The following is a 57,671-nucleotide window of genomic DNA, read 5'->3' as shown; positions in this document are numbered from 1 at the left end:
GCCACACGATCCGCTATTTCTGCGACGACACCCAGGTCATGCGTAATTAAAATAATGCCACTCTTTGTCTCAGCCTGTAATTCTTTTAATAAATCTAGTATTTGTGCTTGAATTGTTACATCTAATGCCGTAGTTGGTTCATCTGCTACAATAATTGCTGGTTTACATGCAATGGCAATAGCAATCATGACACGTTGACGCATTCCACCAGATAGTTGATGGGGAAATTGTCTTACCACCCTTTCGGGATTTGGAATACCAACTTGGTTTAATAATTCAATGACACGTTCTTTTCTCTGTTCTTTTGTAAATTTCGTATGATAGACTAAAGATTCTGAAATTTGTTCTCCTATTCGTACTAATGGATTTAATGCAGATAAGGGATCTTGGAAAATCATCCCTATGTCATTACCACGAACATCATTAAACTTACTTTCTGAAATTGCAGCAAGGTTTAAATCCTTATAAAGAATCTCCCCTGTAATTTTTGTATTGATCGGATCATGCAAGCCAACAATTGAAGTGGCTAGTGTACTCTTACCACAACCCGATTCTCCAACAATAGCTAAGATCTCATTTTTATTTAAATTTATGGATATGTTCTCTACAGCATCATAATATGTATCCTTTATTCGAAAACTTGTGTGTAAATTCTTGATGGTTAGTAAATTCTCTATGTTAGCCAAATATATAACTCCTTTCGGGTATTTAGAATGTAGAAAGAATATTAAGAAAATAATAACAGCATTTAGTTTTAAAATATATACATAAAAATAAATAATATGTCAACTGTGTAAAAAACTTCATATAAATGTTATATATTGATTAATATCTTACACATTCATTCCAATTTAAGTCAATACATTTAATTATTTTTTCTCAATATAATATAAAATTATAAATATTCTGTAATTAAAAAAGGGAAATCCACTAGAATTAATTAATCACTACTACTTTAAAGCATAGAAGTATTTCATACATTATCTTTATATAATTTATGAAATTACTGATTAAACTTACACTTTCCTTGCATAATGTCTAATTTTGTATTTTCTTGTAGGATTATGTATGAAATTTCCTGCGTGATACCTATTAAATTACGATTTCATCACATATGTTGTCATATTAACTCTGATTTTCCCTTCTGTTTCATTCCCAAGCTTAAGCTTTGATTTGCTTTTACATAATGTCTTTTCCACTATTAAAATAAAAAAAGAACCTCGGCTAAGTTAGTCGAGGTTCTTCGTATTAATGACAGAGATTATTCTCCCTCTATTGTCTCAGAATCTGTTTCAGCTACTTCTACTATCACTTCTTCTGATACTAGTGGTTCTCTATTTTCATCTAACTCTTCATCTAACTCTTCGTCTAATTCTTCGTCTAATTCTTTTGCCACTTTTGCAACCGTTGCAACTAACTCTTCGTCAGCTAGACGAATTAGGCGAACACCTTGCGTACTACGTCCTGTTACTGAGATATCATTAATGTCCATACGAATTAACATACCATTAATCGTAATTAGCATTAAGTCTTCTGAGCCATCTACCGTTTTAACAGCAGATAATGGACCGTTTTTATCTGTGATTTGGCAAGTTTTAATACCTACACCACCACGAGTTTGAATACGATACTCTTCTTCCGATGTACGTTTACCATAACCTTTTTCCGTTACAACTAGAATTTCTTGCCCAGATTCGATAATTTCCATTCCAACAACGTAATCGTCACCTTTTAAGCGAATACCACGGACACCGGCTGCTGTACGTCCCATCGATCGAATATCCTCTTCGTTGAAGCGTACCAACATACCGTTACGAGTACCGATAATAATTTCCTTCTTGCCATCTGTTAGGCGAACAGAAATTAATTCATCATCCTCACGTAAAGAAATAGCTATTAAACCATTGTTACGAATGTTTGCAAAGTACGATACAGGTGTACGTTTAGTTACGCCTGTATGTGTTGTAAAGATGAAGTAAGCATCATCTTCAAATGAAGATACACGAATCATCGCTGTTACCTGTTCATCTTTATCAACACTAAGTAAGTTTACAATCGGTAATCCTTTCGCAGTACGGCCAAACTCAGGGATTTCATAACCTTTTGTACGGAATGCTTTTCCTTTTGATGTGAAGAACACGATGGTGTCATGTGTAGACGTGTACATTAAATGTTCTACGAAATCATCTTCATTCGTACCCATACCTTGAACGCCACGACCGCCACGTTTTTGACTACGATATGTGTTCGCAGGTAAACGTTTAATATAGCCATTATGCGTTAAAGTGATAACTGAATTTTCACGTGGGATTAAATCTTCATCCTCGATCATTTCCATACCACCGGCAGTAATTTCAGTACGACGTTCATCATTGAAGCGCTCTCTCACTTCGGTTAATTCGTCGTGAATGATTTTACGGATTTTACCCTCATCTGCAAGAATTTCACGTAACTTAGCGATTAAAACCTGAAGTTCTTGATATTCGCCTTCAATTTTCTCACGTTCTAAACCAGTTAGACGTTGTAGACGCATATCTAAAATTGCTTGTGCTTGACGTTCACTTAAGCTGAATTTTTCAATTAAGCCACTCTTCGCTTCTTCACCCGTTTGTGAGCTACGAATTAAGTGAATGATTTCATCAATATGATCAAGTGCAATACGTAAACCTTCTAAAATATGTGCACGGTCTTCTGCTTTTTTCAGCTCAAATTCCGTACGTCTGCGGATAACTATTTTTTGATGTTCTAAGTAATGATAAAGCGCCTCTTTCAGACTTAAAACTTTCGGTTGACCGTCTACTAACGCTAACATGTTAATACCGAAGCTTGATTGCATTGCAGTTTGTTTATATAAATTATTCAGTACAACATTAGAATTTGCATCTTTACGAATTTCGATTACTACACGCATACCATTACGGTCAGATTCATCGTTAATATTTGTAATACCCTCGATTTTCTTGTCTCGTACTAACTCTGCGATTTTCTCGATTAATTTTGCTTTGTTAACTTGATACGGGAGTTCGTGAATGATGATTGTATCTTTACCATTTGATTTTTCTTCGATTTCAACTTTTGCACGGATAATAATAGAGCCGCGGCCAGTTTCATAAGCACGGCGAATTCCGCTTCGCCCTAGAATTGTACCACCTGTAGGGAAGTCTGGTCCCGGGATGATTTCCATTAATTCCTCAGTTGTAATCGCTGGATTATCAGAGATTGCTAAAACACCATCTATAACTTCACCTAATTGATGTGGAGGGATATTCGTCGCCATACCTACCGCGATACCTGAAGCACCGTTGACGAGTAAGTTTGGATAACGCGCTGGTAACACGATTGGTTCTCTTTCATTACCATCATAGTTATCTTTGTAATCAATTGTGTCTTTATTAATATCACGTAGCATTTCCATTGCGATTTTAGACATACGAGATTCCGTATAACGCATCGCAGCTGCTCCGTCACCATCGACAGAACCAAAGTTACCATGACCATCAACTAACATATAACGATAGCTGAAATCTTGCGCCATACGTACCATTGCATCATAAATAGATGAGTCACCATGGGGGTGGTACTTACCCATTACGTCTCCAACAATACGTGCAGATTTTTTATATGGTTTATCAGAAGTACTACCTAACTCTTGCATACCATACAAAATACGACGATGTACTGGTTTTAAACCATCGCGTACATCGGGTAAAGCACGAGAGACGATAACACTCATTGCATAACTTAAAAATGAAGTCTTAATTTCTTTACTTATGTTAATCCCCTTAACGCCGGGATTGTGGTTTTCTGACAAAGTGTTTACCTCCCTTCACTAGCTCGTTAAATATCTAGATTTTTCACGTAAACAGCATTTTCTTGAATAAATTGACGGCGTGGTTCTACTTCTTCACCCATTAATTGGTCAAAAGTTCGATCTGCCTCAATCGCATCATCTAGCTCTACTTGCAACAAGACACGATATTCTGGATCCATTGTTGTTTCCCATAATTGAGTAGCGTTCATTTCACCAAGACCTTTATAGCGTTGCATACCTGGTTTCGGTAATTTTGGAAGACGTTCTAAAATTTCTTGAAGTTCTTCATCACTGTAGCAATATTCAATATGCTTCCCTTGTTTTACTTGATACAAAGGTGGCTGTGCAATATAAATATACCCCGCTTCAATTAGTGGACGCATGAAACGGAAGAAGAATGTTAATAATAAAGTTCGAATATGAGCACCATCGACATCGGCATCTGTCATGATGACAATTTTATGGTAACGTGCTCTTTTCAATTCAAATTCCTCACCGATACCTGTACCAATTGCTGTAATCATCGCTCGAATTTCAGCATTAGATAATATTTTATCTAAACGTGCTTTTTCAACGTTTAAGATTTTACCTTTTAGTGGAAGTATTGCTTGGAAATGACGATCACGACCGGATTTTGCAGAACCACCGGCAGAGTCACCTTCTACAATGTAAATTTCACTCTCATCAGGATGACGAGAAGAACAGTCAGCTAATTTACCTGGCAAGCTAGATACTTCTAAGGCAGATTTACGACGAGTAAATTCGCGTGCCTTTTTCGCTGCAACGCGAGCACGGGCTGCCATTAAGCCTTTATCAACAATTGTTCTAGACACTGCAGGATTTTCTAATAAAAATCGCTCAAAGCGTTCTGAGAACAATGAGTTTGTAATTGTACTCACTTCAGAGTTACCTAATTTTGTTTTCGTTTGTCCTTCGAATTGCGGATCAGGGTGCTTAATTGACACGATTGCAACTAAACCTTCACGTACATCTTCACCTGATAAATTCGCATCAGCATCTTTGATTAGGTTATTTTTGCGAGCATAATCGTTAATAACACGTGTTAATGCTGTTTTATAGCCTGATTCATGCGTACCACCTTCGTACGTATTGATGTTGTTAGCGAATGAGAAAATATTCGAAGCAAAACCAGCGTTGTATTGCATTGCAATTTCAACGGTAATACCATCTTTTTCACCTTTTAAATCGATTGCTTCATGAATGGGTTCTTTCTTTTCGTTAATATGTTCAACATACGATTTAATACCACCCTCATAGTGATATGTATTTGAACGTACTTCTTCACCACGTTCATCCGCAATCGTAATACTAATACCACGATTCAAATAAGCTAGTTCACGAATACGATGCGCTAAAATATCAAATTCATAAACTGTTGTTTCTTTAAAGATTTCTGGGTCTGCCTTAAAGCGTGTTGTTGTTCCTGTTTCAGTAGAATCACCAATAACTTGAAGCGGTTCTGCTGTTTTACCACGACTAAAGCTTAAGAAATGAATATGACCATCACGTTTTACATACACTTCAGTTGAAACCGATAATGCATTTACTACAGAAGCACCAACACCATGTAAACCGCCGGAAACTTTATATCCGCCACCGCCAAATTTACCGCCGGCATGTAGAACGGTCATAATAACCTCAACAGCAGGTTTACCCATTTTCTCTTGGTTGCTTACTGGAATACCACGACCGTTATCGTCTACACGAATCCAGTCGTCTTTTTCAATCGTTACTGTAATCTCAGAACAATATCCAGCTAAGGCTTCATCAATACTGTTATCTACAATTTCCCACACTAAATGGTGAAGACCTTTAGAACTAGTAGTACCGATATACATACCTGGACGTTTACGAACTGCTTCTAAACCTTCTAGTACTTGTATCTGATCTGCATCATATGCAGCAGGCTGTTTATTCTCTTCCATTGCCATTTATTCCACCTACTCTTTCATGACATCAGTATGCGTTTGTAATTGTTTTACTAACCACTAACCTGTAATAATACTAATCTTCTTCCACTTCGACAGAACCCTGTTTCACATGGAACATTGCCGCTTCGCGGATTGTATCATGGTCAATTCCTTCAACACTTGTTGTTGTCACAAAGGTCTGAACTTCACCTTGAATTGTATTCAGTAAATGTGACTGACGGTAATCATCTAACTCTGAAAGAACATCATCTAGCAACAAAATTGGCGCTTCCCCAACTTCCTGTTTAATAAGTTCTATTTCAGCCAATTTGAGTGATAGAGCCGTCGTACGTTGCTGACCTTGTGAACCATATGTTTGTACATCATAGTCATTCACAAGGAACTGCAAATCATCTCTGTGGGGTCCAATAAGTGTTACACCCCTTTCAAGCTCACGAGGCAAGGTATCATGCAACTTCTTCTCCAAAAAAGCTGCCATTTCAGCTATTGTCCAATCCGGATTCATACCGCTTACTGGGCGATAGCGGATCTGGAGTCTCTCTAAATTTCGAGAGATACCGAAGTGAATTGGCTCTGCCCATTCTTGTAGTAAATCCATAAATTGAAATCTTTTATGAATAATTTGCGCGGCTGCTTGAATATATTGTTCGGTATATACATCAAACATTACATCTTGTAATGTTGATTTCCCTTGATTTTGTTTCAATAAGTGATTTCGTTGCTTTAATAGCTTTTGAAAAGTTAATAGATCATGTAAGTATACTGGAGAAATTTGCCCGATTTCCATATCGAGAAAACGTCTTCTGATTTGGGGACTGCCTTTTACTACAGTTAAATCTTCGGGGGCAAACATCACGACATTCATCTGTCCAATATAATTACTTAAACGGCTTTGTTCTAAATGGTTAACCCTTGCTTTTTTTCCTTTTTTTGAAAGAGTTAATTCCAAAGGTAAATGACCATATTTTTTTTGAACGTCACCTTTTATTTTACCATAGTCTTGTTCCCACCGTATCAATTCTTTCTCGTTTGAGGTGCGATGTGATTTTGCCATCGATAAAACGTAGATGGATTCCATGACATTCGTTTTTCCTTGTGCATTTTCCCCTAAAAAAACATTAATTTTTGGAGAAAACGACAGATCTAACGATTCATAATTACGATAATTCGTAAGCTTCAACCGTTCTATATACATCTTATTCCCCGCTCGTTGGGCCAGTTATCTGAAATCTCCCCGTTCCAGGAATGTTCACAGTATCGCCAACATATAATTTACGTCCACGGCGATTATCTACTTCTCCGTTTACATATACATCATTTTCTTGTAAATACCATTTAGCCATTCCGCCTGAGCTAATTGTATCTGTCATCTTTAAAAATTGACCAAGTGTTATAAATTCAGTATCAATAGCAATTTCATTCATAGTTAGTTTCATCCTCTTCTGTTTATCTCTATCCCTTTATTTTACCGAACTTTTGTTCATAAGTAAAAAGGATAGTCATGAAAATGACTATCCTTTACTAAAATCAGTTATTTATGACCAGGTCATAAGTGGTTTTGGGAAATAATTCAGGGGTTTAATTATATTAGAATAATTATTTTTAGTAAGTACGAACTGGCAAGATCAATTGTAATATAGCATCGTCATGTACAGAGCGGATAATGAATGGTCTCATAGCTCCTGTAAATTGAATGACAACATCTTGTCCATCGATTGCCTTTAAAGCGTCCATCATATATTTTGCACTGAATGAAATTTTCAATTCTTCACCCTCAAGCGAACCTACTTGAATTTGCTCCTCAACTTTACCAACTTCAGGAGAATTAGAAGAAATTTCAATATTGCCGTCTTGTAACGTTGTGAAACGTACGACATTGTTACGATCTTCGCGTGCTAATAAAGATGCACGGTCAATTGCTTTCAATAAAGAACGGCCATTTACAGTGACATCCGTTTTATATTCATCAGGAATTAGACGAGATGTGTCTGGATAATTCCCTTCAAGTAAGCGTGAGAAAAATAAAACATCATTTGTTTTGAATAAAACTTGTTGGTTTGTCATAACAATATCTACAGGAGTAGTTGCATCGTTCAAAATTTTACTTAATTCAGTCAAGCTTTTCCCAGGTACAACAACGCTAGATTGTTCACTTGGAAAATGTTCTAAAGTTACTTTACGGCGAGCAAGACGGTGGCTATCAGTAGCAACGCATACAAATTCTCCCCCTGTTATTTGCCAATGAACACCCGTTAGTACCGGTCGACTTTCACTTGTGGATACTGCAAATACTGTTTCGCGAATAATTGATTTTAATAAATCAGCTGGTAATGTGAACTGATTATCTTCGCTTAACTCTGGTAGCAAAGGATATTCAGTTGAATCTAAGCCAATTAAGTGGAAATCAGATTTACCTGAGCGAATACGTGTTTGAAATTGCTCTGATACTTCAAATTCAACATCATTTGTTGGTAATTTACGTACAATTTCGTTGAACATTTTTGCTTGCAGCACAATTGAACCTGGTCTTTCAACGTTAATTACTTGTTCTCCATTTTCTTCAACAGGAATATACGTTTGAATTGTAATATCGGCATCACTACCAGTTAAACGCATTCCTTCTGCACTTACATCAATTTTTATTCCTGTCAAAATAGGAATTGTTGTTTTTGAACTAACTGCCTTCATGACATCATTTAGTCCATCCAATAAACGATCTCGCATGATATCAAATTTCATGAAATTATACCTCACTTATATATATTATTATTTATTAAAAGATTAATAGATATAGTAATAGGGCCTGTGGATTTGTGGATAAGTCCAATTTAACGAATAAAATCAGCCTATCCGCATGTAGATAGACTGTGTATAAGTATGTTGTTAACTTTTCGGGTTATCCACAGGATTTTTACTTACCTAGCATACTTTTTATCTGTTTAATATCTTGTTGCAATTTCTGATCTTCTTTAAACATTGTTGAGATTTTCTCATGTGCATGGATGACCGTAGTATGGTCACGACCGCCAAATTCTTCACCAATTTTAGGTAATGAAAAATCGGTTAATTCGCGTGATAAATACATAGCGATTTGACGTGGAAATGCAATTGATTTCGTACGTTTTTTCGCAGTAAAATCTTCTAATTTCACATGGAAGTGTTCTCCAACAGCCTTTTGAATATCTAAAATCGTTACCATTCTAGGAACAGAGTTCGGGATAATATCCTTTAATGCCTGTGCAGCCAACTCTGCTGTAATATCTTGATTTACAAGCGATGAGTAGGCAACTACGCGAATTAAAGCGCCTTCTAATTCACGAATATTAGAGTCAATTTGGTTTGCAATATATAGCATAACCTCATTTGGAATATCTAATCCATCAGCTTTTGCTTTTTTGCGTAATATTGCGATTCTTGTTTCTAAATCAGGTGGTGCAATATCCGTAATCAAGCCCCATTCAAAGCGTGACCGCAAGCGATCTTCTAAAGTTGGAATTTCCTTAGGTGGACGGTCACTGGAGATAACAATTTGTTTCGATTCCTCATGCAAAGTATTAAATGTGTGGAAAAATTCCTCTTGTGTTGATTCTTTTCCAGCTAAGAATTGAATATCGTCTATTAGTAGGACGTCTACGCTACGATACTTATTGCGGAATTCGACTGCTTTGTTGTCACGAATTGAATTAATGAACTCATTCGTGAATTTTTCGGATGACAAATAAACCACCTTGGCATTTGGGTTATGTTCCAACACATAGTGGCCAATTGCATGCATTAAATGTGTTTTACCTAAACCTACCCCCCCATATATAAATAGCGGGTTATAGGCTTTTGCCGGTGCTTCTGCAACAGCTAGCGAAGCTGCATGTGCGAAGCGGTTACCAGATCCAATAACGAATGTATCAAATGTGTTTTTTAAGTTCAACATACCAGGTGAGAAATCAGGGCGATCATTTTGTTTATCCGGAACACGTGGCGACGGTATATCGAAGTCATCAAAGCCGGGATCTTGCTGAACGACGAAGCGGATATGTAAATCTTTCCCGGTCAATTCTGCCAAAATAGAAGCAATCAGTTGTACATAGTGATTTTCCAACCATTCACGCCCAAATGAATTTGGCGCTGCAATTGTTACGGTATCAGCTTTGTACGACAGTAACTTCGTGGATTTGAGCCAAGTTTCAAAGCTTGGTTTTGAGATTTTCTTTTTGACTTGTGAGAGCACTTTGTCCCATAACTGTTCTAAATGTTCCAAGCTTGTAGCTCCTTTTCTTAAATATCTCTATTTGAATATTTGATTATAAATGCGGTTAAAATAAGGTTATAAATGAACTATACAAGATAGATACTCACAATAAAAACAGCCTGTGGATAAATGTTACTCTACCCCAGTGGATAAAGCTATCCACAGATTATCAACAATTGTGGATAACATTTTGCATACACAGAATTATTTACAGAGTAAAACACAATAATCTTATCAAAAAAAAGTAGACAGTTCAAGATTTTTTCGTAGTTATCCCCAAAATGAATAAATATGCACAACGAACTTATCCACAACCGGTGGATTTGTGAAAAACCTGTCTATAACTAGTGTGGATAATTTTGAAGTCTTAAAAAAGTATCCACACTAGTTTTTAAGAGAGAAGAAGTAGGCTGTGGATAAGTTAAGGGTTAAGAAAAGCTTGCTGATCAAACGACGAAATATTGTTTTTTTAAATAGTCATTGACAGAATGGCTGAAATTTATATATAATATGCAAGACTGTCTGTAGTATTTTTTATAATAGACTTTCCAGGAGGTGTCATATAAATGAAACGCACATACCAACCGAAAAAACGTAAACATAGTAAAGTACATGGCTTCCGCGCACGTATGAGTTCTAAAAATGGTCGTAGAGTACTTGCTGCACGTCGTCGTAAAGGAAGAAAAGTATTATCAGCATAAGTCCACTGACCAACATCAGTGGTCTTTTTTTTCTTTATGGAGAAATTAGTGTTTAGTATTGTTGATTTTTCTCCAAAATGGCTAAACTAATATGTCCAACTTTTTCAGCGATGCTAGGAGAAGCAGATAGTATAGATCTATCTTTTTGGAGATAATCAATGATCAAAGTAAACAAAACCATCTTTATAAGAAGAAAGAAGAATGGATAAGCAGGTGCAAAAGATGAAAAAACGCCGCAGAATTAAAAAGAATGAAGAGTTTCAAAAAGTATTCCGTAAAGGTAAGTCATTTGCGAACCGTCAATTTGTTATCTATTGTTTACCAAAAGAGGGACAAGAAGAATTTCGCATTGGGTTATCCATTAATAAGAAGATAGGTAAGGCAGTCACTAGAAATCAAATCAAACGTTATATCCGTCAAAGTTTCTTCGAATTACAAGATGATTTGAAGAATGATGTGGATTACGTGATCATCGCCAGACATCCGGCGGCCACTTTAGATTTTCATGAAACAAAAAAGAGTTTACAGCATGTTTTAAAAATTGCGAAGATTTTAAAAAGAAGTAGTAGAGAGTAATAGAAAGTGCATGATAAAATAGCTGATAGAAAATGAAAGTTATTTTAGGGGGATGAATATTGAAGAAAAAACTTTGGGTCATTCTCGCGCTTACGTCCATCACATTGCTATTAACTGGGTGTACAGAGTATAACCAACCAATCTATAGTGATTCTGAAGGCTTTTGGAACAAATATATTGTTTGGCCATTTGTTGCCTTCATTACATTATTTAAAGGTTTACTTGGTACGTATGCTTGGGGAATAGTTTGTGTAACAATCATTATTCGCTTAGCCATTTTGCCATTAATGATTAAACAGACAAAAAGTGCGAAGAAAATGCAAGAATTGCAGCCAAAATTGGCGAAGCTAAAAGAGAAATACAGCTCTAAAGATGCAGTTACTCAGAAAAAGTATCAAGAAGAAATGATGAAAATGATGAGCGAGTCTGGCGCAAACCCAGCGGCTGGTTGTTTACCAGTGTTGGTTCAAATGCCAATCCTAATCGGTTTCTATCATGCAATCAGTCGTATGAATATGACACCAGAAATAAATTTGGGTGACTTTTTCATGTTCCCATTAGCTGAACCGAGTATTATACTAGCTGTACTTGCTGGTATCATGCAATTTGTCGTTCTACGAACTGGCCCAGCAATGGATAATCCTCAAATGAGGATCATGATGTACATCATGCCATTTATGATTGTAGGATTAGGTAGCTATTTACCAGCTGCTTTATCGCTTTACTGGGTAATTGGTAACATTATTACATTCATACAAAATCTTGTTATGTATAAACCTTGGAACAAAACAACAGAACCTGCGAAAACAGGAGGGGCCAAAAAGTGAAACAGATTACGCAAATGGGAGCAACTGTAGAAGAAGCGATCTCTATAGCGTTAAAAGAGCTTGACCTTACCCGAGAACAAGTAGATGTTGAAGTACTTCAAGAAGGTAAAAGAGGATTTCTAGGTTTTGGATCACGTAAAGCAAATGTACGTGTGGGTCCTAAAAAACGGAAAGAATCCGATCAAGAACAAGAATCTGTGCAACAGTCACTTTCAGAACCGATTGAAGTGGAACTAGCGGAGGCAGTAGCCGTCATTTCACAAAACGATGAAGAAATGTTACAAGAAACAACAAATGAAAACTTACAAGAACTATCAACATTGATAGTTGAAGAAAATGAAGTAGAAGATGGGAAACGTAACGATAATACAGTGGCAATTGAGCATGCAGTTACTTATTTAACCGATATCGCAAAGCAGTTAGATATTCAAGACTTAATGATTGATGTTGAAGAAAAGGGTAAAACGATTAATATTCGTTTAGAAAGTGAAAAAGCAGCTTTACTAATTGGTAAACGCGGCCAAACGCTAAACTCACTTCAAGAATTGACACAATTAGTTATACATCAATACGCAAAGCGCTTCGTCCTAGTGAAGTTAGATGTCGAAAACTATCGAGAACGTCGTCAAGAATCACTGGAGCAACTTGCAAATCGTATGGCAGATAAAGCCGTTCACACAGGCAAAAAAGTCGAATTAGAACCAATGCCTTCGAATGAGCGAAAAATTATCCACCATATTCTTGCAAACCGAATAGATATTGAAACGTATTCCGTGGGATCAGATACTAAGCGTTATTTAGTCATTGAACCGCTTCGATAAGAAAAAAACTCCGTTAAAATCGAACTCATTTTGAATGAGTTCGATTTTTTTTGATTATTTTTAATAGGGGAAACTTAGCTAATTTGGACAGTTTCAATTTTTTTAAGATAATGCGCTATTAAAATCGTTAATTTATGGAAATTAATACTAGATATAGTTTAGAAGAGTGGAATAGGGAGTCTATGCTCAAAATAGATGCTCCAATGCTTGAAATTCACACTTCTATGCTGATAAAGGTTTATTTTCCCGAAAATTACTTTGGGGAATCAATATTTGACGGGCTATTATATGAGTATTTTTAGCGTTCAATAGGATATCCAGCTTCAGCGGCCAGACTCTCGAGGTCACCTCCACCTTCTCGGTCGAAAACTGAAAGGATGTTTTCGATTCGAAGGTTACGGAGCTTGTCGAGTCTAGACGGGCCGCTTCAGCATTTAGATAGGATATCCAGCTTCAGCGGCCAGACTCTCGAGGTCACCTCCACCTTCTCGGTCGAAAACTGAAAGGATGTTTTCGATTCGAAGGTTACGGAGCTTGTCGAGTCTAGACGGGCCGCTTCAGCATTTAGATAGGATATCCAGCTTCAGCGGCCAGACTCTCGAGGTCACCTCCACCTTCTCGGTCGAAAACTGAAAGGATGTTTTCGATTCGAAGGTTACGGAGCGTGTCGAGTCTAGACGGGCCGCTTCAGCATTTAGAGAGGATATCCAGCTTCAGCGGCCAGACTCTCGAGGTCACTTCCATTTTCTCGGACAAAAGCTGAAAAGATACTTTTGTTTCGAAAAATCCAGTGCTTGTCGGGGCTTAACGGGCCGCTTCAGCATTAAATGAGATATCCAGCTTCAAGCGCTAGCTGCTCGAGGTCGTTTCCGTTCTCTCGGTCAAAGTCTGAAAAGATGACTGTGATTCGAGAACTCCAACGCTAGTCGCAGCTGAACGAGCGCCTTCAGCCTTCATATTAAGTTGTCCACAATTCTACTTTTGGAGCTTTTATGCTATTATTATAAGTTAGAGAGTTAGTTCGTTTTAGGTTATCCACATGTGGATAATTTTTTAATTTTTTAGGAGGTATTATCTATGGAATTCGATACAATCGCGGCCATTTCGACGCCTATGGGCGAGGGAGCAATTGCAATTGTCCGTTTGAGTGGGGATGAGGCTGTTGCCATTGCAGATCGTGTATTTCATTCGCCGGGTGGTAAAAAGTTATCCACACAGTTGTCGCATACGATTCATTATGGACATTTAAAAGAGCCTGAGTCAGGTGAGGTAGTAGAGGAAGTTATGCTATCGCTGATGAGAGGGCCAAAAACGTTTACACGTGAGGATGTAGTGGAGATCAACTGTCACGGTGGATTAGTTTCAGTGAATCGAGTATTGCAGTTAGTGTTGAAGAATGGTGCGCAATTGGCTGAGCCAGGAGAATTTACAAAGAGAGCCTTTTTAAATGGTCGAATCGATTTATCACAAGCTGAAGCTGTTATGGATTTAATTCGTGCTAAAACAGACCGTGCGATGAATGTAGCGCTTGGTCAAATGGACGGAAAGTTATCGCGTTTAATCGGGGAGCTTAGACAAGCTTTGTTAGAAACATTAGCGCAAGTTGAAGTGAATATTGATTATCCAGAATACGACGATGTAGAAGAGATGACAATACCGCTCATGCTCGAAAAATCTACATGGGTAATGAAGGAAATTGAGAAACTTTTACAAACTTCTTCACAAGGGAAAATTTTACGAGAAGGCCTTTCAACTGTTATACTAGGACGTCCGAATGTCGGCAAATCTTCACTATTAAATAGCCTTGTACAAGAAAATAAAGCAATTGTTACAGACGTTGCGGGTACAACGCGTGATATTATAGAAGAGTATGTAAATGTACGTGGCGTTCCGCTACGTTTAGTCGATACTGCAGGTATTCGTGAAACAGAAGATATTGTTGAGCGCATCGGCGTTGAACGCTCTCGTCAAGTCTTGAAAGAAGCAGATTTAATCCTGTTTGTTGTAAACTATGGAAATGAGCTTACAGAGGAAGATGAACGTCTTTTCGAAACGATTCAAAATATGGACTATATAGTCGTTGTTAATAAAACGGACTTGTCACAAAAAATTGACTTAACCCGTGTACAAGAGTTAGCAGGTAAGCGTAAAGTTGTCACAACATCTTTACTAAAAGAAGAAGGTGTCACAGAGCTTGAAGAAGCAATTGCGGCATTATTCTTTGAAGGCTCATTAGAAGCTGGAGATATGACTTATGTTTCCAATGCACGTCATATTGCTTTATTACACCAAGCACACACAACGATCAAGGATGCCATTGAAGCAGCTCATGCAGGTGTACCTATCGATATGATTCAAATTGATGTCACTCGTACATGGGAAATTCTCGGTGAAATTGTCGGGGATACCGTGCAAGAAAGTCTGATTAACCAGCTATTTTCACAATTCTGTTTAGGGAAATAAACTCAAATATAGAAAGGAAGTAACGAGCATGCCAACAAAATTTGAAGCAGGCACGTTCGATGTGATTGTAATTGGAGCAGGCCATGCAGGCGTAGAAGCTGCATATGCCGCATCTAGAATGGGTGCAAAAACACTCATGTTAACAATCAATCTTGATATGATCGCCTTTATGCCATGTAACCCATCAGTAGGCGGTCCAGCTAAAGGGATTGTTGTACGGGAAATTGACGCATTAGGCGGTGCGATGAGTAAAATTATCGACAAAACACATATCCAAATGCGTATGTTGAATACAGGTAAAGGTCCTGCAGTACGTGCACTACGCGCGCAAGCAGATAAAGTACTTTACCAACGTGAAATGAAAAAATTATTAGAAGATGAAGAAAACCTAACTATCCACCAAGCAATGGTTGATGAATTAATCGTTGAAGATGGCGAAATAAAGGGTATCATCACTCAAGTGGGTGCTGTTTATCACGCAAAAACTGTTATTGTTACAACAGGTACGTTCCTACGTGGTGAAATTATTATTGGTGACTTGAAATATTCAAGTGGTCCAAATAACCAACAACCGTCTATTAAATTAGCGGATAACTTAAAAGAACTTGGCTTTGACCTAGTGCGATTTAAAACAGGTACTCCACCACGTGTTAATAGTAAAACAATCGATTACAGTAAAACTGAAATTCAACCAGGTGATAAAGAGTTACGTGCATTTAGTTATGAAACAACTGAATACATCACAGATCAACTACCATGCTGGTTAACATATACAAGTGCCGAAACACATGAAATTATTAATAACAACCTTCACTTATCTCCAATGTATTCAGGGATGATTAAGGGTACTGGTCCGCGTTATTGCCCATCAATTGAAGATAAAGTTGTGCGTTTTAGCGATAAACCACGACATCAAATATTCTTAGAACCAGAAGGCCGAGATACTCGCGAAGTATATGTCCAAGGTTTATCAACGAGCTTACCTGAACATGTCCAACGTAAATTGTTAGAATCAGTTCCAGGGCTAGAAAAAGCAGAAATGATGCGAGCTGGTTATGCCATTGAATATGATGCCATTGTACCAACTCAATTATGGCCAACTCTTGAAACTAAACGAATTGCAAACTTATATACAGCAGGTCAAATTAACGGTACATCAGGTTACGAAGAAGCTGCTGCTCAAGGGATGATGGCAGGTATTAATGCTGCTGCTAAAGTAATTGGCAAAGAAGAAATGATTCTAGGCCGTGCAGATGCCTATATCGGCGTATTAATCGATGACCTTGTAACAAAAGGAACAAACGAACCATACCGTCTATTAACATCTCGTGCTGAATATCGCTTATTATTACGTCATGACAATGCAGATATACGTCTATCAGATCGCGCTTATGAAGCAGGTTTAATTACGCAAGAACGTTATGATAAATTCGATGCAAAACGTCAAAAAGTAAACAATGAAATTAAACGTCTACGTGATACAATTTTAAAACCAAATGCCCAAACACAAGGCTTATTACGTGATCTCGGCAGTAGTGAATTAAAAGATGGTATCCGCGCTTCTGATTTATTAAAACGACCAGAAATGACATATGAATTATTAAAAACTGTAACTTTGTCTCCAATCGAATTATCAACTGAAGAAGAAGAGCAAGTTGAAATTCAAGTTAAATATGAAGGCTATATCGAAAAAGCACTGCAACAAGTAGATAAGCTGAAAAAAATGGAAAATAAAAGAATTCCTGAAAACATTGATTACGATGCAATTTCAGGGATTGCAACCGAAGCAAAACAAAAATTGAAAAAAGTAAGACCACTATCTGTTGCACAAGCATCACGTATCTCAGGTGTAAACCCTGCTGACATTTCAATTTTACTAGTGTATATTGAACATGGAAGAATTGCGAAAATAGCAAGCAACGAATAATACAACAAAACCAACAGTGGCACTACATGGAAGGGGAAAATCATGAACGAAGAACAGTTTGTGCAAGCTTTAAAAGAACAAGGAATTGAGTTATCAGAGGGACAGTTAAAACAATTTCATACCTATTTTGAACTATTAATTGAATGGAATGAGAAGATGAACTTAACCGCGATTACTGACCAGCCATCTGTTTATTTAAAGCATTTCTATGACTCTATTAGTGCTGCTTTTTATATGGATTTTAATAAAGTTCAGTCAATTTGTGATGTAGGAGCAGGTGCAGGTTTTCCAAGCATACCAATTAAAATATGCTTCCCACATTTACATGTGACAATTGTCGATTCCTTAAATAAACGCATTCAATTTTTAACACATTTAAGTGAACAGCTACATTTAGATCATGTGGAATTTGTTCATTCGCGTGCAGAGGATTTTGGCCAAAATCCAAAATACAGAGAACGATTTGATCTTGTAACAGCTCGTGCTGTTGCTAGATTATCGGTACTTTCAGAGCTATGTATACCTCTAGTGAAGAACAATGGACAATTTGTTGCGATGAAAGCAGCTAGTGGCGATGAAGAGATGAAGGACGCTAAAAAAGCATTAACAATACTAGGTGCTAAATTAGTAGACAAGCATTCATTCTTATTACCGATTGAAGATAGTGAACGTTCTATTTTTATTTTTAATAAAACAAAAAATACGCCGAAAAAATATCCGCGTAAACCAGGTGTACCAAACAAAACACCAATTCAATAACTGTTTCGTTTCACGTGAAACATAAAATTTGGTTCTTACGTTTTTTATCGAAAATAACTATAATGATATGTAGACTTATTACTTATTGCACAATGTTAGTCAAAATATAAATAGTTCTCTCCACCTTCTAACGGGCTTTTACCCATGAGATTAGATGGAGAATGCTTGGAAATATCGTTAAAGGTGGTGCCAAGGGATGAAAAGTACTTTTTCACGTTTTTTTGGAAGTGGTGAGAAAGTAGAACACGACTCGAAAAATGAAGTAGAAAGTGCGGAATCGGTTGTCAAAATCCTAATTGATGAGATCCGACCGAATCGCTATCAGCCGCGTACAATTTTTGATGATTCGAAAATTGAGGAGCTAGCACGCACAATCCGTACACACGGTGTAATTCAACCGATCGTCGTTCGAAAAATGGAAGAGGGTCATTACGAAATAATTGCTGGTGAACGTCGTTATCGCGCGATGAAAATGCTTGAGTGGACAGAAGTTCCTGCAATCGTCCGTGAAATGAACGATAAAGAAACTGCTTCAGTGGCGTTAATCGAGAACCTACAACGTGAAGAGCTTACATCAATTGAGGAAGCACAAGCTTACCTGAAATTATTAGATCTTCATGGTTTAACGCAAGAGGCCCTTGCTCAAAGGCTTGGTAAGGGACAATCAACAATTGCTAACAAGATACGTTTGTTAAAGCTCCCTGAAGAAGTTCAAATGGCGATTTTAAAAAGAGAGATTTCAGAACGCCATGCACGTTCACTAGTGCCTGTCAAAGACGAGCAATTGCAATTAATGTTGTTACAAGAAACGATTGATAACGATTACAATGTAAGACAGTTAGAGCAAAGAATCAATGAGATTCTAAATCCAGCAGAAAAGCCAAAGAAAAACAAATCAACTCGAAAAGCAATTAGTAAAGACATCCGCATTGCATTAAATACGATTCGACAATCACTCACAATGGTCACTAAAACCGGTATTAATGTAGAAGCCGAAGAAGAAGAACATGATGAGTTTTATCAAATCACTGTGAAAATACCAAAAAAGAAATCATAATTGCATCTATTCTTTAACTCTTGTCTAGTAATATAGATAAGAGTTTTTTTATACAATTTTTCTTTTTATAATAAGAGCCTATTTTACATTTTTTTGATAGAATGAAGACTAGGTACTCAAATAGATTTAATATTGCCTATTTTTATAAAATAGCTTTTGGAAAGCAGGTGCACATGTGGGTAAAACAATTGCGATCGCTAACCAGAAAGGCGGCGTAGGAAAAACTACAACATCAGTTAATCTGAGCGCTTGCCTCGCCCATTTAGGTAAAAAAGTATTAATGATTGATACAGATCCTCAAGGAAACGCGACGAGTGGAGTTGGGATTAACAAAGGTGAAGTACATAAATGTATTTACGATGTGCTAATTGATGACGAACCGATTAAAGACGTCATTCAAGAAACAAAAGTTAAAAATTTATATATAGTACCTGCAACAATTGCACTAGCAGGTGCAGAAATTGAATTAGTATCAACGATTTCAAGAGAAGTACGATTAAAACATGCAATTGAAGATGCAAAAAATGATTTTGATTATATTGTCATCGACTGTCCACCGTCTCTTGGTCTATTAACAATTAATTCATTAACAGCTTCAGATTCGATTTTAATTCCTGTACAATGTGAATATTATGCGCTTGAAGGATTAAGCCAGCTATTATCGACAGTGCGCTTAGTACAGAAACATTTAAATCACCAACTAACAATTGAAGGTGTGTTATTAACAATGCTAGATGCACGAACAAATCTTGGCCTTCAAGTCATTGAGGAAGTAAAAAAATACTTCCAAGATAAAGTATTCAAAACGGTTATTCCAAGAAATGTACGTTTAAGTGAAGCTCCAAGTCATGGGGAACCGATTATTGTATATGATGCAAAATCGCGCGGAGCAGAAGGATATTTAGAGCTTGCAAGGGAAGTGATTAAAAATGGCTAAAGGTTTGGGTAAAGGAATAAATGCACTATTTCCAGGTGAATCTTTATCGAGTAATGAAAATATAGAGCATTTGGCATTAAAGGATTTACATGTTAATCCATACCAACCACGGAAAGTTTTTGATGAAGCAGCTATAGAGGAATTAGCAATATCTATTAAAGAGCATGGTGTTCTGCAACCAATTATTGCCCGTAAACGAGGGAACTATTATGAAATTGTCGTTGGTGAAAGACGTTTTAGAGCCTCTGGAATTGCCGGGTTAACGGAAATTCCAGCTGTTGTTCGAGAGATGAATGACCAGCAGATGATGGAATTGGCGATTCTTGAAAACTTACAACGTGAGGATTTGACGCCAATTGAAGAAGCTGAAGCTTATTACAATTTAATGGAGAATTTGAGCTTGACGCAGGAACAATTAGCAGCTCGCTTAGGAAAAAGTAGACCACATATTGCAAACCATGTTCGCTTGTTATCTTTACCAGAAGAAGTGCGTAATCTTTTAACAGAAGGCAAAATCACGATGGGGCATGGCCGCGCATTACTAGGTTTAAAAAAGAAAAAGTTAATTCCACAAATAACCGAAAAAGTGATGACACAACATTTAAACGTACGTCAACTTGAGGCACTTGTGCAATCTCTGAATGACAATGTTCCACGTGAAACAAAGAAAAAAGTGAAGAAGGATATTTTTATCGCTGAAAAGGAATCACAATTACGAGATTATTTTGGTACGAATGTGTCAATTAGGAAATCAAAAAATAAAGGGAAAATTGAAATTGAATTTTTCTCTGCTGATGATTTGGAACGTATATTAGAATTGCTTGAAGATTGAGGGGTTGTCACTTGGTTCTATTAGGTACGGCTATAAACGCGTTGCTAATTGTAATTGGCACGTTAATTGGTAGGTTTTTGCAAGGAATACCGGATCGTATAAAAGATACTGTAATGAGTGTGATTGGCTTAGCTGTTGCAGTATTAGGGATTCAAATGGGGATACAAAGCGAGAACTTCATTGTTGTCATTGTCAGCCTTGTATTTGGTGCGATTATCGGTGAATGGATTGACCTAGATAAGCAATTGAATTGCTTTGGCCAGTGGATTGAAAAGAAATTAGGTAATAAAGTAAAGAGTGGTAATGGTAATATTTCTCAAGGCTTTGTCAATGCCACACTAATTTTCGTTATTGGCTCAATGGCTATCATTGGAGCATTGGATAGTGGGCTGCGCAACGATCACTCCGTTTTAATTACGAAGGGAATTATCGATGGATTCACAGCGGTTATTTTAGCTTCTACACTAGGTATAGGCGTTATTTTATCCGCTGTTTCTGTATTTTTATATCAAGGGATTATTGCTGTTTTCGCGGGTCAAATTAGTCGTTTTATACCTGATGAGGCGCTACAAATGTTCATTCAAGAAATGACTGCAACAGGTGGGGTTATGATTCTCGCAATTGGTCTTAATTTAATTGGTTTAACGAAAATTCGCGTGGCCAACTTACTTCCGGGAATGCTCATTGTGGCCATCGCGGTTATGATCATGTACCTTTTTTAAGGAATAACGGCTCCATGCCAAAAATAAGGCACGGGAAATTTGCTGACTCATCTCATACGTAACGTGTAGACGGGTATTTTGCAAAACGGCATGCTCCATAAAACCGCCAATATTGACTATCCCTTTAATAGACATATCGCCAACAGGGGGTAGTTCTTTTTTTACAGCTTTACCAGGTAGCAAAGGTCCCTCATGAACAATAATTTCCCCAATACGTTGCTGTGAACCAAGACAAGCATCAATAGCAACTATAAAAGGCTTGGTTTCATGGGTAGCTAGAGTATCAACGGTATCTGCTAAATTCAATGCATGAAGAGGCTTTTCTAAAGTCCCTATAATTTCATAGGGGAATGAAACATAATGATTTAAAAAGCTGCCAGCTAATGGTCCGAGTGCATCTCCAGTAGAGCGATCGGTTCCAATACAGCAAAATACAAGATTTTCATGGTGAAATGGTATATGCTCTAAAAGGAAAGAGCTCAACCGCCAAATGGCACCTGATTCTTTATAGTGAAGAACATGTGAAAATGGTTGATTTGAAGTAATAATCATTCAGAATCTCTCTTTCTTTTTTTTAGCAGTATACGCATAGTGAAAATTATTTATGCAAGAGGAGCGGCAAAATTGAAATTTGAACAAATGTACGATCACTTCATAAAAACAGTGACAAGTGAAGAAATGTGGATAGATATCGGGATTGCAACGGTGAAAATTATTGCAATTACGATATTATCAATGATTATTGTGCGTGTAGCTAAAATGGCAATACGTAAGGCTTTTGAAATACGTATGAAAGCACCGTCACCATTACAACCTGCTTCAGAACGCCGTCATCGTACGATTTTAAGATTGCTGCAAAGTATTATTTCTTATGTAGTGTACTTTTCAGCAATTCTTGCTGTATTATCAGCGATGAATATTGAGGTTGCGGGGCTATTAGCGGGTGCTGGAATCGTCGGTTTAGCTGTCGGATTTGGTGCACAAAGTTTAGTGAAAGATGTAATCACGGGATTTTTCATCATCTTTGAAGATCAATTTGGTGTCGGTGACTATATTAAAATAACCTCTATAGAAGGTACCGTACTTGAAATTGGGCTACGTACAACAAAGATTAAAGGTGCAGCAGGGGAGATTAATATTGTCCCAAATGGTCTTATTACTGAGGTTATAAATTATTCTATTAATAACTCAATTGCTGTTATCGATGTCAGTGTTGCTTATAATTCAGATATCGCAAAAGCAGAGCGATTAATAGAAGCGTATCTAAAAGTTCTTTCAGAGAAACGCGAAGAAATCACTATGCCACCTACTTTGTTAGGTGTGCAAAATGTTGTAGGAGCTGAGGTTACTTTACGTATCTCTGTGGAAACATTGCCAATGCAACAGTTTGCTATATCCCGTATGATTCGTCGTGATGTTAAAGAAATTTTCGATCAAAATGGTATCGAGATCCCTTATCCGAAAATGATGGTTTATGAAAGAGATAATAATCAAACATTTAGTGAAGAAGGAGAGTAATGATGGAAGCGAAAAAATTCGAGCTTGGTGACGTTGTAGAAATGAAAAAACAGCATCCATGTGGCACAAACGAGTGGAAAGTCATTCGTATGGGTGCCGATATTCGTATTAAGTGCGAGGGCTGCCAACATAGCGTCATGATACCGCGAAGAGAATTTGAAAAAAAATTAAAGAAGATATTGATTCCTGCTAATCCAACAGGAGAAGAACAAAATTAGACTTTTGGTATATGAGTCACTATAATAGACGAGTCATCCAAATGTAAAATCGTCTTTGAAAAATTGAAAGGTTGTGAATAGAATGGCTTTAACAGCTGGCATCGTAGGCTTACCAAACGTTGGTAAGTCAACATTGTTCAACGCAATAACAAAAGCAGGAGCAGAATCTGCAAACTACCCATTCTGTACGATTGATCCGAATGTAGGAATCGTTGAAGTACCGGATAATCGTCTACAAAAACTTACTGAATTAGTAGAACCGAAAAAAACTGTACCAACAGCTTTTGAATTTACTGATATCGCAGGGATTGTAAAAGGTGCTAGTAAAGGTGAAGGGCTTGGTAACAAGTTCTTAGCACATATCCGTGAAGTAGATGCGATTACACAAGTAGTCCGTTGTTTTGCTGATGATAATATTACACATGTATCAGGTAAAGTAGATCCAATCGAAGATATCGAAGTTATTAACCTTGAGTTAATTCTTGCAGACTTAGAAGCCGTTGAAAAACGCCTATCTCGTGTTGAGAAACTAGTAAAACAAAGAGACAAAGAAGCAGTAATTGAAGCACCTATCTTAACTCGTTTAAAAGAAGCTTTCGAAGCTGAGAAGCCGGGTCGCTCTATTGACTTCAATGAAGAAGAGTTAAAAGTTGTTAAAGGTTTACACCTATTAACAGTGAAACCGACTTTATACGTAGCGAACGTTTCTGAAGATGAAGTAGCAAACGCAGAAGATAATGAATACGTACAAAAAGTGCGCGAATATGCAAAAGCTGAAGGCGCAGAAGTAATTGTTATTTGTGCAAAAATTGAAGAAGAAATCGCAGAGCTTGATGATGAAGAAAAAGCAATGTTCCTAGAAGAACTAGGTATCGAAGAATCAGGTTTAGATCAGTTGATTCGTGCTGCCTACAACCTTCTTGGTCTAGCAACTTATTTCACAGCAGGTGTACAAGAAGTGCGTGCGTGGACATTCCGTAAAGGCATGAAAGCACCACAATGTGCTGGTGTTATTCACTCTGACTTCGAACGTGGATTTATCCGAGCAGAAACAGTAGCTTATGATGATCTAATGACAAACGGTTCAATGTCTGCGGCAAAAGAAGCAGGTAAAGTACGTCAAGAGGGTAAAGAATACATCGTACAAGATGGCGATGTTATGTTATTCCGCTTTAACGTATAATTCAAAAATTAAAAGACAGTGCTGGAATTATTAGGCACTGTCTTTTGCTTTTTAATATGTTTTGTTTTTATACAAATACAATCTGGGGAACTCTGGATCATCTTTCACCCAATATGTGTTTGGGTATTTACGAAGTGAGAAATACATAGCAAAATCCCCAACAGCACCCGCAATCAACCAAGCACCTAATACAACAAGCATCGTGCTATTTAAATAGAGACCAAGAACAGCGGGAATAACGCCAGTTGTCCAAAATGGAAGCATTAGCGCTTTCTTCATTGCTTTATTACAAATCGGCTCAGATGTTGTCGCATAGGCAACACCCATCTTCAAATTCACCCCATACTCAAGCGAACGAAATGGCACTTTACCAAAAACCATAAAACCAATTAGATGAAAAATTTCATGGAATACAACAAGAACAATATAATATACGATAAAAAGGCCAATACTTAAAAGTGAAAATTTCACCTCAAACACTTGATGAATCAAGCCATTCAAAATAATGAGGCTAATCATTAAAACGAATGTTGCAATAATGTTTTGCCAAGCAATTTTCTTTAAATCTAATTCGATAATTGTAGGTTCCTCATGTTCTATCACGATCATCACCTCTATTTCTAAAGTATAATGGAAGTGTCTTGGAAATGCATAGAGAAGCAGGTTGCCATTTTCAAATTAATGTGATAAAATTTACTGATGTGAGTAATAATATTACTTGCTCCTTGCCCACTGAAATCAGTAGGGCCAAAGTCCATAAGGAGGTGCTTATAGATGAAAAAGTACGAATTAATGTACATCATTCGCCCAAACATTGAAGAAGATGCGAAGAAAGCTGTTGTAGAACGCTTCAACGAAATCTTAACTTCAAACGGCGCTGAAGTCATCGAATCAAAAGAGTGGGGCAAACGCCGCTTAGCTTACGAAATCAATGATTTCCGTGAAGGTTTCTACCAAATCGTGAAAATCAATGCTGACGCTAAAGCTATCAACGAATACACTCGTCTTGCTAACATTAGTGAAGACATTATTCGCCACATTGCAGTTCGCGAAGAAGAAAAATAATCTAAATTTAAAAAAATCGCAGATAAAGGAGGTTGCATTCTGATGATTAACCGTGTCGTATTAGTTGGAAGACTAACAAAAGATCCGGAACTTCGCTACACACCAAGTGGCGCAGCTGTTGCTCGCTTTACAATTGCTGTAAATAGAACATTTGCTAACCAACAAGGTGAAAAACAAGCGGACTTTATTAACTGTGTTGTTTGGCGTAAACAAGCTGAAAACACTGCTAATTTCTTGAAAAAAGGAAGCCTAGCGGGCGTAGAAGGCCGTATCCAAACAGGTAGTTATGAAGGACAAGATGGTAAACGTGTTTACACAACTGAAGTTGTTGCAGATAGCGTGCAGTTCTTAGAGCCGCGCGGTGCTGCTGGAGAACGTTCACAAGGACAGCAACAGTACGGTGGACAACCATCATATGGTGGGGACCAATCGTATGGCCAAGCTCCACAACAAAACAACTATCAGCAACAACCATCTTATCAACAGAATCAATCACCTAGTCAGCAAAACTATACGCGTGTAGATGAAGATCCTTTTGCTAACAACAGTGGCGGTCCAATCGAAGTTTCCGAAGACGACCTACCGTTCTAAGCAAAACTCTATTACACGCAAATATATACAAATTTACTTGAGGAGGCGACAACACTATGGCACCACGTAGAGGAGGCCGCAAACGCCGTAAAGTTTGCTATTTCACTTCTAACAACATCAAACACATCGACTATAAAGATGTAGATTTGTTAAAAAAATTCATCTCTGAGCGCGGAAAAATTCTTCCACGCCGTGTAACTGGCACAAGCGCTAAATACCAACGTAAACTTACAGCATCAATCAAAGTTTCTCGTATTATGGGCTTACTTCCATTCAGCACAGAAGAGAGATAAGAACGTTTAAAGGGCCGGGTAACCGGTCCTTTTTTAATTGTTCGCAAAATAGAAATGTCCCCAGTAAACTACTATTTTTTTGTATAATTACCTACTAGATTATGAAAATATCCCCTTAGAAACTCTCACTGTTCACAAATTATAAACTAGCGCTTTTTTGTTCATGGACATGAAACATGGTACAATAATAAGATGAAATAAAAGATAGTCTTTTGAAAAAAGGAAGGTTATAAATGCCTAAAAATCGAACGCAACGATTGACGCAAGGCGCGATGATGGTTGCATTGTTTACAGTTTTATCAGCAATTGTCTCATATGTTCCAGTGCTAAGTGTTATCACAATATGGTTCATTCCTTTACCAATTGCTTGGTATAGTGCAATGTATGACCGCAAAGCTTCCTCGCTAGTAGCGATTGTTAGTATAGTACTTACTATCCTCATTAGCGGCATACTTGCTTTACCACTTGCAGTTGTCTTTTGCCTTGCAGGATTTATTATAGGTGATGCAATTCGCACGAAGAAAAGCAAAGTGTTTTTACTTATGTCAACAGGTGTTACGGTATTAATTTCTACCGCGTTTATGTACGTTATTTCAGTTAAATTTTTCAAAATAGATTTTTTGAAAGAGTTAATGACAGGTGTCCGAAAAAGCTATGAAAAGTCGAATGAGTTAGCAGAATCTATAACAGGAAAAGCACCATTCACCGCTGAGCAGTTAGAGAACATGTTTAACTTAATGGATATGGCGATGCCAACTCTTATAACTATGTCAGTATTTATTCTCACATTCTTATTAATCACAGTAAATTTACCACTGTTAAAACGTCTTGGCATAACAGTGCCAAAATTTGCATCATTTAGAGATCTTAAATTACCACGCTCTGTTTTGTGGTACTATATGTTAGTTTTAATTGTGACATTATTTATTAAACCTGAAAGTGGCACATTTATTTATATTGCCTTTTTAAATATCTCGTTTATATTGAATATGTTGCTGCTATTACAAGGTATTTCGTTTATTCAATATTATATGCATCAGCAAGGATGGCCTAAGTGGACTGTGGTAGTAGGTACTATTCTAGCGTTACCTTTGCAGTCTTTTGTTACTTTACTTGGTATTGTGGACTTAGGGTTTAATATTCGAGCGCTTGTAACAGGAATGCCGAGAAAATAAGGAGCTGAAATCTATGGGTACTTTGTTTAGAAAACGACCAATTCGATATCCTCTTTTAATTCTGTCGCTTCTTAGTATAGCAAGCGTTATTGTATGTATGTTGTGGAATCCGCTCATTGGTATCACCTACGGACTAATAGTAGTGTTAGCTTTAATAGCGGCTTGGAAAATTGAAAAAACAACATATGAAGAAACAGAAAAGCATATTGAAATGCTCTCATATCGCATGAAAAAAGTAGGGGAAGAAGCCTTACTTGAGATGCCTATTGGTATTGTACTAATTGATGCTCAGCATATGATTGAGTGGTCTAATCCATATATGTTACGCATTTTAAATGTAGATACATTAATGGGAGAAGAAGTTTTTACACTTTCCGAAGATCTCTATACGTTGATCAAATATGACGAAAAGCATGAAATGAATATTACGCTAAAAGATCGCAAATATCGTGCGTTTTATAAACCAGAAGAAAAGTTACTATATTTCTTTGATATAACAGAGCAAGTAGCAATTGAAAAACTTTATTATGCAGATCGCACAGTTATTGCGATTCTCTTCGTAGACAACTATGATGAAATTACACAAGGTATGGATGACCAAAATCGTAGCCAAACGAACTCACTAGTCACATCGCTCATTAATAATTGGGGTACGCAGTATGGAATTTTCATTAAACGTATATCAACAGATCGTTTTATAGCTATTATGAACGAATCAATTTTACAAGAAATTGAGAAAAAGAAATTCTCCATTTTGGATGATATTCGTGAAACAACTGCCAAACAAAGTTTAGCTTTGACGCTAAGTGTGGGTGTAGGTACAGGTTCACAATCGCTTATAGAACTTGGGGAGTTGGCGCAATCTAGTTTAGACCTCGTATTAGGGCGTGGTGGTGACCAAGTAGCGATTAAACAGCCAAATGGTAAAGTGAAATTTTACGGTGGTAAAACGAATCCCGTTGAAAAACGTACTAGAGTTCGTGCACGCGTTATATCTCATGCGTTGCGTGATTTAATCCAGGATAGTGATCAGGTCTTCATCATGGGTCATAAAATGCCTGATATGGACGCCATTGGAGCAGCTATAGGTGTTCGCAAAATGGCTCAGATGAACAAAATTGAAGGCTATGTAGTAATTGATTTTGATCAAATTGACAATAGCATTATACGTTTGATGAATGTGATCAAGGAAAAATCTGATCTCTATGACCGTTTTATCTCACCGGAAGAAGCTTTATCGAAAATTACCGATAAATCATTGTTAGTCATTGTAGATACACATAAACCTTCAATGACAATTGAAGAAAAATTAATGCATAAGGCTGAAAAGGTTGTCGTTATAGATCATCATCGTCGCGGGGAAGAGTTTGTTAAAAATCCGATGCTTGTTTACATGGAGCCCTATGCTTCATCTACAGCTGAACTTGTTACTGAATTATTAGAGTATCAACCTAAGAATGATAAAATAACAATGTTAGAGGCAACAGCTCTTCTTGCAGGAATTATCGTGGATACAAAAAGTTTCACCTTACGTACTGGAGCTCGTACCTTTGAAGCAGCTTCTTATTTACGTACGAACGGAGCCGATACAATACTTGTACAGCGCATATTGAAGGAAGATATCAATACGTATATTGAGCGTTCTAAAATTGTTCAAACCGCTGAGTTTGTCCATAAAGGAATGGCCATAGCACGTGGCGATACCGATAAAATTTTTAACTCAGTTTTAATCGCGCAAACCGCGGATATTTTATTGACGATGAAAGATATTTCAGCGTCATTTGTAGTTGCCCATCGTAATGACGGTACAATTGGCATTAGCGCGCGCTCACTTGGCGAAATTAATGTCCAGCTTGTCATGGAAAGACTTGGTGGTGGTGGCCATTTAACGAACGCTGCATGCCAATTAGAGATTACAACAATCGATGAGGCTATTAAAATGTTAAAAGAAGCAATAGAGGATGTATTAGAAGGGAGTTCGGGATTATGAAAGTAGTTTTCTTAAAAGATGTTAAAGGTAAAGGTAAAAAAGGTGAAGTCAAAAATGTTGCAGATGGTTATGCACATAACTTCCTACTAAAAAATAATCTTGCTGTAGAAGCAAACCAAGCTGCAATTAGTCAATTAGACGGCCAAAAGAAAAAGGCGGAAAAAGACGCTGCTGCTGAATTAGCTGCTGCAAAAGATTTAAAAGCAAATATTGAAGAGTTAACGGTTATACTAAAAGCAAAATCTGGTGAAGGTGGCCGTTTATTCGGTGCAGTTACTACAAAACAAATTGCCGATGGATTAAACAAACAACATGGAATTAAAGTTGATAAACGTAAAATGGAATTAGCAGACGCTATTCGTGCACTAGGATTTACAAACGTGCCCGTTAAGCTACATCATGAAGTAATAGCTACGCTGAAAGTACATGTTACAGAAGAAGCGTAAGGAGAGACATATATGACCGATCCATTATTGGAACGCGTTCCGCCTCACAACCTAGAAGCTGAACAATCTGTCTTAGGAGCCATCTTTCTTGAACCACAATCACTCATAACGGCTTCAGAAATTCTTCTTGAAGATGAATTCTATAGATCGGCACATGTCAAAATCTTTTCTACGATGTTGCGTCTGAGCGATCAAGGTAAAGCTATCGACGTTGTTACGGTGACAGAGGAGCTTTCCAATCATAATGAGTTAGAAGACATAGGCGGCATCTCTTATATAACAGAGCTTGCCAATGCTGTACCGACAGCAGCCAACGTCGCTTATTATGCACAAATCGTCTCAGAGAAGGCTTTATTACGCCGGTTAATTAGAGTAGCGACGAAAATCGTAGAAGATGGTTATACACGTGAAGATGAAGTGGATGCGCTTTTAGCAGAAGCTGAACGTAAAATGATGGAAGTGGCAAGCCGCAAAAACGCGGGCGACTTTAAGCATGTGAAGGACGTTCTTGTTCAAACATATGAAAATATTGAGCAACTACAACATCGTAAAGGTGATGTCACAGGTATTCCAACCGGATTCCGTGACTTGGATCGTATAACTGCAGGGTTTCAGCGCGGAGATTTAATTATCGTGGCGGCACGACCTTCTGTTGGTAAAACGGCATTTGCTTTGAACGTTGCCCAAAACGTTGGGACAAAAACGTCTGAAAATGTTGCTATTTTCTCACTCGAAATGGGTGCGGAGCAACTTGTAATGCGTATGATTTGTGCGGAAGGCAATATCGATGCACAAGTATTACGTACAGGTGCATTAAACGTCGAGGATTGGCGTAAACTAACGATGGCTATGGGTAGCTTGTCAAAGGCTGGAATTTTCATCGATGATACACCTGGTGTGCGTATAAATGAAATACGTGCAAAATGCCGTCGTCTAAAACAAGAGCATGGACTCGGTATGATTTTGATTGACTATTTGCAGCTCATTCAAGGTAGTGGCAATGGACGCGAAAACCGTCAACAAGAAGTATCCGAAATTTCACGCTCACTGAAAGCGTTAGCCCGTGAATTAGAAGTGCCTGTTATTGCTCTATCTCAGTTATCACGTGGTGTTGAGCAACGTCAAGATAAGCGCCCAATGATGAGTGATTTGCGTGAATCAGGAAGTATTGAGCAAGATGCCGATATCGTATCCTTTCTATATCGTGAAGATTACTATGATAAAGAAACGGAAGATGCTAATACGATTGAAATTATTATTGCTAAGCAACGTAATGGTCCAACAGATACGGTTAAGCTTGCTTTCGTCAAAGAACACAATAAATTCGTTAGTGTCGATTGGTCGCTGCAAGAACCAGCTGGAGGCTATTAAATTATATAAGTATGCAAAAACACGAACATTGGAGTGGCGACCTAGTTATACGTTCGTGTTTTTTGTTGTTTATAATTGACTATTACTCATTTCGTTGTTACAATTATCGTGTTTGATTCAGGACGCTATGAAAGCGTCTGACGGAGGTGCTGGGAATGACATCAGTAGTAGTAGTAGGAACCCAATGGGGAGATGAAGGTAAAGGTAAAATTACCGATTTCCTATCTAAGAAAGCAGAAGTAATCGCTCGTTATGCAGGCGGGGACAATGCAGGTCATACAATTAAATTCGATGGCGAGACTTATAAATTACACTTAATTCCATCAGGTATTTTTTATCAAGAAAAAACTTCAGTAATTGGTAACGGTTTAGTAGTAAATCCAAAATCAATTGTTACTGAACTAAAAGGTTTACAAGAACGTGGTGTTAATACGGATAATCTTCGTATTTCAAACCGTGCACACGTTATTCTTCCATACCATATTAGACAGGATATTGTAGATGAAGAAAGCCGTGGCGACAACAAAATTGGTACTACATGCAAAGGTATCGGGCCTTGCTATCAAGATAAAGTAGCACGTATCGGTATTCGTATGGCTGACTTATTAGATCGTGAAGTGTTTGAACAAAAACTTCGTGAAAATTTAGTTCTTAAAAATCGCCTATTTGAAAAGTTTTACGAAACAGAAGGCTTGAAATTTGAAGACATCTTTGAAGAATATTATGGTTACGGCCAAGAAATTGCAAAATATGTAACTGATACTTCTAAAATCTTGAATGATGTTCTTGATGAAGGTGGCCGCGTGTTATTTGAAGGTGCACAGGGGATTATGCTTGATGTCGATCAAGGTACATATCCATTTGTAACTTCTTCAAACCCAGTAGCTGGTGGTGTTGCAATCGGCGCAGGTGTTGGACCGTCTAAAGTGACGCGTGTTATAGGTGTTTGTAAAGCCTATACATCTCGTGTTGGTGATGGCCCATTCCCAACTGAATTATTTGATGAAGTAGGTCACCAAATCCGTGAAGTAGGTCGTGAATATGGTACAACTACAGGTCGTCCACGCCGTGTTGGTTGGTTCGATAGCGTTGTAGTTCGTCATTCACGTCGTGTAAGTGGTATTACAGATTTATCATTAAACTCAATTGACGTATTATCAGGTCTTGAAACTGTTAAAATCTGTACGGCTTACAAATACAAAGATCAAACAATTACTGAATATCCAGCTAACCTTCATATCATCGAACAATGTGAACCAGTATATGAAGAGCTTCCAGGCTGGTCTGAAGACGTTACAAGCTGTAGAACATTAGGAGAATTACCAGCAAACGCTCGTCGTTATGTTGAGCGCGTAAGCGAATTAACAGGTATTCAAATCGCAACATTCTCAGTAGGTCCAGATCGCGAACAAACAAATGTCCTTATAGATGTTTGGGGAGAATAAGCATATTGCAATAGATAGAGTTAAATAGCAGAGAAATTAATTTTCCCACTATTTTTTATAGTTTCTTATCATTTATTTTCAATCAAAGCAATTACAACTATGTAAAGTAAAAAAGCTAATTCTCATTAGAGAATTAGCTTTTTTACATTTAGTGAATATCTTTCTTTTTAAAGCGTCCGCCGCGAACTTCGGCGATATTGCCGATTGCGAGGAAGGCATGATCATCGAGTTCTTCTACAATCGTTGTGAGTTTGGACTCTTCCAGTCTTGTAATAACAGTGAAAATCACTTTTTTTCTGTCGCCAGTATAAGCGCCTTCTCCTATTAAATATGTAACCCCACGGCCAAGACGATCCATAATAGCACGACCGATCTCTTCATATTCGTCACTAATAATATATACGGCTTTTGATTCATCAAGGCCTTGAATGACGACATCAATCGTTTTGTAGGCTATGAAGTAAGCAAGTACGGAATACATTGCTTGTTCCCATGTGAAAACAAAGCCCGCTACTGTGAAGATGATTAAGTTGAAGAACATAATAATTTCGCCTACAGAGAAAGGTGAGTTTTTATTAAATAAAATTGCTAAAATTTCAGTGCCATCAAGGGAACCACCATAGCGGATAACAATACCAACACCGGTACCGAGGACGATGCCGCCAAATACTGTAGATAATAACAAGTCGCTTGTAAAAGCTTGAATAGGATGTAATAGAATTGTAGCTATAGATAAAGTAGTAATTCCTAATGCGGTTGATAAGGCGAATGTTTTACCAATTTGCTTATAACCGAGGAAAAAGAAAGGTATGTTCAAGAGGAAAATGAATAATCCTAGTGGCAAGCTTGTAAGGTAGGCTACGATAATAGATATACCGACAATCCCACCATCTAAAATGTTGTTTGGTACAAGAAATAGCTCAAGTGCAACAGCCATAATAATGGCCCCAAGCATAACCATAATAATGCGATAGAGTAACCTTCCTTTAGAAGTTTTCCTATTCTTTTCGTTTAATTTCTTTGCTTCTTTCAAAATATCTTCCATGTTCCTGTTTGAGTCATTCAACTCAATCGCCCCAATCTATAGAAATCTAATAATTCTAACTTAATTTTAACGGAATATTAACAAATACAAAAGGGAAAAGTACTTATTTGTAACAATTGTTACGAAAATGAAATAGGATTTTTGTATATATAGAGAGTAAAATGGTGAATAATGTATATAAAAATTAGCTGTATTAATGAAAAAGAACTGCATTATATCCTACTTATGTAAAAAAATACGGATAACTGGAATCAATTATACAATTCAATTACATCGAGTTTAATAAGTTCAATAGAAAAATGGGATGTGGTAAATTAGAGAAGCTTGATTTTGAGAGAACTCTTGCAAATTTAATAATCCATTTAATTCAAAAAAACGAAAGGAGCTTATCATGCGTTTGAAACGGAATAGTAGTGAGAACATAAGATCTCCCAAACGAAACCGCCAGTCAACAGCAATAAGAGTAGCAACTATCGCAACATTACTCATTTCAGTATTTACACTCAATATCGGTTACGCAAATGCACAGCAAGATAGCCAATTGCATAAAATTTATCATATATACATGAAGGATCAATATATCGGAGCCGTATCAAACGAGAAGTCGATTGATACGCTTATCGATGACAAAGTGAAAAAGGTGAGCACCCATTACAAAAACCTTTCGCTGAAGGCGACGTCTGACTTGTCCATTGTATCAGAGCAGGTTTTTTTAGAGAATACAAATGACGAAGACACTTTGGAAAAGCTAGACGATGTATTAACAATTGAAGCTTCAGCTTTTGCATTACTAATCGATGGTAAGGTGGCAGCCTATGTCAAAGACATTGATGCATATGAAGAAACAATTCGTCAGCTTAAATTGCAATATATTTCACCCAAAGAACTTAAAGTATTGAATGCTATGGAAGACTCACATATACCTTTACCACCATTAAAGAAAGATGAAACACGTATTGTAGGTATTTCTGTAAAACAATCGGTTTCTGGTATAACAGAAAATACGAATCCAGCCAATATTTTAACAGTGAAGAAAGCTGTTAAATTATTAACCAAAGGCAAGCTTCAAGAGAAACAATATACAATTAAAAAGGGTGATACTATTAGTAGTGTCGCAGCAAATCACAATATAACAGCATCTAAGCTTTTGAAACTAAATCATAATTTAACAGATAGAAGATCTCTGCCAATTGGACATCCCATTAAAGTTGCAGAGTCAGAACCTTTGATAAATATCGAATTAACAAAGGAAACTAAAAAAGTAGAAAAAATTAAGCATGAAACTATCGTTAAAAGAGATAAAAAAATGTTGACTGGTGAGAAGGAAGTAGAACAAAAAGGCGCGGATGGTAAAATGCTAGTGACGCACTTAATAACCGAAGTTGACGGTGACAATGCTTCAGAAACAGTAACAACAGAATATGTTACGAAAGAAGCGGAAACACGTGTAGTTGTTAAGGGGACAAAGGAAGTTCCATCACGAGGTAAAGGTAGCTTTGAATGGCCAACAGAAGGTGGTTATATTTCAAGCGAAATGGGCTATCGCTGGGGAGAGTTACACCGAGGGATTGATATTGCTAGACCAGATGGACTGACAATTAAAGCAACTGATAATGGTGTCGTCATATTTGCTGATGTAGATGGTACTTACGGCAATAAAGTAACAATCGACCATAATAACGGCTATCAAACAGTATATGGCCACTTAGCATCTATTGATGTGACTGTGGGACAGGCAGTAGCTCAAGGCTCTAAATTAGGTATTATGGGGACTACAGGTAATTCAACAGGAGTACATTTACATTTTGAAGTGTCAAAGGATGGAAAATTACTTAATCCGTTAAATGTATTAAAATAAAAATAGAACAACACAGTCCATTAAGAAAGTGGACTGTTTTTTTACATAGAATTCACTTCAAAAAAATGATGAATTGTAATATTCCCCGGGAAATACCAGTCTCTTTCGGGATTCAAAAGATGCGCCGAATGCTAAAGCATGATAGAGTTAACTGTATGGAATATACGGAAACTAACATTAATTTACAGTATAAATAAAATTTAAATATGAAGGGAAGTATAAATGTGGACAAGACAATTTTAGTTGTAGATGATGAAAAACCGATTGCAGATATACTACAGTTTAATTTAATAAAAGAAGGTTACAAAGTAGTTTGTGCCTATGATGGTGATGAAGCACTTGAAAAGGTAGAGGAAATCCAACCAGATTTAATGCTTTTAGATATCATGTTACCGAAACGTGATGGCATAGAAGTCTGTCGTGAAGTACGGAAAAAATACGATATACCTATTATTATGTTAACAGCAAAAGACTCCGAGATTGATAAAGTATTAGGCTTAGAATTAGGAGCAGATGACTATGTGACAAAACCATTTAGCACACGCGAACTAATTGCTCGTGTGAAAGCAAATATGCGTCGTCACCAATCAACAACGGCAACAGACGAGCAGGAAGAATCATCAAGTGATATCGTAGTTGGCTTACTTGTTATTCAACCAGAAGCTTATTTAGTATTAAAACGAGATCAAGCAATTGAACTTACACACCGTGAATTCGAATTACTTCATTATTTAGCAAAACATATTGGTCAAGTTATGACACGTGAGCATTTATTGCAAACAGTATGGGGCTACGATTATTTTGGAGACGTGCGCACGGTTGATGTAACGATTCGCCGCTTACGTGAGAAAATTGAAGATAATCCAAGCCATCCAGCATGGATCGTAACACGCCGTGGAGTGGGATATTACTTAAGAAATCCTGAACAGGAGTAAGGTACATGCAGAAAGTCAGCTTTTTAAAATCCGTTCACGTAAAGCTAGTGCTTATTTACGTGCTATTAATTTTAATAGCTATGCAAATTATAGGACTCTATTTCGCAAACGGATTGGAACAAAAATTAAAAACAAACTTCGAAACATCCGTTTCTGACCGCCTAAAATTAGTGACATTCAGTGTAAAAGAGGAGCTATTAAAGGATCGTACAGAAGATGATCCCAAACTGGAGCAAAGCCTGAGAACGGTACTAAACGGACTATCATCTGAAGATATAAGCGAAATTCGTGTCATTGATGCACGTTACCGCATTTTAGCTACATCCGATACGAGCAACCAGTCTATAATAGGGCAGCGCTCGGTGGAGGCTTTAGTACGCCAATCATTAGCAACCCAAACAAGCTCCGAGAATATCGCATTAGATGATCAAACGAGAAAACGAGTATGGGTATTGATAACTCCAATTACATCCAATGGTAAAGTCATTGGAACCGTCTACTTAAAAGCGAATATCGAACGTGTTTTTGAACAGATGAACGAGATCAATCGTATTTTAGCGGGCGGAACTGCAATTGCGTTAGCCATTACAATTGTACTCGGCATTTTCATCGCAAAAACGATTACGAAGCCAATATCAGATATGCGAAAACAAGCTCAAGCAATGGCGAAAGGGAATTTCTCGCGAAAAGTACGAGTTTATGGAAATGATGAAATTGGACAGCTGGCAATTGCCTTTAATCATTTAACAAATAGGCTTCAGGAAGCGCAATCTACAACAGAAGGTGAACGTAGGAAGCTTGCATCTGTCTTAGCTAATATGACAGATGGTGTAATTGCGACTGATCGCAAAGGACGTATTATGCTGATCAACACACCTGCACAGCAATTATTTAAAGGTGAGCATGATGAACTAATGGGGCGCCCACTCATATCTGTTTTAGGGTTAGATGAGGGGTATACTTTTGAGGATTTAATCCATATGAAAGATGCTGTAAATCTAGACTTTAGCTCACCAGACCACCCTTATATTTGGCGTGCGAATTTCTCTGTCATTCAAAAAGAAACTGGTTTTGTGAATGGTCTTATTACGGTGCTTCATGATATTACAGAGCAAGAAAAAATTGAAATGGAACGCCGTGAATTTGTATCCAATGTTTCGCATGAACTGCGTACCCCATTAACAACGATGCGTAGCTACTTAGAAGCATTAGCGGATGGTGCTTGGCGAGATGAAAATATCGCACCTACATTCCTAGATGTTACGCAAACAGAAACCGAGCGTATGATTCGGCTTGTAAATGACTTACTACAACTATCTCGTATGGATAGTAGAGAGTACGAGTTAAATGCAGATATCGTAGATTTCAATAAATTATTCGAACGTATTATCGATCGCTTTGAAATGTCAAAATCGAAAAACGTGGAATTCCAGCGACTCATTTCTGATACAGCATGCTATGTAGAGCTTGACACCGATAAAATTACACAAGTCATCGATAATATTATTTCGAATGCATTAAAATATTCTCCAGATGGAGGCAATATCCGTTTTGGCGTAACAGCGCAAGATGGCATTTTAAAAGTTATGATTTCCGATGATGGTATGGGTATACCGAAGGAAAATGTTGACCGCATATTCGATCGATTCTATCGTGTAGACCGTGCTAGAGCTCGTTCAATGGGTGGGACTGGTCTAGGCTTAGCTATTTCTAGAGAAATGATTCAAGCTCACGGCGGGAAAATTTGGGCAGAAAGTGATGAAGGACATGGAACAACGATCTTCTTCACATTGCCATACGAATTAGACGAGGCAGGTGAATGGGATTGAAGTATATTGAGCAAATAAAGTCAGTTGTCCTATTCGTCCTTGTTTTATTGAGTATTACACTTACCTTTTCTATTTGGACATACAAACCAAACTACGTCACAATCGAGCCAACAAAGGTCGTTGATATTTCAATCGGTAAAAAGCGTCAAATAGCAGACGTAATTAAGCCATACCGAATGATTTTCCATAAGAACGAAAAATGGAAAGGTACAAATGTTAATGAGGAAATGCAAGATATCTTGAACGAAATGAAGAGTTGGCAAGTATCTGATTTAACACTTGTAAGCAATAATTTAGACGCTGAGAAGCTCGATGAACTAGTGGGTATGAATAATCGCATGACATTGTTCTTCACAGGCGAAATTCCATTCCCTGTATTCCAAAAACTACTACCTGTACTAAATAAGAAAATACCCGAAGCGTCATTTGATCGTATGATTGTCGACTGGAGTAAGATGAACAGCAACGACCTGAACACAAATGAGTTACTTGTTTTTTTTGCTAACTCACAAAAGAATCAACTCTATAAAGCAAAAATTAAAGTAAATAGTGAAAAAGGCTTCCAAGATAATGTATTAACAGTGGCAAAAACCTTCCCTAATTACGTTGAAATTGGACGTGAGGGAATGACTAACTTTTATTTGCCAGAAAAAGAGATTAACATTACAAAATACACGTATTTAGTTCAAACTGATCCAGTTGATCGCTATAGAAAAGCGCTCTTCTCTAATCCTAATATCGTTAAACATAGTCCAGATGAAGCAACAGGTAACGAAAAGTACACGGATGATAAAGCTCTTATGACCGTCGATCCACAAGCGCGTACGCTCAACTTCGTCAATATATCTGTTGTAGAAAATAAAGAAATGACAGTAAAATCTAAGCTCATTTTAAATACGTTCGATTTTATTAATGAACATGGTGGTTGGACAGGTGATTTCCGTTATAATGCTGTCGAAAAACAAAAAGTTACTTACCAATTGTATTTACAGGACCAGCCTGTCTTTAGTGATCGAACAGTTACATTAACCGAAATTTCTACCCAGTGGGGTAATGGTCGCATCTCAACATATACACGCCCGTATTACAAACCGGTGTCCTTGCCAGAAAAAGGTGAAGGTAAGTTAATATCTGGTCCAGAAGTGATAGAGCGACTTGTAAATAATAAAGAAATAAAATACGACGATATTGATGAAATCCGTTCAGGCTATTACTTAATGAAAAATGACATTCCACAATTATTCACACTAGAGCCTATGTGGTTTTACAGTATTAATGGTAAATGGGAACATGTCTCACAGAGTATAGTGGGGGGTGCTAATATTGGATTGGAGTAAAACGAAAACCATCTTCATTATCGTATTCTCGATTTTAAATGTCTTCCTTTACTCGCTTTACGTCAATCGCTACAATGAGGCACAAGAAGTCGAGCCCCTTGCTGCTGAAACGACGATTGAAGCTCGCTTAAATGATGAGAACATTACGGTGAAAAGTCTGCCCCAAAAAAAAGAAAAAGTTTCGTATATATCAGGACAAATAAAACAATTTAACATAGAAGAGCTAAAAAAAGTATATGACAATCAGTACTTTGATACTAATGGATCTTTGCTTACATCAAAATTTGAAAATCCAGTGCCGTTAAAAAGCATTAAGGATGCCTCTAGCCTCACAGAGTTTATGAAAAAGAATGTGTATGCAGGGGAAACCTATAAACTTTGGTATATCGATGAGGAAAAAAGAGAAGCAACTTTTTTCCAAAAATCCAATGACCGTATGATTTATATCAACCAAAACGCAGTTGTCAAATTACACTGGGATAAGGACTTTGCAGTGACAGGTTATAAACAAACGATGTTCGATTCACTGGCGGCATTTGGTGAGAAAAGTACGTTACTCACTGCTCTAGAAGCAATCAAAGTACTATATGAAAAAGGATTTTTAAAACAAGATTCGAAAATTACAAAACCACAGCTTGGATATTCTACACTTGTTCCTTTAACCAAGACACAAGTACTTGCGCCAACTTGGCATATACATGTTGATTTTGTGGAAGGTGACGAAGCGGATTATTTTGTTAATGCTGTAGATGGCCAAGTTATCAACATTCATTTGAATGGAGAAGAATTAAAAGATAATGAATGGGGAAGAATTAGAAGCTAAATAAGGAGTCTTTACTATGCAGTTCAGTGTATTAGCAAGTGGCAGTACGGGCAATGCTATTTATGTAGAAAATGATGACCATACATTTATCGTCGATGCTGGTCTAACAGGTAAGAAAATGGAGCAGCTTTTTGCAAAAGTTGACCGCGATATTAAGAAGCTAAGCGGCATCTTTGTAACACATGAGCATATTGATCATATAAAAGGTGTGGGCGTGTTAGCGCGTAAATATCATGTCCCGGTTTACGCCAACGCTAAAACATGGGCTGCAATGGATGACAAAGTCGGCAATATTCCATTAGAACAACGCTTCCAATTTGATATGGAAACAGCGCAATCATTTGGCTCAATTGATATTGAATCATTCGCTGTTTCCCATGATGCTGCTGACCCAATGTTTTACACTTTCCATGAGAATGGTCGCAAACTTGTTATCATTACTGATACAGGTTATGTTAGCGATCGTATGAAAGGGATTATTAAAGGAGCAGATTCCTTCGTTTTTGAAAGTAATCATGATGTAAGTATGCTACAAATGGGCAGCTATCCTTGGTCTACAAAACGACGTATTTTAAGTGATGTTGGCCATGTTTCAAATGAGGATGCTGCTGTTGCTATGAGCGAAGTCGTTGAGCAAAAACCAACGCGTATTTATCTATCACATTTAAGCAAAGATAATAATATGAAAGATTTAGCACGCATGAGCGTATCTCAAACACTGCAATCATGTGGCATTATGCCGGGTGAATTTGTGAGTCTTTTGGATACGGATGCAGATGAACCTACTAAAATGGTAACAGTGTAATAAATTTTTCCTCTCTTTAGAAAGAGAGGTTTTTTTATGCGCTAATAGGGAAATATATGCTACGGAGATGAAAAATAAAGAAGCCAATTTTGAACTGATTTTTAATTCATTTTCATCTGATTTTAATGTTTGAACGATATAGTGTAACTATCAGGTTAATAACGAAGGGATGATACGTATGGGGTATTACGATAATATTAACGGAGAAGATAGAAGTCGTTCTAAAAAACGCAGCAGCAAAGCAGGTTATTTCTTTAGTGGGTTTATCGGTGTCATTATTGGCGCATTACTTGTTTGGCTACTAATGCCATCAATGGTGGGGCTTTTGCCAAATGGTACGAGCAATTCGTCAAACCCAAGTACTACTATAAATAACACACCGCAGCAAGTGGCAACAGAGGTCACTACAGATGTTACAGAAGCTGTTGAAAAGGCAGCTGGAGCAGTTGTCGGCATTACAAATATCCAAGAAACAGAACAGGATTTTTGGAACCAATCTGAAACAGCTACTAAAGAAGCTGGTAGTGGCTCAGGTGTTATTTATAAAAAAGACGGTGACACAGCATACATCGTTACAAATAATCACGTAGTCGAAGGTGCCAAACAATTAGAAGTAACGTTTCCAGATGGTACAAAAGAAAAAGCGAAACTAATCGGAAGTGACGTTTGGACAGATTTAGCCGTCATCTCAATTTCAAGTAAAAAAGTCGATACAATTGCTACGTTTGGTAACTCAGATGTCCTAAAACAAGGTGAAACAGTAATTGCTATCGGTAATCCGCTTGGTCTGGATTTCTACGGCTCTGTTACAAAAGGCGTCGTGTCAGGTAAAGACCGTACAGTACCAGTTGATTTAGATGGGGACGGTAAACCAGACTGGCAAGCGGAAGTATTACAAACAGATGCAGCCATAAACCCGGGTAACAGTGGTGGTGCTCTTGTGAACCTTGCGGGTGAAGTTGTAGGAATTAACTCAATGAAAATTTCTCAGTCAACTATTGAAGGATTAGGATTCTCTATTCCAATCAACACAGCAATCCCTGTCATTAATGAACTACAAAAATCAGGTAAAGTAGAACGACCATCAATGGGTGTATCATTAGTCGATTTAACAAATGTTCCTGCATTCCACCAAAGTCGTACATTAAAATTACCAGCTGAGGTAACTGAAGGTATTGTGATTAGTAGCATCGTTAAAAACTCAGCAGCCGCAAAAGCAGGTTTAGAGCAATACGATGTCATCGTTGAAATTGATGGTCAAAAAGTAGAAAATTCAATTGATCTTCGAAAACATTTATACAACAAGAAAAACGTCGGCGAAAAATTAAAAATCAAAGCTTACAGAGCTGGGGAAATAATCGAAAAAGAACTAACATTAACAAATAGTCCGACAAATTAAACTTGTGGATAATGATAGTTATCCACGAAATATTTACAAAGCGAGCAGAAACGTGAAAGCGTGCCTTTCCTGCTCGCTTTTCGTTTGTTACAATAGACTGTGGATAACATCAAGCGAATTGTGTATAAGTTTTGGGAATTTTGAAAATTGAAAGGATGAAATATTTTGAAAATATACAGCTGTGAAACTCATATAGGACACGCTTTAGACATGTTTGTTGCAGAACAGAAAGAAGTACCATTATTTGAAATGGCAACAGAGGAAGAAAAGTTATCCACAAGTTGCAAGTATTGCGAAGAGCTAGCAACATATGTTGTGGCGAACGAATGAGCGACCACAACATATTGATTCGGCTTGTGGATATGTGTATAACTTCTGTGGATAACGTGTTTGTAAATTAAATGTGAAGGTGGATAACTTGTGAATATAGCGATTATTACCGTTGGGAAATTAAAAGAAAAGTATTTAAAAATGGGTATTGAGGAGTACGTCAAACGACTTGGCGCCTATGCTAAAATCGATCTCATTGAAGTTCCTGACGAAAAGGCGCCCGAACAATTAAGCGATGCTGAAATGGAAATCGTTAAGAAAAAAGAAGGCGAACGCATTTTAGCCAAAATTTCACCAGACACTCACGTCATCGCTCTAGCCATTAATGGCAAAATGAAAACATCTGAAGAAATGTCCAAAGACATCGAATCGCTTATGACATACGGCAAAAGCAAAATCGCCTTCGTCATCGGCGGTTCTCTGGGGTTACATGATGATGTATTAAAACGTGCGAATGAAAAACAATCGTTCGGGAAGATGACATTACCTCATCAGTTGATGAAGTTAGTGTTGGTGGAGCAGATTTATCGGAGTTTTAGGATTATGAAGGGTGAACCTTATCATAAGTAAGCGCGGTTAATGTGGGATTCTTTAATTTAATTGATAATCCTCTTACTAAAGCGTTAAGTTGAAATTAAGAAACGATGAAGCTAGTTTTTCTAAGCTCATAATGAAAGGAGAAATGTAAATGAACGAAATCATTCAAAAGAAATTGTTAGAAATAGAAGAGAAATATAAGGTAAAGATTTTATATGCTGTCGAATCAGGAAGTAGAGCATGGGGCTTTCCTTCAAAAGACAGTGATTATGATGTTCGATTTATTTATATTCATCCTTCAGAATGGTATCTCTCGATTGATCCACAAGGAATTGGAGTAAAGAGAGATGTAATTGAAGAACCAATTAATGATTTATTAGATATAAGCGGTTGGGAAATCACAAAAGCGCTACGCCTATTTAGAAAAAATAATCCGCCACTTTTAGAATGGTTAAGAAGCAATATTATTTATTATCAAAAATACTCATTTGTTGATAACATACGGTCTTTGGAATCGAGTGTATTTTATCCAAATTCGATGCTTCACCATTATTTAAACATGGCAAAAAACAATTATCGTGAGTACCTGCAGGGACCAGAAGTAAGAATAAAAAAATATTTTTATGTACTTCGGCCGATATTGGCTTGCAAGTGGATAGAGAAATATAATACGACACCTCCAATTAGCTTCCATGAACTATTGGAAGATAGCCTTCAGGAGGGCGAATTAAAAAATGCAATTGAGCATCTTTTAAAACGAAAGCTAATAGGTGATGAGTTAGATATTGAACCCCGTATTTATGTGATTAACGACTTTGTAGAAAGTGAAATGGAACGACTCGAAGAAAATGTTAAATCACTCAAAGTTGAAGCGAAGGATCCTACTAAAATATTAGATGAATTGTTTAGAAATACATTGCAGGAAGTTTGGAAATAAGTAAATGCGGCTTATGAAAAGAACCACCTAGAATATTGTAGTGTCAGCGTTCTAGATGGTTTTCATTTATCCATATTCAATAATGTTAATTTTAATAAATGAGGGTAGTAACTTTTGTACATCTTCTAATGTTGAAAAGTGATTTTCGTTTGAAAAAATATCAGTACCTTTGAAGTCATGACTAAATAAAAATGCAGTTGTTGGTTCGTTAAAATGAATACACAGGGTGTCCTCTATAGAAGCATCTATCCCATCTGTACGTTTTGCGTCCCAAATTTTACTCTCTATCGTAAAAGTATCTTTTCGATTTGACCAAAAAGAGCTCATATTATAATTATGCTGCCAAATCATGATAGGAATTAAGTGTATTAGTTCTTGATGATTTGTGATAGTGATCATTAAATAAGTGCTGTTTTTTGATTGATAAAATACTTCAAATGGTAGCTGTGCATCATGTAATTGTTGTTTTATCACTTTTATAATTTTTCTATCGCTCTGCTCGAATAAATAATAAAGTGGGAATGGAGCTAAGCTTTCTGTAAATAGAGCAAGTTGTTCGTCTGTATAGTCTGGATAATACATCTTGCCAATATTAATGGCGTATTGAATACCTTCCTTAATAAAAAAGTTATAGCCCCCAGTTGAAGGTGCATTTGCATAATACTTTTTAGGTAGAAAGCCAATTCCTAAATTCATTACAATCACATCCTTGGAGAATATTATAAATCTGATTGGAAAAAACCGCACTTATTCATGTTACGGAGAACCGTACCACAAATAGGGGAGGTTTTAACTCATAGTCCCCACACTAATAACTTGTGCCTTTTCATTTACAAGTTGTTCCGTTGCATATGCGTGAAACTAACGTTCACTATTGTGTAAGGAAGCTCATATTCTTGTATGACTTCCACTTGAAATATATTCATTTCCTTTTCTGATGAAAAACTTTAAAAAGGGTAATTGTAAAATAAATTTAATAGACTAATAACACAAAGCGAAAACTCCTAACGTGATTTGTCTCGACAACAATTACGATGTATGAGTTTTCGCTTTTCTTCTATTCGAAAATAGTTAATATTTAATACCTCATTACGTTAACTCCTATTTTAGTAAATTTTTCTATTATTTCACAGTTACTTTCATCTTACTTCACATCTGTATTGTATTATTGGAAATTGAAAGGAGATTGTAAACATTGAAAAAACTATTCGTATTAGGAGTTATATTGTTAAGTATCATCTCCGTAGATTTTATAGACAATAAGCACAAAATGAATGCTGAGGCAGCTAAGTCTAGTCTAGAAAAAGATGTACCTAATAATACAAATTGCGCATTTTGTAATATGGTTGTGTACCAAAAAAGTTATAAAATGGGTGTTTTTTCAGCGCAGGCAATTAAAAAGAAAGGTAAGGTGGTTTATTACGATGACATTGGTTGTCTTTTATACGATGAAGTAAAAAATAAAACAACAAATAAAAAGTATGTTCGTGATTACAAAACATTGAAGTGGGTTCAAGCTGAAAAGGCGACTTATGTTAAAACATCGCTAGCTTCGCCAATGGACGATGGTTATATATATTTTGCTAAAGCAGCTGATGCGAAGAATTATGTAGCCAAACATTCAGGTACAAAGATTGTCCCGTTTAAAACTGTTCGAAAAGAGAGCGTTCAGAAATATCAATAAGTATATTTAAAAACACAATAAATTCAGAAGGGAAAATATAGAAAATGAAAAAATATTTAGGGTTTGGATTGTTTATATGTGTAATTTTAGTAGCATTTTTAAATGGTAATCAAAATTCAAGTGTATTTGCAGCAACTACAGATGTGCAAGCTATTAAAAATGGAGAAGTAGTTTATTATAAGGATGTAATTTCATTGTTATATGATGAATTAAATGAAGGGGTTACACTCACAAAAAAAGTTCAGGATTATAGTACAAAAAAATGGGTTGCGTTAGACTCAGTAACGATTGTTAAAACTAATGCTTCAAAAAATATTTATTTCTCAAAAGCAGCAGCTGCAGATAAATATATTAAAGCTTATAAAACGAAAAACAACGTAACATTAAAAAAGGTTAAATTAAATACAATTAAAACTAGTGCCCAGGCAAAATATAATAAAGAAGCACCAAGTATTGTATTAAAAGCGAGTACAACGAAGCCAACGAATACAGATGTCACAGTGAATGTAGCTGTTACAGATAATAAGAAAGTGACCTTTAAAAAATGGGCAATTGGTACAAAGCCAGCAAATAAATTTTCAACTGCAGACACAACATTGACAGATAACTCATTTACAGTAAGTAAAAATGGAACATATACAGTTTATGCTTTAGACGATAATGGTAATAAAAGAACAAAATCAATAAAAATCTCTAATATCGATAAAACAAATCCAACTATTTCATTAAGTACAAGTACAACGGATGCTACAAATGAAAATGTAATAGTAACTGCTTCGATTAATGAAAATGTGAGGGTAGTATCAAAAAAATGGGCAAGTGATAACCAAACAGCTACGTATTTCACAAAGAATGGTACAAAATTTACGGGCAACACATTCGAAATTGCAACAAATGGAACATACACAGTATACGCCAAAGACAGCGCAGGAAATAAGCACATTCAAATAATCACAATATCAAATATCGATAAAACGGCACCAGCAATAACACTTTCAATACCTGAAAGTGATGCAACAGCAGTAAGTAAAAAAATACAAGTTTCAACTACTGATGATAATGGGATTCAAGATCAAAAATGGGCATATGGAAATAAAGGTGTTGAATACTTCGTTGATAAAGGTTCAAGAATAGCACCATTACAAAATGCGAATCAAAATGATAAAATTATCACACTAAAAAATGGCGTTTATACAGTGTATGCTGAGGACAAATTGGGGAATAAAGCAGTAAAAACAATTACTATCGATGGAATTTCTGAATTTACAGAAGTAACCCAAACGGGTGTACATTGTGAAGTATGTCGTATGGATCTTCATAACACTGACCCAAATAAAGTGTATTCTGCCAAAGCGATTGATCAAGAAGGAGCTACACATTATTTTTGTAGAATTGGATGTATGTATCATCAAGAACATGCAAATGGTATAGCATTTACTAATAGATATGTTCGTGATTATAGTGCAACAGCATCACGCTTAAATAACTGGATTGCAGCTGAAAATGCAGTAACTGTAAAATTTAATAATGGTGAAACAGCCAAAGGGATCATGGGTTGGAATCTTTTCCATTTCACAGATTTATCAAGTGCTGCAAACTACCTAGGTGTGAGCAAAGAAAATGTAGTAGCTGAAAAATTAGAAAATATCATTGAATATACGAAAACGAATAATAAGGGAATGAATTATCAATACGAGGTTGATAAATCAGCACAGTGATTTTAAATAACAAAAATTTAAATATTTACCATTTTGGACTAATAGAAAAGCGAAAACTCATGTATCGTAATTGTTGTTGAGACAAATCACGTTAGGAGTTTTCGCTTTGTGTCATTAGTTGAAACAATCTGTTTTATCATTTATTCCTTATTAATTTACAAAATTGGAGGTATTACATTCGTGGTTAAGAATCTGATTACTATCATTATTATCATGGGTTTAATAACGATAGTTGCAATGAATGTTCTCGGTAACGAGAAAGAAACAACGAAAACAGCTGAAACAGCTAAAAAAACCGAAACAGCAGCTACTAATGATAAAGAGGATACTACATATCAAGTAGAGTATGTAGCACCCGATTTTAAGTTGAAAACGTTAGAAGGTGAAACAGTACGTTTATCGGATTATGTAGGAAAAAAGGTGATTTTAAATTTTTGGGCAACATGGTGTCCACCTTGTAAAGAAGAAGTGCCGCATATGCAAAAGATTTATGAGGAGTATAAAAATCAAGGTGTTGAAATTTTAGCGGTTAACGTAACAAATAAGGATAAGGGAGAAGAAGCGGCTGCTCAATTTGTGAAAGAACATGGACTAACTTTTGAAGTTTTGTTAGATGAAGAAGGGTTTGCAGGTAGTACATATCAAGTACTTTCACTGCCAACGACTTATATGATTGATACAAAAGGCAACATGATTGACATTATTGAAGGTCCAATGAATGAGGCATTGATGAAAGAATTAATTAACAAGGCTGAATAATAAAAATTTAATAGTACAAAAGGACTTTTTGAGTAAATACTTTATTTGACGAGGATCATGTGTTATTAGTCTATCAAATCTATTTCACAATTACCATTTTCCACAACATTAAAGGTGACAAGCAACTATATATTATTTACACACATAGCGATTTTGATCTTATTATTGGGTCAGGGGCCTTTCCAGAAGCTAAGGTAATTGCATCTAAACAATTTGATGAAAATCCGAACAAAGAAGAGTGCATTCAAAAAATTAAACAATTTGACCAAGGATATTATTTACATAGAAGCTATTCACCCGTATATCCAACGGTAGATATTGTTGTTTCAGAGGATGGGCATAAATTAGAATTAGATTCGATAACCATGACATTTTATCAAGCACCTGGTCATACGAATGATGGTTTATTTACAGTGATTGAGCCTTATGGTCTATTTCTTTCTGGAGATTACCTGTCAGATATTGAGTTTCCGTTCATCTTTAGCAATTATAAAGGCTATGTAAATACTATCAATAAAGCCGAAAATATTTTGCTTAATCATCAAATAACGACTCACATACCTGGACACGGTTCGACAACATAGAATCAACAGGAAATTCAAAAAGGATAAACAGTTCAAAGTATTACTTAAAACAGCTTCTTCATTATAACGGAGAGTTAGAAAAATATTTAAGTAGGGAATATCCATTTTTTGAAGGAATGAAAAGCATTCATACTGACAATAAAGAGATGGCCAATCAAGAATTTTAAGAAGAAATTTGTAGTTGATAAGCTTTTGAGGAAATGTACTTAAACCAATGAGAGGAATGTATTTAATAGAGACATTAAATAGAAAAAAATTAAAAACTACATTAATTATAGAGGAGTAACCTCATTTAGGCACATCACGGTGAGCCTTATCATAAGTAAGTGAGTATTTTTAAATGTTGAATAGATTAGTAAGGTATGCATACTTCTTTACTTGCATACCTTTTTTCGTTATGAAGGTATTTCGATATAATGCGTTGAATATATATGAATGAATATATTTTTTCTCTTAAGCAAATTTTATTAAACAAAATTCAAAAAAACCATTTCTATCACTATTAATATCTATGGTGAAATCGGCGCTTTAGTAATATGCTATATCGAAGGAGGCCTAGTATGAAGCAACTTTATATAAAGCAGAAGGTATTCAGTCTAAGTGGCAAATTTACGGTAAAGGATCAGCAGGAGAGGGATGTCTATTACGTGGAGGGCAGTTTTATGCAAATCCCAAAGACTTTCTCCATTATGAATACAACAAGAGATGAAGTCGCCCTTATTTCAAAAAAGGTGTTCAGCTTTTTACCGAAGTTTTTTGTTGAGGTAAATGGTCGAGAGGTGTTAACGATTAAGAAGGAGTTTTCTTTCTTTAAAGCACGCTATACGATTGATGCGGCAGACATTGAGGTACATGGTAACTGGTGGGGTATGGATTTTCAGGTCTTACAGCATGGTGTAGTCATAGGTAAAGTGAACAAGGAGTGGTTCACTTGGGGCGATAGCTACAAGGTTCAAATATTGAATGAGGAAATGGAGGCTATCATTATTGCGTTCGTTGTCGCAATTGATTGTGTGAAGGCTGACCAAGCAGCTGCTTCCTCAGTAGCGACGACTTAATGTAGGGACTTACAATGTAAAATGCTGACGGGTTTTCTTTAGAAATTCAAAATTATAAATAACAGTTGAAATAACATCAAATGAGTAGGGAAATCACAAACGAATTCCAAACTTTTTATTATGGAGTTTTAATGAGAATATTTGTCGGAAAAAGTATCTAAACTAAAAGGGAAAATTGGTCTAAATGTAAATTGTCAGGAAGATGGAGGGGTTGAATTTGGGATAATTCGAATAATGGAATTAAAAGAGAATAATTACTTGATAACTGGATTAGTTTTATAAAACCACACTTAGAATAGTTACGGTGAACCGTATCATAAATAAAGGCGGTTTCTAAAAAAAATTTAAAAAACTAAAGCGGATATTCTAAGTAAATAGAATACCCGCTTTTACAAATCATTTACGGAGTTGTTTATGTAATTTATTTACGTCTTTCGGTTAGAAATGCTGTCTTAATAGGACTTTTAGAAAAATAACAAAAATATTAGTGGAAAAAGAGAGAGAAAGCTCAATATTGAACTGTGCTAAATAAAATAGACAGTTTAATAAAAGGATGTGCCGCTCTTATGCGGCAATGAGCTAACTTAGGTATGCAGCCGAAGTTATCTTTTATAATTTCTATTTAAAAAAAGGAACTTTTTTTAGTGCAGCACAAACCGGAATGGCTACACAGATTCCTACAACATTCTGAACGAGGTTTCCGGGAATAGAGGCTATTGGTATAATCCAACTACCAAATAGAACTCGTTCGCAAATATAATAGACGCCTAACATAAAGGGAATCGAACTAATAGTTGCTAATAGATTAAATGTAAAATTATTTCCTTTGCGGTGTTTCGACCAGGCAATTTTCCCAACTATATATCCTTGTAAGCCACGAGCTAAAATAGTAAAAGGTGCCCACAATGTCCAACCAGATATTAAATCAAATAACCCCATACCAACAGCACCTGCAATTGCTCCTTTTTTAGGGCCAAATAAGATGGATGCAATAAAGAGCATGGCTGTTCCAAGATGAACCAAACCGCCGTTTGCAGTAATAGGTAGTTTGATATTTAACAAGAGTGTTGCAACGAATACGAGTGCGATTAACATTGCAGTTAAAATTAAATCCATAGTGCGTGAGTTTGAATAACTTTTTGTTGTGTTCATAGTAAAAGACCTTTCTTGCTTTTTTCATTTTTGATAATCTTAGCAAAGTATTGGTATGTTTAAAAGTGTCAATTTATTTTAAAACAAAGGGGTCAGTTTATAGGGAAATGGAATATTTTTAATTAATTATACTTATAATACAATTTTTTTAAGGGAGAACTTAATAATGGCAAAAGTAGCAACGATGGATAAGTATCTAGATTCTTACGGAAAGACGATTTGTAGTTCTGATATTTTTAAAGTTGTAAATTCGGTTTTTGAAATTAATTTAGACAAAGCACCTATTTTAACAAAAGTGGATGCGGTAGAAGGTTTTTCATCAAAAGGGGACAAATCAATGCCTAGAGTGGTAATGGATTCGTACCTCAATCAATACGATAAGGAACTCACAGGAGCAGATATTCGTGGGATGATCAATGAAATTTTCGGTGTTAATTTAGAGGCCATTTCGTCACTAGAAGGGGCAAGAATTTCATTGTATTCAAAAGATCAGTGGGTTGTTCAATATGAAAAAGACTTGTTTGTCGTACATACTGGCACTGGCGATGTTGATGTGAAGATTTATCCTACAAGCTATTTTACTGAACAGACTGGAGTAGCGGAGCTGCCAACTGATTTACAGAATTTATTAACAGATTTAGGGTACTCCTTCAATGAGGAAATCGGTAGTTATTATTTCCTGAATCCTACAGGTGAAGCAATTTCTGATGTCTTTAAAGGACAAACAATGGGGGTTATTCTTAAAGTCATTCACCAGTCATTCACCAATTTATAAAAACCTTGCTTGTAGCAATCAGAAGTCACTGTAAAAAAAGCCATATAGGACGGGATAATTCCCGTCTTATATGGTTTTGAACCTACCTTTGAAACCTCAAAAAGTCTTATTTCCCAAAAGAAGATAAAAACTTCACTCGGTCGCCAATAGGAGGCGTATTATTATCGACTAAAGCTACCTCTAAAACAGCAGGTCCATTTAAATCCTTGAAGTTGTTAAACATATCTTCGTTGAGATCTTGTATGTCGGTTACTCTAAAGCTAGGTATATTCATAGCTGTTGCCATCGCACTAATATTAATGGATTCTTGTTCAAATGATGGGTGTGTACGTTTAAATTGTAACGCATGTCCTTGATATACCATTCCTAAACGGGCGTTATTCATCACAACAAATAGAATTGGTAAATTATATTCTTTTGCTGTTAAGATTTCCATTCCATGCATGAAGAAGCATCCGTCACCTGTAATACTTACAACTGGGCGTTCTGGTTCCGCTAATTTCAGACCAATAGCTGATGCAATACCACTTCCCATTGCACCGAAATGTACATTAATATCAAATGTCGAATAATCTAAAACCTTCATATGATGAATGACATAAGACATGAATTCACCAATATCTATTGTATATCTAGTAGAGGTAGGTAAATATTTTTGGAGATTTAGTAAAACATTTTTCGTGTTATACTCCTCTGTAATCTCATCAAAGTTTTCCTCTTGTTTAACAACAATTTCAGTAGTGTTTCTTGTTAGACCTGCAGTTCTTAATTCTTCGATCAGGAATAATAAACTTAAATTAATATCACCTAGAACAGGTAGATCAATGTTATATTTTCGATTAAACACGGATTGGTCAAAATCCATTTGTATCGTAAAACGGTCTTTTACAAGATTTCCATTGTAATTATTTGTTGCCGTTTCACCTAAGCTTGACCCCACAATTAATAATACTTTTCCATCACCTTCATTGATCATGACTGAAGCAGCCTCATGACCAGCAAAGCCAAAAACGCCTGCTAGTAGAGGGTGATTCTCTGGGATGAATCCTTTTGCTTGAGGTGTTGTTAGAATTGGCCAATTTAGCAGTTCTGCTAACTCAATTAATTGTTCAACGGAATTTCTTACACCTTGTCCTACAAAAATATAACCGTGTTCTCTTTTTATTAATTCATTAGCTACATTTTTGATTGTATCAAGATTAGGAACAATTGCAGCTCTTTTAGGTGGGGCAGGTATTTCGATGTTTTGCACTGCTTCGTGTTGAACATCAATTGGTATCGCAATATGTACAGGACCTGGTACTCCAGATACGGCAATTTCACATGCTTTTACGACTTCGTTTAGTAAGTCTTTTGAATCTTTAACCAATACACTATATTTTGTAACGGATTTAAATATTGGTTCAGCATCTAATTCTTGAGAAGCGTTTAATCCCATTGTATTCACAGGAACAGAACCAGTTAAAAATAATACCGGCAAATGCTCGCGCATGGCATTTGCAGCACCTGTCACGAGGTTTGTTCCACCAGGGCCACTGCAACCGATACTTACACTCAATTGATTTGTATATTTTGCATAGGCTGCAGCCATATATGATGCTGCTCCTTCGTGCTTTGTTACAATTGGTGTTATTTCAGGCATATCATTTAGCTCATCAAAAAATGCATTAACAGAACCTGCTGGAATACCAAAAATATACTTTATTTCATTACCTTTTAAATATTCTAGTACAATTCGAGCTGCTTTCATGTTCATTCTCCTTTTATTTATAAAATAGAATTATATGAAAAGTATTTTTTCACAATATCGTCTGCCGCCATCGGCTTACTGAAAAAATAACCTTGCATCAAATAACAATCTTGAGCAGATAAAAATTCTGCTTGTTCTCTTGTCTCGACACCTTCAGCAATCACTTCAAGGTTTAAATTTTGAGCTAGCGTAATTATCGTATTTGTAATCGCTGCCTCATCTTTTGTCATTTCTTGTACAAAGGACTTATCAATTTTTAATGTAGAAATGGGCAAGTTCTTTAAATAACCTAAGGATGAATAGCCAGTGCCAAAATCATCTATGGCTAAGTTAATGCCAAGGCCATTTAATTGTTTCATCGTTTTTAAGGTTAACTCTGTATTTTTAACAATCAGATTTTCTGTGAGCTCTAGATGTAAATACTCAGGTGACAAATTTGCTTTTTCTAATACGTTTTTGACAATAGAAAATAAATTATTTTGTTCGAACTGACGAACTGATAAATTTACGGACATACTTTTTAATGGATAGCCTTGATTATGCCATGACTTTAATTGCTTACAAGCCTCTGTGAGAACCCATTCACCGATTGAAACAATTAAACCTGTTTCCTCAGCAATCGGAATAAACTTATCTGGTGAAATCATCCCTTGTTCTGGGTGATTCCATCTCACTAAAGCTTCTACTCCCTCAAATTGCTTTGTCTTATAGTTAATTTGCGGCTGATAAAAGAGAATGAGCTCATCTTGTTCTAAAGCCTTATATAGAGCATTTTCAAGCTTAATATTTTCAAAAGTTCTTATATTCATTCCGTCACTATAAAAATGATAACTATTACCCGTTGTTTCTTTTGATTTGTACATTGCCGTATCCGCATTTTTAATTAACATTTCCGTAGTATAGCCGTTATCAGGGAATAGACTTATACCAATACTCGTTTTAATATATATTTCATTGTCTAGTAAATTAAACGGTTTAGAAAAAGTATCGATTATAATATTGACCACCTTTACAACATCATTTTCGCTACTAATATGAGGTAAATAAATCGCGAATTCATCACCACCTTGTCGTGATAAAGTTGCCGTATTCGGAACGCAATCACGTAAACGATTGGCGACATCTCGTAGTAATCGATCTCCAAAGCTATGCCCAAGCGAATCATTTATATATTTAAAACGGTCTAAATCTAAATATAATACTGCTAATTTTTCTCCATTCTCTGTTGCACGTGTCAGCCCTTGAGTTAACCTGTCTGTTAAAAGAACTCTGTTAGGTAAATCTGTTAAGCTATCAAAGTAGGCACGGTATGTAATCTCTTCTTCCATTTGCTTCCTTTGGGTTATATCTTTAAACGTGACAACTTCCCCTACAATCTCTCCTTCTTCTTTTATTAAGGAGATGACATATTCAACGGGAAAGCCAGAATTGTCTTTTCTAAAAAACTCGCCATTTTTAAAATAACTTTCCGAAATTACCTCTAAATAAGATGAAACACTATTCTTTCTCCCTGTTTCACTTCCATTAAAGATTATACTTACTGATTTTTCGATTAATTCAACATCTGTTTCGTATCCTAACATGTGTGCGCCTGCTGGATTACAAAATGTAATATTTCGATCAAGGTCTAAGCCAAAGATTCCTTCCCCTGCAGAGTTGAGAATCAATTCCTTCTCACGGCTGAGTTGCTGTAATTCTGCTACAACTCTTTCAAGTTCTTGATTTTTCACCGTAATTTCCGATGTTCTTTTTTCGATAATGACCTCTTGCTTTTCCATATATAGAAGATTTGACAAAGTAGCGGCTGTCGTATCAATAATGGATTGGGCTAGTTGTAATTCAGTTTCCGAATAGAGAATCTCCTTCTCACTAAGATTCACAACAGATATTTGACCTAAAATCTCACCCATTGAAATCAAAGGAAACATAAGCATACCCTTTATGCCGAAATTACGACAAACATCGTGGTTAGGTCTTTCGTCCGTAAATACATCTGGAATGAGAATGGCTTTTCTTGTTTTAAATACCTCTTGCATCACAGGGTCATTGCTTTGGTCAATTTTTATCTTATTATGTGTTTTTATCCAGTCTTCTTCTGTCCAATCACTATTTTTACTTAACTTTGCCGGTTTAATTCTTTTCTCAGCAATCGGATCAAGTAAGTGAACGCCTATATTATAAGTATCTAAAGCTTGTGCTAAGTAGAAAAAACATTTATCAAGACTCTCTTGCATAGAGGAACACATCGATAAATCGCGTGTAGTATCAAGTAGCAGCTGCTTTTCCTTAATGAGATGCTCCTTATGAGTTAAATTGTTTGTGTTTTGAATAGCAACAGCAGCCATATTCACATATGCCTCAACTGTTTGAATTTCATCCTCCGTTAAATTCATAGGAGTTCCATAATCAAATAAGAAAACAAGACCAAATAACTCATCTTCAAATGAGATAGGAAGAACTAATAAGGATTTAATTTGAAACCCTTCAACAGCTCTTGGATCGGGTCGATTATCCTTTGACGTATCAGGAATGTAGATTGTTTTCTTTGTTTCAATAACTTCTTTTGCTAATAAATCGATATCAGTATCAATGATATGCATATTCAGCATCAATCCATTTATATACGCTGGTTTTCCAGCATATCCTCTAAATGATCCATCTTCCTGAGGTAAATAAATGCCGACAGAATTACATTGGACGATTTCCTCAGATATTGCGATTGTTACCTGCTCTAATACTTCATGTAAATCGAGCTTCGTATTGATCATTTTAGTTATATTAGCGAGACGGGAATATCTTGTTTGATCTTTAAACATCTAGTAACCATTCCTTTTATAGAAATATATAGAAGTATTATACCTTATGTTCTATATTAGAAGATAAAAAAAATTACTTTTATACTATTTAAGGTGAACCGTATCATAAGTAAATGAGGTTTTTAGGTACAGTTAGAAATCTCTTTCAACTATAAAAAAGCCAATTTCGAACTAGCTTTAATTATTTGACTTCACTAGTGTTGCATAAATATTTACGGAAAATTCAATCTTTTATTATTGCGGTTGAGAGCCAAAAAAGGAAACATTTCAATAAAGGTGGCTCCATCCATTTGGTTTTTATTTGCAATTACACATGTGCGGCAACGACAGTTTGCGTTTTATGGAACGGATTTGCCTTCGATTTTTCGAAGCCAGATGTAGGCTGGTTTCCATAAAGAAGCCCTTAAATATTGGCTGATTTGCAGGGTTTTCCGTTTACTCTTGGTTTCAATTTGAGCTAAAACATACAAGCAAAATACAATGAGGGCAATGAACACTTGGTTGTAAATCGCATTCTCACTTTGACCATAGAACTTTTTAATGTTGAGATGCTGCTTGATCCATTTGATCCGACAAAATAGCAGAATCTACAGGGATTTTAAAATCATAAATTC

General features: G+C 36.4%; 52 protein-coding genes and 1 pseudogene (1 of these 53 running past the window's edge). 38 read left to right on the top strand and 15 right to left on the bottom strand.

Going from position 1 to position 57,671, the window contains the following annotated elements; all coding sequences use genetic code 11:
- From JFL43_RS18570 to dnaA, 7 genes are all read right to left on the bottom strand, one after another.
- Nucleotides 1-686 carry the 5' portion of an ABC transporter ATP-binding protein gene (locus JFL43_RS18570; protein ID WP_200750180.1) on the bottom strand. 322 nt of this gene lie to the left of the window's left edge, so only the first 686 of its 1,008 coding nucleotides appear in the window; its start codon is at nucleotides 684-686; its stop codon lies beyond the left edge, outside the window.
- A 575-nt stretch (nucleotides 687-1,261) separates the two neighbouring features.
- Complete coding sequence (gyrA, locus tag JFL43_RS18565; RefSeq protein WP_200750179.1) at nucleotides 1,262-3,811, bottom strand: DNA gyrase subunit A; 2,550 nt, start codon at nucleotides 3,809-3,811, stop codon at nucleotides 1,262-1,264.
- Nucleotides 3,812-3,837: 26 nt separating this feature from the next.
- Entirely contained in the window at nucleotides 3,838-5,763 is a 1,926-nt protein-coding gene (gyrB, locus tag JFL43_RS18560; RefSeq protein ID WP_100795389.1) for a DNA topoisomerase (ATP-hydrolyzing) subunit B, read from the bottom strand.
- Between the two features lie 73 nt (nucleotides 5,764-5,836).
- Nucleotides 5,837-6,958, bottom strand: coding sequence for a DNA replication/repair protein RecF (gene recF, locus JFL43_RS18555; RefSeq protein WP_200750178.1), 1,122 nt, complete (start codon nucleotides 6,956-6,958; stop codon nucleotides 5,837-5,839).
- Between the two features lies 1 nt (nucleotide 6,959).
- A complete protein-coding gene (gene yaaA, locus JFL43_RS18550; RefSeq protein ID WP_200750177.1) occupies nucleotides 6,960-7,187 on the bottom strand; it encodes a S4 domain-containing protein YaaA in 228 nt (75 codons plus the stop codon).
- 178 nt (nucleotides 7,188-7,365) lie between these two features.
- Entirely contained in the window at nucleotides 7,366-8,502 is a 1,137-nt protein-coding gene (gene dnaN, locus JFL43_RS18545; RefSeq protein WP_100795386.1) for a DNA polymerase III subunit beta, read from the bottom strand.
- 172 nt (nucleotides 8,503-8,674) lie between these two features.
- Entirely contained in the window at nucleotides 8,675-10,018 is a 1,344-nt protein-coding gene (gene dnaA, locus JFL43_RS18540) for a chromosomal replication initiator protein DnaA (protein WP_200750176.1), read from the bottom strand.
- Nucleotides 10,019-10,575: 557 nt separating this feature from the next.
- Between dnaA and rpmH the strand changes: the two genes are divergently transcribed.
- From rpmH to JFL43_RS18485, 11 genes are all read left to right on the top strand, one after another.
- Nucleotides 10,576-10,710 carry a 50S ribosomal protein L34 gene (rpmH, locus tag JFL43_RS18535; RefSeq protein ID WP_036200974.1) on the top strand — a complete coding sequence of 45 codons (135 nt, stop codon included), beginning with the start codon at nucleotides 10,576-10,578 and terminating at the stop codon, nucleotides 10,708-10,710.
- A gap of 222 nt (nucleotides 10,711-10,932) precedes the next feature.
- Nucleotides 10,933-11,286, top strand: a complete 354-nt coding sequence (gene rnpA / locus JFL43_RS18530; RefSeq protein ID WP_100798075.1) for a ribonuclease P protein component — start codon at nucleotides 10,933-10,935, stop codon at nucleotides 11,284-11,286.
- A 59-nt stretch (nucleotides 11,287-11,345) separates the two neighbouring features.
- A complete protein-coding gene (yidC, locus tag JFL43_RS18525; protein ID WP_200750175.1) occupies nucleotides 11,346-12,113 on the top strand; it encodes a membrane protein insertase YidC in 768 nt (255 codons plus the stop codon).
- On the top strand, nucleotides 12,110-12,934 hold the full coding sequence (gene jag / locus JFL43_RS18520; protein WP_200750174.1) for an RNA-binding cell elongation regulator Jag/EloR: 825 nt from the start codon (nucleotides 12,110-12,112) through the stop codon (nucleotides 12,932-12,934). Before yidC ends, jag begins: the two co-directional genes overlap by 4 nt.
- A 1,077-nt stretch (nucleotides 12,935-14,011) precedes the next feature.
- Nucleotides 14,012-15,397 (top strand): tRNA uridine-5-carboxymethylaminomethyl(34) synthesis GTPase MnmE, encoded by a 1,386-nt coding sequence (gene mnmE / locus JFL43_RS18515; RefSeq protein WP_200750173.1) that lies wholly within the window; start codon nucleotides 14,012-14,014, stop codon nucleotides 15,395-15,397.
- Between the two features lie 28 nt (nucleotides 15,398-15,425).
- A complete protein-coding gene (gene mnmG, locus JFL43_RS18510) occupies nucleotides 15,426-17,324 on the top strand; it encodes a tRNA uridine-5-carboxymethylaminomethyl(34) synthesis enzyme MnmG (RefSeq protein ID WP_200750172.1) in 1,899 nt (632 codons plus the stop codon).
- Nucleotides 17,325-17,366: 42 nt separating this feature from the next.
- Complete coding sequence (gene rsmG, locus JFL43_RS18505) at nucleotides 17,367-18,083, top strand: 16S rRNA (guanine(527)-N(7))-methyltransferase RsmG (RefSeq protein ID WP_100795380.1); 717 nt, start codon at nucleotides 17,367-17,369, stop codon at nucleotides 18,081-18,083.
- Between the two features lie 196 nt (nucleotides 18,084-18,279).
- Nucleotides 18,280-19,140, top strand: coding sequence for a nucleoid occlusion protein (noc, locus tag JFL43_RS18500; RefSeq protein ID WP_100795379.1), 861 nt, complete (start codon nucleotides 18,280-18,282; stop codon nucleotides 19,138-19,140).
- A gap of 175 nt (nucleotides 19,141-19,315) precedes the next feature.
- The gene (locus tag JFL43_RS18495; RefSeq protein ID WP_100795378.1) at nucleotides 19,316-20,077 is read left to right on the top strand and encodes a ParA family protein; all 762 of its coding nucleotides are present in this window, start codon (nucleotides 19,316-19,318) and stop codon (nucleotides 20,075-20,077) included.
- Nucleotides 20,070-20,909 (top strand): ParB/RepB/Spo0J family partition protein, encoded by an 840-nt coding sequence (locus tag JFL43_RS18490; RefSeq protein ID WP_100795377.1) that lies wholly within the window; start codon nucleotides 20,070-20,072, stop codon nucleotides 20,907-20,909. Before JFL43_RS18495 ends, JFL43_RS18490 begins: the two co-directional genes overlap by 8 nt.
- An 11-nt stretch (nucleotides 20,910-20,920) precedes the next feature.
- Nucleotides 20,921-21,631, top strand: a complete 711-nt coding sequence (locus JFL43_RS18485) for a DUF554 domain-containing protein (protein WP_100795376.1) — start codon at nucleotides 20,921-20,923, stop codon at nucleotides 21,629-21,631.
- Here JFL43_RS18485 and yyaC read toward each other — a convergent pair.
- Nucleotides 21,575-22,183 (bottom strand): spore protease YyaC, encoded by a 609-nt coding sequence (gene yyaC, locus JFL43_RS18480; protein ID WP_200750171.1) that lies wholly within the window; start codon nucleotides 22,181-22,183, stop codon nucleotides 21,575-21,577. The genes JFL43_RS18485 and yyaC overlap by 57 nt on opposite strands.
- A 72-nt stretch (nucleotides 22,184-22,255) precedes the next feature.
- Between yyaC and JFL43_RS18475 the strand changes: the two genes are divergently transcribed.
- The 3 genes from JFL43_RS18475 to ychF all read left to right on the top strand — a co-directional run bounded on the left by JFL43_RS18475 (nucleotide 22,256) and on the right by ychF (nucleotide 24,550).
- Complete coding sequence (locus JFL43_RS18475; protein WP_407702002.1) at nucleotides 22,256-23,149, top strand: mechanosensitive ion channel family protein; 894 nt, start codon at nucleotides 22,256-22,258, stop codon at nucleotides 23,147-23,149.
- A 2-nt stretch (nucleotides 23,150-23,151) separates the two neighbouring features.
- Nucleotides 23,152-23,367, top strand: a complete 216-nt coding sequence (locus JFL43_RS18470) for a DUF951 domain-containing protein (protein WP_100795374.1) — start codon at nucleotides 23,152-23,154, stop codon at nucleotides 23,365-23,367.
- 82 nt (nucleotides 23,368-23,449) lie between these two features.
- Nucleotides 23,450-24,550, top strand: coding sequence for a redox-regulated ATPase YchF (gene ychF, locus JFL43_RS18465; RefSeq protein WP_100795373.1), 1,101 nt, complete (start codon nucleotides 23,450-23,452; stop codon nucleotides 24,548-24,550).
- Nucleotides 24,551-24,601: 51 nt separating this feature from the next.
- Here the strand turns inward: ychF and JFL43_RS18460 are convergent, their stop codons facing one another.
- On the bottom strand, nucleotides 24,602-25,159 hold the full coding sequence (locus JFL43_RS18460) for a DUF3267 domain-containing protein (RefSeq protein ID WP_200750170.1): 558 nt from the start codon (nucleotides 25,157-25,159) through the stop codon (nucleotides 24,602-24,604).
- Nucleotides 25,160-25,324: 165 nt separating this feature from the next.
- Between JFL43_RS18460 and rpsF the strand changes: the two genes are divergently transcribed.
- The 8 genes from rpsF to JFL43_RS18420 all read left to right on the top strand — a co-directional run bounded on the left by rpsF (nucleotide 25,325) and on the right by JFL43_RS18420 (nucleotide 32,926).
- Entirely contained in the window at nucleotides 25,325-25,615 is a 291-nt protein-coding gene (rpsF, locus tag JFL43_RS18455) for a 30S ribosomal protein S6 (protein ID WP_100795372.1), read from the top strand.
- Between the two features lie 42 nt (nucleotides 25,616-25,657).
- On the top strand, nucleotides 25,658-26,206 hold the full coding sequence (ssb, locus tag JFL43_RS18450) for a single-stranded DNA-binding protein (protein ID WP_100795371.1): 549 nt from the start codon (nucleotides 25,658-25,660) through the stop codon (nucleotides 26,204-26,206).
- A gap of 56 nt (nucleotides 26,207-26,262) precedes the next feature.
- Nucleotides 26,263-26,499, top strand: a complete 237-nt coding sequence (rpsR, locus tag JFL43_RS18445) for a 30S ribosomal protein S18 (RefSeq protein ID WP_038178800.1) — start codon at nucleotides 26,263-26,265, stop codon at nucleotides 26,497-26,499.
- A gap of 233 nt (nucleotides 26,500-26,732) precedes the next feature.
- On the top strand, nucleotides 26,733-27,674 hold the full coding sequence (locus tag JFL43_RS18440) for a YybS family protein (RefSeq protein ID WP_200750169.1): 942 nt from the start codon (nucleotides 26,733-26,735) through the stop codon (nucleotides 27,672-27,674).
- Nucleotides 27,675-27,687: 13 nt separating this feature from the next.
- Complete coding sequence (locus JFL43_RS18435; RefSeq protein WP_100795369.1) at nucleotides 27,688-29,664, top strand: DHH family phosphoesterase; 1,977 nt, start codon at nucleotides 27,688-27,690, stop codon at nucleotides 29,662-29,664.
- The gene (rplI, locus tag JFL43_RS18430; protein WP_100795368.1) at nucleotides 29,661-30,110 is read left to right on the top strand and encodes a 50S ribosomal protein L9; all 450 of its coding nucleotides are present in this window, start codon (nucleotides 29,661-29,663) and stop codon (nucleotides 30,108-30,110) included. Before JFL43_RS18435 ends, rplI begins: the two co-directional genes overlap by 4 nt.
- 12 nt (nucleotides 30,111-30,122) lie before the next feature.
- Nucleotides 30,123-31,481 carry a replicative DNA helicase gene (dnaB, locus tag JFL43_RS18425; RefSeq protein ID WP_100795367.1) on the top strand — a complete coding sequence of 453 codons (1,359 nt, stop codon included), beginning with the start codon at nucleotides 30,123-30,125 and terminating at the stop codon, nucleotides 31,479-31,481.
- Nucleotides 31,482-31,636: 155 nt separating this feature from the next.
- A complete protein-coding gene (locus JFL43_RS18420; protein WP_200750168.1) occupies nucleotides 31,637-32,926 on the top strand; it encodes an adenylosuccinate synthase in 1,290 nt (429 codons plus the stop codon).
- Nucleotides 32,927-33,074: 148 nt separating this feature from the next.
- On the opposite strand, the gene JFL43_RS18415 is transcribed toward JFL43_RS18420, so the two are convergent.
- Nucleotides 33,075-33,887 (bottom strand): YitT family protein, encoded by an 813-nt coding sequence (locus JFL43_RS18415; RefSeq protein WP_234447886.1) that lies wholly within the window; start codon nucleotides 33,885-33,887, stop codon nucleotides 33,075-33,077.
- 475 nt (nucleotides 33,888-34,362) lie between these two features.
- Here JFL43_RS18415 and JFL43_RS18410 point away from each other — a divergent pair, with 475 nt between their 5' ends.
- From JFL43_RS18410 to JFL43_RS18365, 10 genes are all read left to right on the top strand, one after another.
- A complete protein-coding gene (locus JFL43_RS18410; protein ID WP_200750167.1) occupies nucleotides 34,363-35,829 on the top strand; it encodes a peptidoglycan DD-metalloendopeptidase family protein in 1,467 nt (488 codons plus the stop codon).
- Between the two features lie 224 nt (nucleotides 35,830-36,053).
- Nucleotides 36,054-36,764 carry a response regulator YycF gene (gene yycF / locus JFL43_RS18405; protein ID WP_200750166.1) on the top strand — a complete coding sequence of 237 codons (711 nt, stop codon included), beginning with the start codon at nucleotides 36,054-36,056 and terminating at the stop codon, nucleotides 36,762-36,764.
- 5 nt (nucleotides 36,765-36,769) lie between these two features.
- Nucleotides 36,770-38,593, top strand: a complete 1,824-nt coding sequence (gene walK, locus JFL43_RS18400) for a cell wall metabolism sensor histidine kinase WalK (protein WP_200750165.1) — start codon at nucleotides 36,770-36,772, stop codon at nucleotides 38,591-38,593.
- Complete coding sequence (locus tag JFL43_RS18395; protein WP_200750164.1) at nucleotides 38,584-39,930, top strand: YycH family regulatory protein; 1,347 nt, start codon at nucleotides 38,584-38,586, stop codon at nucleotides 39,928-39,930. Before walK ends, JFL43_RS18395 begins: the two co-directional genes overlap by 10 nt.
- A complete protein-coding gene (locus tag JFL43_RS18390; RefSeq protein WP_200750163.1) occupies nucleotides 39,917-40,753 on the top strand; it encodes a two-component system regulatory protein YycI in 837 nt (278 codons plus the stop codon). The genes JFL43_RS18395 and JFL43_RS18390 overlap by 14 nt, the downstream gene beginning before the upstream one ends.
- Nucleotides 40,754-40,769: 16 nt before the next feature.
- Entirely contained in the window at nucleotides 40,770-41,558 is a 789-nt protein-coding gene (locus tag JFL43_RS18385; protein WP_200750162.1) for an MBL fold metallo-hydrolase, read from the top strand.
- A gap of 178 nt (nucleotides 41,559-41,736) precedes the next feature.
- A complete protein-coding gene (locus JFL43_RS18380) occupies nucleotides 41,737-42,957 on the top strand; it encodes a S1C family serine protease (protein WP_200750161.1) in 1,221 nt (406 codons plus the stop codon).
- 165 nt (nucleotides 42,958-43,122) lie between these two features.
- Nucleotides 43,123-43,287: a CxxH/CxxC protein gene (locus tag JFL43_RS18375; protein ID WP_100795357.1), complete on the top strand. Its 165-nt coding sequence runs from the start codon at nucleotides 43,123-43,125 to the stop codon at nucleotides 43,285-43,287.
- A 90-nt stretch (nucleotides 43,288-43,377) separates the two neighbouring features.
- A complete protein-coding gene (gene rlmH, locus JFL43_RS18370; protein WP_200750160.1) occupies nucleotides 43,378-43,857 on the top strand; it encodes a 23S rRNA (pseudouridine(1915)-N(3))-methyltransferase RlmH in 480 nt (159 codons plus the stop codon).
- A 118-nt stretch (nucleotides 43,858-43,975) separates the two neighbouring features.
- Complete coding sequence (locus JFL43_RS18365; RefSeq protein WP_200750159.1) at nucleotides 43,976-44,761, top strand: nucleotidyltransferase domain-containing protein; 786 nt, start codon at nucleotides 43,976-43,978, stop codon at nucleotides 44,759-44,761.
- A gap of 66 nt (nucleotides 44,762-44,827) precedes the next feature.
- Here JFL43_RS18365 and JFL43_RS18360 read toward each other — a convergent pair whose 3' ends face one another.
- Nucleotides 44,828-45,457 (bottom strand): hypothetical protein, encoded by a 630-nt coding sequence (locus tag JFL43_RS18360; protein WP_200750158.1) that lies wholly within the window; start codon nucleotides 45,455-45,457, stop codon nucleotides 44,828-44,830.
- A gap of 499 nt (nucleotides 45,458-45,956) precedes the next feature.
- On the opposite strand from JFL43_RS18360, the gene JFL43_RS18355 reads away from it, so the two are divergent.
- From JFL43_RS18355 to JFL43_RS18335, 5 genes are all read left to right on the top strand, one after another.
- Entirely contained in the window at nucleotides 45,957-46,445 is a 489-nt protein-coding gene (locus JFL43_RS18355) for a nitrous oxide reductase accessory protein NosL (protein WP_200750157.1), read from the top strand.
- A gap of 44 nt (nucleotides 46,446-46,489) precedes the next feature.
- Nucleotides 46,490-48,163, top strand: coding sequence for a nitrous oxide reductase accessory protein NosL (locus JFL43_RS18350; protein WP_200750156.1), 1,674 nt, complete (start codon nucleotides 46,490-46,492; stop codon nucleotides 48,161-48,163).
- A gap of 180 nt (nucleotides 48,164-48,343) precedes the next feature.
- Complete coding sequence (locus JFL43_RS18345; protein WP_200750155.1) at nucleotides 48,344-48,922, top strand: TlpA disulfide reductase family protein; 579 nt, start codon at nucleotides 48,344-48,346, stop codon at nucleotides 48,920-48,922.
- 59 nt (nucleotides 48,923-48,981) lie between these two features.
- On the top strand, nucleotides 48,982-49,506 hold the full coding sequence (locus JFL43_RS18340; protein WP_234447882.1) for an MBL fold metallo-hydrolase: 525 nt from the start codon (nucleotides 48,982-48,984) through the stop codon (nucleotides 49,504-49,506).
- Between the two features lie 560 nt (nucleotides 49,507-50,066).
- Entirely contained in the window at nucleotides 50,067-50,564 is a 498-nt protein-coding gene (locus JFL43_RS18335; protein ID WP_200750154.1) for an LURP-one-related/scramblase family protein, read from the top strand.
- A gap of 618 nt (nucleotides 50,565-51,182) precedes the next feature.
- Here JFL43_RS18335 and JFL43_RS18330 read toward each other — a convergent pair.
- Nucleotides 51,183-51,716 carry an ECF transporter S component gene (locus JFL43_RS18330; protein ID WP_200750153.1) on the bottom strand — a complete coding sequence of 178 codons (534 nt, stop codon included), beginning with the start codon at nucleotides 51,714-51,716 and terminating at the stop codon, nucleotides 51,183-51,185.
- Between the two features lie 166 nt (nucleotides 51,717-51,882).
- Here JFL43_RS18330 and JFL43_RS18325 point away from each other — a divergent pair, with 166 nt between their 5' ends.
- A complete protein-coding gene (locus tag JFL43_RS18325; RefSeq protein WP_200750152.1) occupies nucleotides 51,883-52,491 on the top strand; it encodes a hypothetical protein in 609 nt (202 codons plus the stop codon).
- Nucleotides 52,492-52,597: 106 nt separating this feature from the next.
- On the opposite strand, the gene JFL43_RS18320 is transcribed toward JFL43_RS18325, so the two are convergent.
- The 3 genes and pseudogenes from JFL43_RS18320 to JFL43_RS18310 form a co-directional block, all read right to left on the bottom strand.
- Entirely contained in the window at nucleotides 52,598-54,241 is a 1,644-nt protein-coding gene (locus tag JFL43_RS18320; RefSeq protein WP_200750151.1) for a thiamine pyrophosphate-binding protein, read from the bottom strand.
- Nucleotides 54,242-54,258: 17 nt separating this feature from the next.
- The gene (locus tag JFL43_RS18315; protein ID WP_200750150.1) at nucleotides 54,259-57,057 is read right to left on the bottom strand and encodes a sensor domain-containing phosphodiesterase; all 2,799 of its coding nucleotides are present in this window, start codon (nucleotides 57,055-57,057) and stop codon (nucleotides 54,259-54,261) included.
- A 338-nt stretch (nucleotides 57,058-57,395) separates the two neighbouring features.
- Nucleotides 57,396-57,623: pseudogene (locus tag JFL43_RS18310) on the bottom strand (IS4 family transposase); the annotation flags it as partial.
- Nucleotides 57,624-57,671: the final 48 nt, after the last annotated feature.

The sequence above is a fragment of the Viridibacillus soli genome, from assembly GCF_016612995.1.
Classification (GTDB): Bacteria; Bacillota; Bacilli; order Bacillales_A; family Planococcaceae; genus Viridibacillus; species Viridibacillus soli.
This window is presented reverse-complemented; position numbering and strand designations above follow the sequence as displayed.

What these genes read in the sequence shown, in the direction of transcription:
- gyrB (WP_100795389.1), bottom strand. Translation starts at nt 5,763, where the DNA reads ATGGCAATGGAAGAGAATAAACAGCCTGCTGCATATGATGCAGATCAG.
- recF (WP_200750178.1), bottom strand. Translation starts at nt 6,958, where the DNA reads ATGTATATAGAACGGTTGAAGCTTACGAATTATCGTAATTATGAATCG.
- yaaA (WP_200750177.1), bottom strand. Translation starts at nt 7,187, where the DNA reads ATGAATGAAATTGCTATTGATACTGAATTTATAACACTTGGTCAATTT.
- dnaN (WP_100795386.1), bottom strand. Translation starts at nt 8,502, where the DNA reads ATGAAATTTGATATCATGCGAGATCGTTTATTGGATGGACTAAATGAT.
- rpmH (WP_036200974.1), top strand. Translation starts at nt 10,576, where the DNA reads ATGAAACGCACATACCAACCGAAAAAACGTAAACATAGTAAAGTACAT.
- rnpA (WP_100798075.1), top strand. Translation starts at nt 10,933, where the DNA reads ATGAAAAAACGCCGCAGAATTAAAAAGAATGAAGAGTTTCAAAAAGTA.
- mnmE (WP_200750173.1), top strand. Translation starts at nt 14,012, where the DNA reads ATGGAATTCGATACAATCGCGGCCATTTCGACGCCTATGGGCGAGGGA.
- mnmG (WP_200750172.1), top strand. Translation starts at nt 15,426, where the DNA reads ATGCCAACAAAATTTGAAGCAGGCACGTTCGATGTGATTGTAATTGGA.
- rsmG (WP_100795380.1), top strand. Translation starts at nt 17,367, where the DNA reads ATGAACGAAGAACAGTTTGTGCAAGCTTTAAAAGAACAAGGAATTGAG.
- noc (WP_100795379.1), top strand. Translation starts at nt 18,280, where the DNA reads ATGAAAAGTACTTTTTCACGTTTTTTTGGAAGTGGTGAGAAAGTAGAA.
- JFL43_RS18490 (WP_100795377.1), top strand. Translation starts at nt 20,070, where the DNA reads ATGGCTAAAGGTTTGGGTAAAGGAATAAATGCACTATTTCCAGGTGAA.
- yyaC (WP_200750171.1), bottom strand. Translation starts at nt 22,183, where the DNA reads ATGATTATTACTTCAAATCAACCATTTTCACATGTTCTTCACTATAAA.
- JFL43_RS18470 (WP_100795374.1), top strand. Translation starts at nt 23,152, where the DNA reads ATGGAAGCGAAAAAATTCGAGCTTGGTGACGTTGTAGAAATGAAAAAA.
- ychF (WP_100795373.1), top strand. Translation starts at nt 23,450, where the DNA reads ATGGCTTTAACAGCTGGCATCGTAGGCTTACCAAACGTTGGTAAGTCA.
- JFL43_RS18460 (WP_200750170.1), bottom strand. Translation starts at nt 25,159, where the DNA reads ATGATCGTGATAGAACATGAGGAACCTACAATTATCGAATTAGATTTA.
- rpsF (WP_100795372.1), top strand. Translation starts at nt 25,325, where the DNA reads ATGAAAAAGTACGAATTAATGTACATCATTCGCCCAAACATTGAAGAA.
- ssb (WP_100795371.1), top strand. Translation starts at nt 25,658, where the DNA reads ATGATTAACCGTGTCGTATTAGTTGGAAGACTAACAAAAGATCCGGAA.
- rpsR (WP_038178800.1), top strand. Translation starts at nt 26,263, where the DNA reads ATGGCACCACGTAGAGGAGGCCGCAAACGCCGTAAAGTTTGCTATTTC.
- JFL43_RS18440 (WP_200750169.1), top strand. Translation starts at nt 26,733, where the DNA reads ATGCCTAAAAATCGAACGCAACGATTGACGCAAGGCGCGATGATGGTT.
- JFL43_RS18435 (WP_100795369.1), top strand. Translation starts at nt 27,688, where the DNA reads ATGGGTACTTTGTTTAGAAAACGACCAATTCGATATCCTCTTTTAATT.
- rplI (WP_100795368.1), top strand. Translation starts at nt 29,661, where the DNA reads ATGAAAGTAGTTTTCTTAAAAGATGTTAAAGGTAAAGGTAAAAAAGGT.
- dnaB (WP_100795367.1), top strand. Translation starts at nt 30,123, where the DNA reads ATGACCGATCCATTATTGGAACGCGTTCCGCCTCACAACCTAGAAGCT.
- JFL43_RS18420 (WP_200750168.1), top strand. Translation starts at nt 31,637, where the DNA reads ATGACATCAGTAGTAGTAGTAGGAACCCAATGGGGAGATGAAGGTAAA.
- JFL43_RS18415 (WP_234447886.1), bottom strand. Translation starts at nt 33,887, where the DNA reads ATGGTTATGCTTGGGGCCATTATTATGGCTGTTGCACTTGAGCTATTT.
- JFL43_RS18410 (WP_200750167.1), top strand. Translation starts at nt 34,363, where the DNA reads ATGCGTTTGAAACGGAATAGTAGTGAGAACATAAGATCTCCCAAACGA.
- walK (WP_200750165.1), top strand. Translation starts at nt 36,770, where the DNA reads ATGCAGAAAGTCAGCTTTTTAAAATCCGTTCACGTAAAGCTAGTGCTT.
- JFL43_RS18395 (WP_200750164.1), top strand. Translation starts at nt 38,584, where the DNA reads ATGGGATTGAAGTATATTGAGCAAATAAAGTCAGTTGTCCTATTCGTC.
- JFL43_RS18385 (WP_200750162.1), top strand. Translation starts at nt 40,770, where the DNA reads ATGCAGTTCAGTGTATTAGCAAGTGGCAGTACGGGCAATGCTATTTAT.
- JFL43_RS18380 (WP_200750161.1), top strand. Translation starts at nt 41,737, where the DNA reads ATGGGGTATTACGATAATATTAACGGAGAAGATAGAAGTCGTTCTAAA.
- JFL43_RS18365 (WP_200750159.1), top strand. Translation starts at nt 43,976, where the DNA reads ATGAACGAAATCATTCAAAAGAAATTGTTAGAAATAGAAGAGAAATAT.
- JFL43_RS18360 (WP_200750158.1), bottom strand. Translation starts at nt 45,457, where the DNA reads ATGAATTTAGGAATTGGCTTTCTACCTAAAAAGTATTATGCAAATGCA.
- JFL43_RS18350 (WP_200750156.1), top strand. Translation starts at nt 46,490, where the DNA reads ATGAAAAAATATTTAGGGTTTGGATTGTTTATATGTGTAATTTTAGTA.
- JFL43_RS18335 (WP_200750154.1), top strand. Translation starts at nt 50,067, where the DNA reads ATGAAGCAACTTTATATAAAGCAGAAGGTATTCAGTCTAAGTGGCAAA.
- JFL43_RS18330 (WP_200750153.1), bottom strand. Translation starts at nt 51,716, where the DNA reads ATGAACACAACAAAAAGTTATTCAAACTCACGCACTATGGATTTAATT.
- JFL43_RS18325 (WP_200750152.1), top strand. Translation starts at nt 51,883, where the DNA reads ATGGCAAAAGTAGCAACGATGGATAAGTATCTAGATTCTTACGGAAAG.
- JFL43_RS18320 (WP_200750151.1), bottom strand. Translation starts at nt 54,241, where the DNA reads ATGAAAGCAGCTCGAATTGTACTAGAATATTTAAAAGGTAATGAAATA.
- JFL43_RS18315 (WP_200750150.1), bottom strand. Translation starts at nt 57,057, where the DNA reads ATGTTTAAAGATCAAACAAGATATTCCCGTCTCGCTAATATAACTAAA.